This window comes from Saccharopolyspora sp. NFXS83 (assembly GCF_026241095.1).
GTDB lineage: Bacteria > Actinomycetota > Actinomycetes > Mycobacteriales > Pseudonocardiaceae > Saccharopolyspora_C.
In genome coordinates this window covers 186,893-239,492 of the sequence record NZ_JAPFGB010000010.1, presented here as the reverse complement: position 1 = coordinate 239,492, position 52,600 = coordinate 186,893, and the positions used below count along the sequence as shown (strand labels likewise).

At 70.9% G+C, this 52,600-nt stretch carries 46 protein-coding genes and 1 pseudogene; 22 read left to right on the top strand and 25 right to left on the bottom strand.

Annotated features, from left to right (window positions below; translation table 11 throughout):
- Positions 1–458: 458 nt before the first annotated feature.
- The 5 genes and pseudogenes from OOZ19_RS14200 to OOZ19_RS14180 all read right to left on the bottom strand — a co-directional run bounded on the left by OOZ19_RS14200 (position 459) and on the right by OOZ19_RS14180 (position 3,658).
- Positions 459–1,184 carry a hypothetical protein gene (locus OOZ19_RS14200; RefSeq protein ID WP_266090555.1) on the bottom strand — a complete coding sequence of 242 codons (726 nt, stop codon included), beginning with the start codon at positions 1,182–1,184 and terminating at the stop codon, positions 459–461.
- Positions 1,181–2,131: an ABC transporter ATP-binding protein gene (locus OOZ19_RS14195; RefSeq protein WP_266090554.1), complete on the bottom strand. Its 951-nt coding sequence runs from the start codon at positions 2,129–2,131 to the stop codon at positions 1,181–1,183. The genes OOZ19_RS14200 and OOZ19_RS14195 overlap by 4 nt, the downstream gene beginning before the upstream one ends.
- Before the next feature lie 177 nt (positions 2,132–2,308).
- A complete protein-coding gene (locus OOZ19_RS14190; RefSeq protein ID WP_266090553.1) occupies positions 2,309–3,109 on the bottom strand; it encodes an HAD family hydrolase in 801 nt (266 codons plus the stop codon).
- Positions 3,110–3,158: 49 nt separating this feature from the next.
- Positions 3,159–3,251: pseudogene (locus tag OOZ19_RS14185) on the bottom strand (DNA-binding response regulator); the annotation flags it as partial.
- Positions 3,252–3,256: 5 nt separating this feature from the next.
- A complete protein-coding gene (locus OOZ19_RS14180; protein WP_266090552.1) occupies positions 3,257–3,658 on the bottom strand; it encodes a hypothetical protein in 402 nt (133 codons plus the stop codon).
- Positions 3,659–3,861: 203 nt separating this feature from the next.
- Between OOZ19_RS14180 and OOZ19_RS14175 the strand changes: the two genes are divergently transcribed.
- A complete protein-coding gene (locus OOZ19_RS14175) occupies positions 3,862–5,415 on the top strand; it encodes a dynamin family protein (RefSeq protein ID WP_266090551.1) in 1,554 nt (517 codons plus the stop codon).
- Between the two features lie 139 nt (positions 5,416–5,554).
- Positions 5,555–5,908 carry a nucleotide exchange factor GrpE gene (locus OOZ19_RS14170; protein WP_507028809.1) on the top strand — a complete coding sequence of 118 codons (354 nt, stop codon included), beginning with the start codon at positions 5,555–5,557 and terminating at the stop codon, positions 5,906–5,908.
- Here OOZ19_RS14170 and OOZ19_RS14165 read toward each other — a convergent pair.
- On the bottom strand, positions 5,865–6,059 hold the full coding sequence (locus OOZ19_RS14165; protein WP_266090549.1) for a hypothetical protein: 195 nt from the start codon (positions 6,057–6,059) through the stop codon (positions 5,865–5,867). The genes OOZ19_RS14170 and OOZ19_RS14165 overlap by 44 nt on opposite strands.
- Positions 6,060–6,474: 415 nt before the next feature.
- On the opposite strand from OOZ19_RS14165, the gene OOZ19_RS14160 reads away from it, so the two are divergent.
- A complete protein-coding gene (locus OOZ19_RS14160; protein WP_266090548.1) occupies positions 6,475–8,343 on the top strand; it encodes a dynamin family protein in 1,869 nt (622 codons plus the stop codon).
- Between the two features lie 237 nt (positions 8,344–8,580).
- On the opposite strand, the gene OOZ19_RS14155 is transcribed toward OOZ19_RS14160, so the two are convergent.
- Positions 8,581–9,522 (bottom strand): quinone oxidoreductase family protein, encoded by a 942-nt coding sequence (locus OOZ19_RS14155; RefSeq protein ID WP_266090547.1) that lies wholly within the window; start codon positions 9,520–9,522, stop codon positions 8,581–8,583.
- Positions 9,523–9,653: 131 nt separating this feature from the next.
- Here OOZ19_RS14155 and OOZ19_RS14150 point away from each other — a divergent pair, with 131 nt between their 5' ends.
- The 6 genes from OOZ19_RS14150 (at position 9,654) to trhA (ending at position 14,917) form a co-directional block, all read left to right on the top strand.
- The gene (locus OOZ19_RS14150; protein WP_266090546.1) at positions 9,654–10,370 is read left to right on the top strand and encodes a DUF6802 family protein; all 717 of its coding nucleotides are present in this window, start codon (positions 9,654–9,656) and stop codon (positions 10,368–10,370) included.
- Between the two features lie 417 nt (positions 10,371–10,787).
- Positions 10,788–12,608 carry a phosphoenolpyruvate carboxykinase (GTP) gene (locus tag OOZ19_RS14145; RefSeq protein ID WP_266090545.1) on the top strand — a complete coding sequence of 607 codons (1,821 nt, stop codon included), beginning with the start codon at positions 10,788–10,790 and terminating at the stop codon, positions 12,606–12,608.
- 61 nt (positions 12,609–12,669) lie between these two features.
- Positions 12,670–12,867, top strand: coding sequence for a site-specific integrase (locus OOZ19_RS14140; RefSeq protein WP_266090544.1), 198 nt, complete (start codon positions 12,670–12,672; stop codon positions 12,865–12,867).
- Between the two features lie 360 nt (positions 12,868–13,227).
- Positions 13,228–13,431 carry a cold-shock protein gene (locus tag OOZ19_RS14135; protein ID WP_266090543.1) on the top strand — a complete coding sequence of 68 codons (204 nt, stop codon included), beginning with the start codon at positions 13,228–13,230 and terminating at the stop codon, positions 13,429–13,431.
- A 348-nt stretch (positions 13,432–13,779) separates the two neighbouring features.
- On the top strand, positions 13,780–14,148 hold the full coding sequence (locus OOZ19_RS14130) for an STAS domain-containing protein (RefSeq protein ID WP_266090542.1): 369 nt from the start codon (positions 13,780–13,782) through the stop codon (positions 14,146–14,148).
- A 76-nt stretch (positions 14,149–14,224) separates the two neighbouring features.
- A complete protein-coding gene (trhA, locus tag OOZ19_RS14125) occupies positions 14,225–14,917 on the top strand; it encodes a PAQR family membrane homeostasis protein TrhA (RefSeq protein WP_266090541.1) in 693 nt (230 codons plus the stop codon).
- Between the two features lie 62 nt (positions 14,918–14,979).
- Here the strand turns inward: trhA and OOZ19_RS14120 are convergent, their stop codons facing one another.
- Positions 14,980–15,333 carry a helix-turn-helix domain-containing protein gene (locus tag OOZ19_RS14120; protein WP_266090540.1) on the bottom strand — a complete coding sequence of 118 codons (354 nt, stop codon included), beginning with the start codon at positions 15,331–15,333 and terminating at the stop codon, positions 14,980–14,982.
- Between the two features lie 673 nt (positions 15,334–16,006).
- Between OOZ19_RS14120 and OOZ19_RS14115 the strand changes: the two genes are divergently transcribed.
- A complete protein-coding gene (locus OOZ19_RS14115) occupies positions 16,007–16,180 on the top strand; it encodes a hypothetical protein (RefSeq protein WP_266090539.1) in 174 nt (57 codons plus the stop codon).
- A gap of 114 nt (positions 16,181–16,294) precedes the next feature.
- Here the strand turns inward: OOZ19_RS14115 and OOZ19_RS14110 are convergent, their stop codons facing one another.
- The 3 genes from OOZ19_RS14110 to OOZ19_RS14100 are packed head-to-tail and all read right to left on the bottom strand — an operon-like array spanning position 16,295 to position 19,334.
- Positions 16,295–17,113 carry a carbohydrate ABC transporter permease gene (locus tag OOZ19_RS14110; protein ID WP_266090538.1) on the bottom strand — a complete coding sequence of 273 codons (819 nt, stop codon included), beginning with the start codon at positions 17,111–17,113 and terminating at the stop codon, positions 16,295–16,297.
- Positions 17,110–18,015, bottom strand: a complete 906-nt coding sequence (locus tag OOZ19_RS14105; protein ID WP_266090537.1) for a carbohydrate ABC transporter permease — start codon at positions 18,013–18,015, stop codon at positions 17,110–17,112. The genes OOZ19_RS14110 and OOZ19_RS14105 overlap by 4 nt, the downstream gene beginning before the upstream one ends.
- Positions 18,015–19,334, bottom strand: a complete 1,320-nt coding sequence (locus OOZ19_RS14100) for an extracellular solute-binding protein (protein ID WP_266090536.1) — start codon at positions 19,332–19,334, stop codon at positions 18,015–18,017. Before OOZ19_RS14100 ends, OOZ19_RS14105 begins: the two co-directional genes overlap by 1 nt.
- Before the next feature lie 190 nt (positions 19,335–19,524).
- On the opposite strand from OOZ19_RS14100, the gene OOZ19_RS14095 reads away from it, so the two are divergent.
- The gene (locus tag OOZ19_RS14095; protein WP_266090535.1) at positions 19,525–20,739 is read left to right on the top strand and encodes an ROK family transcriptional regulator; all 1,215 of its coding nucleotides are present in this window, start codon (positions 19,525–19,527) and stop codon (positions 20,737–20,739) included.
- 157 nt (positions 20,740–20,896) lie between these two features.
- On the opposite strand, the gene OOZ19_RS14090 is transcribed toward OOZ19_RS14095, so the two are convergent.
- From OOZ19_RS14090 to OOZ19_RS14070, 5 genes are all read right to left on the bottom strand, one after another.
- A complete protein-coding gene (locus tag OOZ19_RS14090; RefSeq protein WP_266090534.1) occupies positions 20,897–21,784 on the bottom strand; it encodes an SGNH/GDSL hydrolase family protein in 888 nt (295 codons plus the stop codon).
- Positions 21,785–22,243: 459 nt separating this feature from the next.
- A complete protein-coding gene (locus OOZ19_RS14085) occupies positions 22,244–24,520 on the bottom strand; it encodes a bactofilin family protein (protein ID WP_266090533.1) in 2,277 nt (758 codons plus the stop codon).
- A 274-nt stretch (positions 24,521–24,794) separates the two neighbouring features.
- Positions 24,795–25,553 carry an amino acid ABC transporter ATP-binding protein gene (locus OOZ19_RS14080; RefSeq protein WP_323055137.1) on the bottom strand — a complete coding sequence of 253 codons (759 nt, stop codon included), beginning with the start codon at positions 25,551–25,553 and terminating at the stop codon, positions 24,795–24,797.
- Between the two features lie 52 nt (positions 25,554–25,605).
- Positions 25,606–26,394, bottom strand: a complete 789-nt coding sequence (locus OOZ19_RS14075; RefSeq protein WP_266090570.1) for an amino acid ABC transporter permease — start codon at positions 26,392–26,394, stop codon at positions 25,606–25,608.
- Between the two features lie 203 nt (positions 26,395–26,597).
- Complete coding sequence (locus tag OOZ19_RS14070) at positions 26,598–27,398, bottom strand: basic amino acid ABC transporter substrate-binding protein (RefSeq protein WP_266090532.1); 801 nt, start codon at positions 27,396–27,398, stop codon at positions 26,598–26,600.
- A gap of 478 nt (positions 27,399–27,876) precedes the next feature.
- Here OOZ19_RS14070 and OOZ19_RS14065 point away from each other — a divergent pair, with 478 nt between their 5' ends.
- Complete coding sequence (locus tag OOZ19_RS14065; RefSeq protein ID WP_266090531.1) at positions 27,877–28,674, top strand: endonuclease/exonuclease/phosphatase family protein; 798 nt, start codon at positions 27,877–27,879, stop codon at positions 28,672–28,674.
- Between the two features lie 239 nt (positions 28,675–28,913).
- Positions 28,914–29,090 carry a PspC domain-containing protein gene (locus OOZ19_RS14060; RefSeq protein WP_266090530.1) on the top strand — a complete coding sequence of 59 codons (177 nt, stop codon included), beginning with the start codon at positions 28,914–28,916 and terminating at the stop codon, positions 29,088–29,090.
- Between the two features lie 48 nt (positions 29,091–29,138).
- Here OOZ19_RS14060 and OOZ19_RS14055 read toward each other — a convergent pair whose 3' ends face one another.
- Together OOZ19_RS14055 and OOZ19_RS14050 are read right to left on the bottom strand one after the other, a co-directional pair.
- The gene (locus OOZ19_RS14055; RefSeq protein WP_266090529.1) at positions 29,139–30,560 is read right to left on the bottom strand and encodes a M20/M25/M40 family metallo-hydrolase; all 1,422 of its coding nucleotides are present in this window, start codon (positions 30,558–30,560) and stop codon (positions 29,139–29,141) included.
- 59 nt (positions 30,561–30,619) lie between these two features.
- Positions 30,620–31,294 carry a GOLPH3/VPS74 family protein gene (locus OOZ19_RS14050; protein ID WP_266090528.1) on the bottom strand — a complete coding sequence of 225 codons (675 nt, stop codon included), beginning with the start codon at positions 31,292–31,294 and terminating at the stop codon, positions 30,620–30,622.
- Positions 31,295–31,674: 380 nt separating this feature from the next.
- On the opposite strand from OOZ19_RS14050, the gene pdhA reads away from it, so the two are divergent.
- The 3 genes from pdhA to OOZ19_RS14035 are packed head-to-tail and all read left to right on the top strand — an operon-like array spanning position 31,675 to position 35,344.
- Positions 31,675–32,919 (top strand): pyruvate dehydrogenase (acetyl-transferring) E1 component subunit alpha, encoded by a 1,245-nt coding sequence (gene pdhA, locus OOZ19_RS14045; RefSeq protein ID WP_416309431.1) that lies wholly within the window; start codon positions 31,675–31,677, stop codon positions 32,917–32,919.
- On the top strand, positions 32,919–33,953 hold the full coding sequence (locus OOZ19_RS14040) for an alpha-ketoacid dehydrogenase subunit beta (protein ID WP_266090526.1): 1,035 nt from the start codon (positions 32,919–32,921) through the stop codon (positions 33,951–33,953). Before pdhA ends, OOZ19_RS14040 begins: the two co-directional genes overlap by 1 nt.
- A gap of 11 nt (positions 33,954–33,964) precedes the next feature.
- On the top strand, positions 33,965–35,344 hold the full coding sequence (locus OOZ19_RS14035) for a dihydrolipoamide acetyltransferase family protein (protein WP_266090525.1): 1,380 nt from the start codon (positions 33,965–33,967) through the stop codon (positions 35,342–35,344).
- A 135-nt stretch (positions 35,345–35,479) separates the two neighbouring features.
- Here OOZ19_RS14035 and OOZ19_RS14030 read toward each other — a convergent pair whose 3' ends face one another.
- Positions 35,480–35,716 (bottom strand): hypothetical protein, encoded by a 237-nt coding sequence (locus OOZ19_RS14030; protein ID WP_266090524.1) that lies wholly within the window; start codon positions 35,714–35,716, stop codon positions 35,480–35,482.
- A gap of 490 nt (positions 35,717–36,206) precedes the next feature.
- On the opposite strand from OOZ19_RS14030, the gene OOZ19_RS14025 reads away from it, so the two are divergent.
- Positions 36,207–36,746: a DUF4232 domain-containing protein gene (locus tag OOZ19_RS14025; RefSeq protein ID WP_266090523.1), complete on the top strand. Its 540-nt coding sequence runs from the start codon at positions 36,207–36,209 to the stop codon at positions 36,744–36,746.
- A 111-nt stretch (positions 36,747–36,857) separates the two neighbouring features.
- On the opposite strand, the gene OOZ19_RS14020 is transcribed toward OOZ19_RS14025, so the two are convergent.
- Together OOZ19_RS14020 and OOZ19_RS14015 are read right to left on the bottom strand one after the other, a co-directional pair.
- Positions 36,858–38,069: an acyl-CoA dehydrogenase family protein gene (locus OOZ19_RS14020; RefSeq protein WP_266090522.1), complete on the bottom strand. Its 1,212-nt coding sequence runs from the start codon at positions 38,067–38,069 to the stop codon at positions 36,858–36,860.
- Positions 38,070–38,252: 183 nt separating this feature from the next.
- The gene (locus OOZ19_RS14015; protein WP_266090521.1) at positions 38,253–38,804 is read right to left on the bottom strand and encodes an SCP2 sterol-binding domain-containing protein; all 552 of its coding nucleotides are present in this window, start codon (positions 38,802–38,804) and stop codon (positions 38,253–38,255) included.
- 179 nt (positions 38,805–38,983) lie between these two features.
- Between OOZ19_RS14015 and OOZ19_RS14010 the strand changes: the two genes are divergently transcribed.
- Positions 38,984–39,673: a TetR/AcrR family transcriptional regulator gene (locus OOZ19_RS14010; RefSeq protein WP_266090520.1), complete on the top strand. Its 690-nt coding sequence runs from the start codon at positions 38,984–38,986 to the stop codon at positions 39,671–39,673.
- Positions 39,674–39,790: 117 nt separating this feature from the next.
- Here OOZ19_RS14010 and OOZ19_RS14005 read toward each other — a convergent pair whose 3' ends face one another.
- Complete coding sequence (locus OOZ19_RS14005; protein WP_266090519.1) at positions 39,791–40,636, bottom strand: MaoC family dehydratase; 846 nt, start codon at positions 40,634–40,636, stop codon at positions 39,791–39,793.
- The gene (locus OOZ19_RS14000; protein ID WP_266090518.1) at positions 40,633–41,970 is read right to left on the bottom strand and encodes a 3-oxoacyl-ACP reductase; all 1,338 of its coding nucleotides are present in this window, start codon (positions 41,968–41,970) and stop codon (positions 40,633–40,635) included. The genes OOZ19_RS14005 and OOZ19_RS14000 overlap by 4 nt, the downstream gene beginning before the upstream one ends.
- Positions 41,971–42,254: 284 nt before the next feature.
- Here OOZ19_RS14000 and OOZ19_RS13995 point away from each other — a divergent pair, with 284 nt between their 5' ends.
- Positions 42,255–43,532, top strand: a complete 1,278-nt coding sequence (locus OOZ19_RS13995) for an acetyl-CoA C-acetyltransferase (protein WP_266090517.1) — start codon at positions 42,255–42,257, stop codon at positions 43,530–43,532.
- Between the two features lie 168 nt (positions 43,533–43,700).
- On the opposite strand, the gene OOZ19_RS13990 is transcribed toward OOZ19_RS13995, so the two are convergent.
- Positions 43,701–44,807, bottom strand: a complete 1,107-nt coding sequence (locus OOZ19_RS13990) for a sulfite oxidase (RefSeq protein WP_266090516.1) — start codon at positions 44,805–44,807, stop codon at positions 43,701–43,703.
- Between the two features lie 480 nt (positions 44,808–45,287).
- Between OOZ19_RS13990 and OOZ19_RS13985 the strand changes: the two genes are divergently transcribed.
- From OOZ19_RS13985 to OOZ19_RS13975, 3 genes are all read left to right on the top strand, one after another.
- Positions 45,288–47,183, top strand: coding sequence for an NHL domain-containing thioredoxin family protein (locus OOZ19_RS13985; RefSeq protein ID WP_266090515.1), 1,896 nt, complete (start codon positions 45,288–45,290; stop codon positions 47,181–47,183).
- 50 nt (positions 47,184–47,233) lie between these two features.
- The gene (locus OOZ19_RS13980) at positions 47,234–47,554 is read left to right on the top strand and encodes a GroES family chaperonin (protein WP_184484130.1); all 321 of its coding nucleotides are present in this window, start codon (positions 47,234–47,236) and stop codon (positions 47,552–47,554) included.
- A 145-nt stretch (positions 47,555–47,699) separates the two neighbouring features.
- Positions 47,700–50,060, top strand: a complete 2,361-nt coding sequence (locus tag OOZ19_RS13975; protein ID WP_266090514.1) for a VanW family protein — start codon at positions 47,700–47,702, stop codon at positions 50,058–50,060.
- A 233-nt stretch (positions 50,061–50,293) separates the two neighbouring features.
- Here OOZ19_RS13975 and OOZ19_RS13970 read toward each other — a convergent pair whose 3' ends face one another.
- Positions 50,294–52,138, bottom strand: coding sequence for an acyl-CoA dehydrogenase (locus OOZ19_RS13970; protein WP_266090513.1), 1,845 nt, complete (start codon positions 52,136–52,138; stop codon positions 50,294–50,296).
- Between the last annotated feature and the right edge of the window lie 462 nt (positions 52,139–52,600).

Genomic DNA, 52,600 nt, shown 5'->3' with positions numbered 1-52,600 from the left:
TCGTGGCGGAGCCACTCGGGAAAAAGATCCCGCAGCGAGGAAGCCGCTGAGGTTCCGCCACCCGACCACCAAAGCAAAAAGAGCCGTAAAAACCATCAAGAAAGCACAGGGCCCGGGCCATCCCCCGAATGACAGCCCGGGCCCTCCCCCGTCCCGACCGCCGGCGCCCCCGAGCGCTAATGCAGTCGGTCGATTCTGTTGTGCCGTCCGGTCGCCGCGCTCACTGGCGCGGTGACCGTGCCGGAGGTGTCGAGCCAGGCTCGGCACCTTGGTCTCGGATCCGCCGCGACCTGTCCACTGTGTCCGGCGGGTGGCCGATAGGTTCGGCCTGCGCGGAATCCGGGTGGAACTGTGATCACGGCTCGATCTTGCCGAGATCCTATCTGTCGGCGTGATCAGCCTCTCCAGCGGGATGGGTAACGGCGCGACGGTTCACGGCCGTCACCCTCCGTGCAAGATCAGGCGTCTCGGCGGTGCACCACGACGGCCGCGACGGCGAGCACCGCGAACGCGACGGCGGCGAAGTAGGCCAGCGATCCCCACGGCCCCAGCGGCGGGCTGCCGCCAATGAGGTCGGATTGCAGGAAGCGGGATCCGACCGCGAACGGCATCCACTGCTGCAGGTCCGGGCCGATGTTCGGCACCAGCGCGATGAGCTGCTCCACCAGCAGCGACCAGATGATCAGCAGGGTCACCGCGCCCGCGGTCTGGCGTAGCAGCGCGCCGACGCCGACGGCGAGCACGGCGGCCAGCGCGAACAGCGGTCCGATGCCGACGAGCTGCCGCCACTCGCCCGCGGTGTCGATGGCGAGTTCCGGTCCGGGCGCGAGGAGCTGGGCCACGCCCCAGGATCCGAACGCGGCGATCTCGCCGAGGACCAGCGCGAGTGCGGCGACGACGCCGGCTTTCGCCAGCAGCACCGCCGTCCGGTTGGGCGCCGCCTGGAAGGTGGCTCGGATGGTGCCGAAGCGGTATTCGGTGGTGACGGCCAGCGCAGCGAGCACCAGCACGACCATCAGCCCGAACTGGTAGCCGGACAGCGCCTGGTCCAGCGACATGCCGCCGTCGACGGCCCAGCCCATCATCGCGGCGAAGCCGATGGTGAGCGCGAGCGCGGTGGCCGAGCACCACCAGGGTGAGCGGGTGGAGAACAGCTTGATGCGTTCCACGGCGAGCAGCGTCATCGGGCGTCCTCCCCGGCGGTGGCGAGCACGCCGCCGAAATCGGTCTGGTACTCCACGGCTTGGCTGGTGAGCTGCATGAACGCTTCTTCCAGCGAACCCTGCTGCGGGGCGAGTTCGTGCAGCACGAGCTGGTGCGCGGCGGCGAGCTCACCGACCTGGTCGGTGTCGGCGCCGGTGACGACGATGGTGTCCGGCTTGGCCGCGTCGGGTGGGAGGACGGTGCGCCCGTCGGCGACGAGCAGTTCGCGCAGCCGGGTGGCGTGCGGGGAGCGGACCTTCAGCGATCCGGTGCCCGCGCCCGCCACGAACTCCTCGGTGCTGCACTGGGCGATCAGTTCGCCCTTGCCGACGACGACGAGGTGTTCGGCGGTCAACGCCATTTCGGACAGCAGGTGGCTGGAGACGAACACGGTGCGGCCTTCGTCGGCGAGCTGCCGCATGAACCGGCGGATCCAGTGGATGCCTTCCGGGTCGAGGCCGTTGACGGGTTCGTCGAACAGCAGGATCTTCGGATCGCCGAGCAGCGCGGCGGCGATGCCGAGGCGCTGCGACATGCCCAGCGAGAAGCCGCCCGCGCGGCGCTTGGCGACGGCGGTGAGACCGACCATCTCGAGCACTTCGTCGACGCGGCTCACCGGGATGCGGTTGGACCGCGCGAGCCAGCGCAGGTGCGCGTGCGCGGAGCGGTTCGGGTGCACCCACTTGGCGTCGATCAACGCTCCGACGGTGCGCAGCGGTTCGGTGAGCTCGCCGTAGTCCTCGCCGTCGACGCGAACGGTTCCGGCGGTGGGCCGGTCCAAGCCGAGGATCATGCGCATCGTGGTGGACTTGCCCGCCCCGTTGGGCCCGAGGAAGCCGGTCACGGTGCCGGGCTGGACGGTGAACGACAGGTCGTTGACCGCGACCGTCGATCCGTAACGTTTGGTGAGGCCGACAGCCTCGATCATGGTGTCTCCCGTGTGCGGCGGGCCCTCGGCGTGGTCCGAGCGACGAGGTGAACTCTGCCGCACTGATCAGGCCGAACACCTCAGCCTTCCGGCCATCCCGCATCGCCGATCGGCCAAGTTCGCGCGGGCTCGGCTCGTTCCCGCGACCGAGGCGCCGCACGCTCGGTGATCACCGCATCACGGGAACCAGCGGGCGAGGGCGGGAACCACGCCGTCCTCGGCGACCGGCCCCGTCACCTCGGCGGCGGCCGTGCGCACTTCGGCCGGGGCCTGGCCCATGGCGACGCCGTGCGCCGCCCAGCGCAGCATCTGCACGTCGTTGGTGCCGTCGCCCGCGGCGAAGGTGTCCTCGGCGGCCACGCCGAGTTCGGTGCGCAGCTTCTCCAGCGCGGAGCCCTTGGTCACCCCGGCGGGCACCAGAGTCACCCACGGTTCGTAGTGGTCGATGGTCACGGTGCAGCCGGGCAGGTCCACCCCCGCGAGGGCGGCGGTGACTTCCTGGGGTTCGTGGCCTTCCCAGTTCGCGATGAGCCGCGGCACCGGCGCCGCGAACAGCTCGTCCAGGTCGGCGAGCCGCTGCGGCCCGTGCAGCTGGTATTCGCGGAACGGGCTGGTGACGAGGCTGCCGGTGCCGATCTGCTCGGCGGCGTAGCTCGCTCCGGGAAGCAGCGCGGTGAGCCGCGCGTGCACCGGCGCGGGGTCGAAGGTCTCGACGGCGAGGGCGTCCCCGGTGGCGGCGTCGAGGGTGACCGCGCCGTTCGAGCACAGCGCGACACCGCTGGTCAGCCCGAGCTCGTCGAGCACCGGCAGCGTGCCGAGCATGCTGCGCCCGGTGGCGATCACCACGTGCGCGCCGGCCGCCGCGACCCGGCGAACCGCCGCGCGCACCGGCGCCGAGATGGTCTGCGGGTCGGGGTCGAGCAGCGTTCCGTCCACGTCGAGCGCGACGAGCCTGGGTTTCCATCCGGGAGCTGGCACGCCGCCCAGGCTAACCGCCCACCAGCACGAACGTCCCGCCCCGACACCCTCACCGGACACCGGGGCGGACCAGCCCGGTCTCGTAGGCGACGATCACGGCCTGCGCCCGGTCCCGGACGCCCAGCTTGGCCAGCACCCGGCCGGAGATCAGCCGGTGCGGGGGCGGGGTTCGGCGTCGAAGTGGTCGCTGGTCCGGGCGGCGATCTCCTCTTGCAGGGCCTTTTCGCGCTGCTTGGAGCGCAGCCGGGCGAGGATCCAGATCGTGGTGCCGTGCGCCGCGGCCAGCACCAGCAGCAGCACGCCGGTCCGGGTGAGCACGGCGTAGAACGGGTCGTCACCGCCGAGCCGGACCGTCGACAGCAAGGTGACCACGCCGAGCGTCGTCAGGTGGAACAGCACGGTGACCAGTTGGTTCACCGAGTCCGCGACCTTCCCGTCCGGGTAGGCGGCCTCCAGGTAGGTCGTGCCGCTGCGGCGCAGCAGCCAACCGTCGACGAAGACGAGCACGATGCCGATGACCAGGAATGCGAGGGTGTGTCCGGTTCCCACGGGAATCACCAATTCCGTCGTCGAGTGCGCTGTGCGCGAGTCCGTGCACTCACCGAATTCCCGCTCTGATCGTCCGCCAAACGATGTTGCCCGGCTGATCCGCGGCGAAGCGTCCGGGGAACGACCGCCCACGCAGATCATCGGAAGACCCGCCGCGCATGGCACGATGGCCGCGATCACAGCACCGGGTTGAGGAGGCAGGGGTGACGTCGCCGGTCGAGCAGCACTGGGCGGGTCCGCTGTCGTCGTCGGTCGCCCGGCTGTGCACCGGGTTGCGCGCCCAGGTCTCCGAGCCGACGGCGGCCGGTTTCGACGAGGTGCTGCGCCGGCTGTCGGCACCGCTGCAGGTGGCGGTGGCGGGCCGCATCAAATCCGGCAAGTCCACCCTGGTGAACGCGCTGATCGGCAGGCGGGTCGCGCCGACCGACGTCGGCGAGTGCACCCGGCTGGTGACCCGGTTCCAGTACGGCACGGTCGATCGCGTCGAAGTGGTCTTCCACGACGGGACCAAGCAGGCCGTTCCGTTCGACGCCGACGGCGGCATACCCGGTGAGCTGGGCGTGGAGCTGGAACGGGTGTCGCACCTGGAGGCGTACCTGACCAACGCCGTGCTCCGGGACCTCACGGTGATCGACACCCCCGGACTCGGATCGCTCGACGCAGCTTCGGTGGCGCGGACCGAGCAGCTGCTCGGCGCCCGCGAGGCGACCGGCGACGACCTCGACCCGGTGTCGCACGGCGCGGTCGCCGGGGCGGAGGCGGTGGTCTACGTGGTGACGCAGGCGGTGCGGGCCGACGACCAGCACGCCTTGGACGCGTTCACCGCGGCCACCGCGAGCCGCGAGGCGGGGCCGGTGAACGCGATCGCGGTGCTGAACAAGGCCGACACCGTCGAACCGGATTCGGTCCCGGGTTCCGACGGCGACGTGTGGCGGGCCGCCGCCGCGCTGGCCGGGGAGCAGGCAGCGCTGCTCGGGCCGCGGGTGGCGGAGGTGCTCCCGGTGATCGGGCTGCTGGCGGAGACCGCGGAGACCGGTGGTTTCACGTCCGCGGACGCCGACGTGCTGCGGGCGTTGACGGAGCTCGACGAGCCGACGCGCCAGACGATGCTGATGTCGGCGGACCTGTTCACGAGCTGGGACTGCGAGATCCCCGAGCGGGACCGGTCGCGGTTGCTGGAGCGGCTGGACCTGTACGGGGTGCGGCGGGCGCTGGCGGAGCTCGACGCCGATCCGGCGATCACGGCGGGCGCGTTGCGGCGGGCGCTGCTGGACTGCTCCGGGTTGGCCGGAGTGCTGAGCAGGCTGGACGAGGTGTTCCGGGCTCGCGCCGACGGGATCAAGGCCGCCGCCGCGCTGGCCTCGGTGACGGCTCTGGCGCACGCGTCCGGTGATGCGGGCGAGCGGCAGCGGGTGCACGACGCGATCGAAGTGCTGCTGACCCGGCCGGAGGCGCACCAGCTGCGGTTGCTGGAGGCGTTGACGCTGGTCGCCTCGGGTTCGGTGGTGCTGCCGGACGATCTCGTGGAGGAGGTGCTGCGGATCGGGGGCAGCACCGACCCGGGTGCGCGGCTGGGGCTGCCCGGGCGACCGCAGCACGAACTCGTCGAGTACGCGATGGAGCGGGCCGGGTGGTGGCGCTCGTACGCCTCGTTCGGTGCGACCCCGGCGCAGAGCCGCATCGCGTTCGTGGTGCACCGGGCGTACTTCTTGATCTGGCAGCAACTTCAGCCCGGACAGGTCCGGGTACCCGGCTGAGCTTCAGCCACCGGCGAGCGGAGGGGACGCGGCGGTGCGGGACTGGCTTCGACGACGATCTTCACCCGATCGTGGAACCGAGCGGGAGTCCCCGCCGTCGGATCCGAGCGCGGACGAACCCGCGGAGCCGGACGCCGAGTTGGGGGCTGACATGACCGCCGTGCACATCGACCCGCTCGACCAGGCACGTTCCGAACGCGCCACGCTGATCAAGTTGTGCCTGTACGCGCTGGACCGGGCCCGCAGCAACGGCGTCGTCGAGCGGCTCGCCGAAGGGCTCGGCGGCATCGGCGTGGCGCTGCTGCGCCCGGACGGGCAGCCGTTCGACCCGGCGCGGCACGAAGCCGGCGGCACGGTGCCCACCGATGATCCCGCCATGGACGGGATCATCGCCGAGACCGAGGTGCTCGGGTTCGCCGACCGCGACCAGGTGCTGCGGGCGCCGATCGTCACCGTGTACCAGCTGCGCTCGGGAACATCCGGAACGAGCTGAACGACTGCCGCAGCGACGCCCGGTTCCGCTCGGGACGCGGGGCGGGTTCGCGCGGTTCGGCGAAGTCGGGCAGGACCGAGCTGAGCGACATCAGGAGCAGAACGGTGAACGCGAGGATCAGGCCGAGTGCCGTGCCGATGGTGGTGAGCATGGTGTGCCTCCTTGCCGGTGACTTCGCCGCTGTTCCACGGCTGACATCAGAATCGCCGGTCAGCGGGGCTTCGCGGATCAGCCGACAGGCTCGATGGTCCTACTACCTCCGGTCAGTGCCCTGCGACGTCGCACCTGGCCGATCGGCCGAGGAGCACGACCGGCGGGGTGAGCTGCTCCGCGCGGCTGCGGCGAACGGGACGACCGCGCCGCACGATCAGGTGTCCGTCGACCGGCTCCGCGCCACCGCGGGTGCGGCAACCGGGGCATGAGCTCGTCGGGTCGGGTGGACCGGGCGCGGAACGGGCCGCAGGCGGGGAAGGGGCGGGTACATTCACGCCCGCGCCGGATCCCATCGGTTCCAGCGGTGAGACCCGCGCCCGTGCGGCATCCGACCCAGTGACAGGAGCGTGCGCATGACTTCGGCCGGCCCGGCGACCGGGGTGCCCGTGGCGGCCACCGCCTTGCCCCAGCAGGTCAAGCAGACCAGGGACAGGCTGTTTGCGCTGTTGCGGGAGGCCGCACCTTCCTCGGCGGACTGGGTGGACGAGGTGCGGCTCTCCCGGCCGCGGGTGCCGAGCGTGGTGGTGGTCGGCGAGACGAACCGGGGCAAGAGCTCGCTGGTGAACGCCCTGATCGACAGCCCCGGACTGTCCCCTGTGGACGCTTCGGTGGCGACGTCGACGTACCTGGAGTTCCGCCACGGCGGGCAGTGGCGCGGACTCGCCTGCTACCCGGCCGACGCGGAACCGGTCGAGTTCGCCGTCGACGCGCTGCCGTCCTGGGCCTCCGCGCGCGGAGTGCTGCCCGCGGACGCCTTACCTCCCCGGCACCTGCGCATCGAGGCGCCGCTGGACGCGCTCGCCGAACTGACCATCGTGGACACTCCCGGCGTGGGCGGGCTGGACTCCATCCACGGCGAACTCGCCGCCGAAGCCGCCTCCGCCGCCACCGCGCTGCTGTTCGTCGCCGACGCCTCCGCCCCCTTCACCCGCGGCGAGCTGGACTTCCTGCACGGCGCGGCGGACCGGGTCGAGACCGTGGTGTTCGCCCTCGCCAAGACCGACCAGCACCGGGGCTGGCGGCAGGTGCTGGAGGAGAACCGCAGGCTGCTGGCCGAACACGCGCCGCGGTTCGCGGACGTGCCGATCCACCCGGTCTCGGCGCGGATGCTGGAACTCGCGGCGCAGGCGCCGAACGAGCAGGCCGCCACGATGCTGCGGGAGCGCTCCGGGATGACCGAGCTGCGCTCCGCGCTGGAACAGCTCGTCGGCGGCCGGGCCGCGATGCTCGGCGAGGCCAACACGATGCGCGCCCTGTCCACCGTGCTCGGTGAGCTCGCGGTGCGGCTCGCCGCGGAGCAGCGGGCGCTGACCGTGGGCGAGGCCGAAGCCGAATCGCTGCGCGCCCGCCGCGACGAGCTCGCCGCCTCCCGGCGCTCCTCCACCCGCGGCTGGCAGCTCAAGCTGCGCGGCGAGATCCAGCGCACCCGCGTCGAGGTCAGCCACGAGGTGACCCGGCAGATGCGGGAGGTGCAGAGCTGGTTCCGCCGCGCCATCGACACCGCCGAGCACGGCGCGCTCACCGCCCTGCCGCACCAGGTCGACACCGCGTTGCAGATGGTGTCCTCGCGGGTGTCGTCACTGCTGTCGGCCCGGCTGGCGAAGGTGGCGGAGGTGTCGCTGGCGGAGCTGTTCTCCGCCGAGGAGCTCGACGTGATCCGCTCCCAGTTCGCCCGCGGCGCCCAGTCGCCCATCGCGCTGCGGCCACCGGACAAGCGCGCGCCGACGGCCGAGGACAAGCTGCTGGTGTTCATGGGCATCTCCGGCGGCCTCGGGGTGGGCCGGGCGGCGGCGATGCCGCTGGCCGGGATCGGCGTGGGCGTGCTGAACCCGGTGGTGCTGCCGGTGACGATCGTGCTCGGTCTCGGCGCGGGCTGGTGGATGGCGCGCACCCGCAAGCACGCCGCCGACAAGCAGCACCTCAAGCAGTGGCTCACCGAGGCCATCGCCGACGCGCGATCCGCGCTGGACCAGCTGGTGTCCGAGCAGCTCATCGAGGCCGAGCAGCAGCTGTCGCTGGCGCTGGACGACGCGCTCGGCAGGCGCATCGAGTCGATCGAGGCGGAACTGCGGGAGGTCGACAAGGCGCTGAAGATGGACGCCGCCGAGCGCAGCCGCCGGTTGCACACCGCGGAGCAGCGCTTGGCGGAAGCCACCTCCGGCCGAGACCGCGCCGAGCACCTCCTCGGCGCCATCCGCGGCCTCCGCGACCGAGCCGAGTAGGCCCGTTCGGAGTTCTTCGCGCAGTGGGTCAGGTAGCGGGAACCTGAGCGGTTCCCCCGCTGCGGGATCGATGTCGGCCGGTGGCTCCGCCACGGGCGAGATCGCCGTCCTCGCGAGGGAACCCCTGAGCACCCGCCGGTGGTCGCCCCGCTCCCGTGGTCATCGCTCAACGGCTTCGCCGCTGGCAGGACGAGGAGCACGAGGAGCTTCCGGCGGGCCTCCTCAGCAGGGCTCGGATCAGGGCAGCAGGATCAGCTTCCCGCCGGGGTGGCCGTCGATGGAGAGCCGGTGGGCTTCGGCGGCTTCGGCCAGCGGGAAGGTGCGGGCGAGGGGGACTTCGAGCTTCCCCTCGGCCGCGAGCGGCAACAGCCGCTCCCACGCCGCGCTCCGGATCTCCGCACCCGGATCGGCACCCGGCCCGCCGCCGACCAGCTTGATCCCGTCGGCCGCGCGCTGGAACGCGGCGGCGCTGACCACCCGGTCCGGCGGCACGAACGCCAGCGACACGTCGATCGCCTCGTCGGTGCCCGAGGTGTCGATCACCCCGGAGATCCCCTCGGGCGCCGCCTCCCGCACCCGGTCGACCAGCCCGTCGCCGTAGCGCACCGGCGTGATCCCGTAACCGCGCAGCGCTTCGGCGCGCGCCTGGCCCGCGGTGCCGACGACCCGCGCGCCGGAGGCCACCGCCAGCTGGGCGGCGAGGACGCCGACCGAACCGGACGCCCCGTGGATCAGCAGCGTGGTGCCCTCGACGTCGCCGAGCAGCGTCAGCAGGTGCACGGCGGTCTCACCGGCGAGCAGCAGGCCGGCCGCGGTCTCCCAGGACAGCCCGGCCGGTTTCGGCACCGCGTGGGCCGCGCGCACCGTCACCGAGCTCGCGTACGCGCCGGGAGCCGGTTGCACCACCACCTCGTCACCCACCGAGATCGGGCCCGCCTTGCCGGTGGCGCCCTCGCCGACGGCGGTGACCACCCCGGCGAGTTCGTTGCCCACCGGCAGCGGCAGCTTGTCCGGGTCCGAGCCGAACGCACCGCTGTAGAGCTTGTGGTCGATCGGGTTCACCCCGATCGCGCGAACGTCGACGGTGATCCGGCCCGCGGCGGGCTCGGGCACCTCGGTGTCGACGACGGACAGCACTTCCGGGCCACCGAACGCGGTGGCGACGACCTGTTCAGCCATGTCCGTGCGAACGCCCGGAGGCACCGGGCTGATTCCCGGATTCACCCGAGTCGGTACCGGGGGGAACCGGGCGGCTCTACGCTGCGTCGTAACGCTGAGCCGCTGGCAAGGGCCGGAAGTGGGGTCGACACATGTACATCGAGGAGACCGGCGCGGGCGACGGCGACATCAAGGTCACCGTCGAAGGCGCGGAGTACACCGCCGAGGCGAACTACGACCTCGACGGCGACGGCGTGGACGACACGGTCACGATCATGACCGACGACGGCTTCGTCGCGTACGTCGACGAGGACGCCGACGGCCGCGCCGACATCATGCAGACGGTCGACGCCGAAGGCGCCGTCGTCGGCCAGGCCCGCTACGACGCGGCCAGCGGCGACTGGATCGCCGAGCAGCCGCAGCAGCACCCCGGCGACGACGACCCGCACGGGCACGGCGGCGCGTCGATGGTGATCGACGCCCCCGGCGGCGAGCAGCAGGTCGGCCCCGCCACCGAGGACACCGACAACGACGGCCGCGCGGACACCGCCGTGGTCACCACCGAGACGGGAACGATGCTGGTCACCGACGTGGACGGCGACGGCTCGGCGGACCAGCTGGTGGAGATCGGCAACACCGGCGAGGTCACCATCACCCACCACACCGGCGCCGGTCAGTGGACGGTCGTCGAGCAGGGGCGCCTCGACCAGCAGGGGCAGTACACCCCGGCTCCGCACCCGGTCGCGGGCGCGACCGACGACGCGACCTGGACGTTCGACGCCCCGGAGCCGCCGCAGCAGGAGCCGCGTCCGCTAGGCGCTCAGGCCCCGCAGGACGTGTGCTCCGATTCGGACGCCGCCTGGAGCTGATCTCCCGCCCGAATTCGCCCGTTCCGGTGCGTTTCGGGCGCCTCCGCGTGCTCCGCGAACCCCTTCCGGTGACCCTCATCGGAAGGGGAGTGGCCATTCGATGGACGCCGACGCGTCACCTCTCGTTCGCGGCACTGTCCGCTTCGCCGGAAATCCTTGGTCATCCAGGCTCAAGAGCGGCCGAATTTTCGTCTAGACCTCTGCACCGGCTCGGCACTGAATCGATCCCCTTATCGTTCCTGTGAGAGAACCGACACAGCTGATCTCCATGGCGAGCGCCCGGCACCGTTAGCCTCGGTGCATCCCTTTCCATTCCGCCCGTTCTGCGGGTGGGGCGGAGCATTCTCTGAACACGCCGACGGCACCGCCGTCGGACAGGATTCCGGGCTGTGGCGCCCAGTCAGGAGACGCGAAGCGATGACCGCCTTGACCATCCCCGGTCTCGACCAGGCACCGACCCGGCACGCACGCCTGCTGTCGTGGGTGCGCGAGGTCGCCGAGCTGACCACCCCCGACCGGGTCGTGTGGTGTGACGGCTCCCAGCAGGAATGGACACGGCTGACCGACGAACTGGTCGAAGCGGGCACCTTCACCCGGCTGGAGAAGAAGCCGAACTCGTTCTGGGCGGCTTCCGACCCGACCGACGTCGCGCGCGTCGAGGAGCGGACCTTCATCTGCTCCCAGGAGCGCAAGGACGCGGGCGTGACGAACAACTGGAAACAGCCCGACGAGATGAAAGCGATCATGACCGAGCTCTACCGGGGCTCGATGCGCGGTCGCACCATGTACGTCATCCCGTTCTGCATGGGCCCGCTGGAGGCCGAGCAGCCGAAGCTGGGCGTCGAGATCACCGACAGCGCCTACGTGGTCACCTCGATGCACATCATGACCCGGATGGGGTCCAAGGTCCTGGACAAGCTCGGCGAGGACGGCGAGTTCGTACCGGCGCTGCACTCCGTGGGCGCCCCGCTGGAGCCGGGTCAGCAGGACGTCCCGTGGCCCTGCAACGACACGAAGTACATCACCCACTTCCCCGAGGAGCGGATGATCTGGAGCTTCGGCTCCGGCTACGGCGGCAACGCGCTGCTGGGCAAGAAGTGCTACTCGCTGCGCATCGCCTCCGCCATGGGCCGCGACGAGGGCTGGCTCGCCGAGCACATGCTGATCCTGAAGCTCACCTCGCCGGAGAACAAGGTCCACTACGTGGCCGCCGCGTTCCCGTCGTCGTGCGGCAAGACGAACCTGGCGATGCTGCAGCCGACCATCCCGGGCTGGAAGGCCGAGACCCTCGGCGACGACATCGCCTGGATGCGCTTCGGCGAGGACGGCCGGCTGTACGCGGTGAACCCGGAGGCCGGTTTCTTCGGCGTCGCCCCCGGCACCGACGAGAACACCAACCCGAACGCGATGCGCACCATCGAGCAGGGCAACACGCTGTTCACCAACGTGGCCCTCACCGATGACAAGGACATCTGGTGGGAGGGCATGGGCGACGCGCCCGCGCACCTGACCGACTGGAAGCAGCGGGACTGGACGCCGGACTCCGACGAGAAGGCCGCGCACCCGAACTCGCGCTACTGCACGCCGATGTCGCAGTGCCCGATCCTGGCCGACGAGTGGGACGACCCGCAGGGCGTGCCGATCTCGGCGATCCTGTTCGGCGGGCGCCGCAAGACGACGGTTCCGCTGGTCAACGAGTCGTTCGACTGGCAGCACGGCGTCTTCATGGGCACCACGATGTCCTCGGAGACCACCGCCGCCGCCACCGGCCAGGTCGGCGTGGTGCGCCGCGACCCGATGGCGATGCTGCCGTTCATCGGCTACAACGTCGGCGACTACTTCCAGCACTGGGTGAACATGGGCAAGTCGGCGGACGCGTCGAAGCTGCCCCGGATCTTCTACGTGAACTGGTTCCGCCGCGACGAGTCCGGCAAGAAGATCGTGTGGCCGGGCTTCGGGGAGAACTCCCGCGTGCTCAAGTGGGTCGTCGAGCGGATCGAGGGCACCGCCGCCGCCGAGGACACCCCCATCGGCCGGGTTCCCTCCGCCGACCAGATCGACCTGTCCGGGCTGGACACCTCCCGCGAGGACGTCGACATCGCGCTGAACGTGGACGTCGACGAGTGGAAGGCCGAGATCCCGCTGATCGAGGAGTGGTTCGCCACCATCGGTGACGACCTGCCCAGCTCCATCCGGGACGAGTTCGACGCGCTCAAGCAGCGCCTCGGCGCCGCCTGACGCGCCACCGCGCTTGAGAAGGGCCGCCCGCGGAACTCCCGCGGGCGGCCCTTCTGCTCGCGTGACGACCGAGTGGGATCTGCACGAGTTCCGCCACTCGGCGTTGACCCACCTCGGCGAGCAGGGCGCGTCGTCGCTGTTGTTGATGGCGAAGTCGAGGCATGAGAAGCCGGAGAACGTCCGCCGCTACTGCAAGCCCTCCGACCAGGCGATCGCCGAGGTCGCCAGCCTGCTCACGCCTGGCGATGCGGGCCGGTGAGGTCGTGGAGTGATCGGACATCTCGACACGGCGCGTGGTGCGCGGTCCAAGCCACGATGCGCCTGCCCGCGGCAGAGTCGTGCGCTGGCGCTTCGCGGCCCTCGGCGCCACCTGCTCTCGTCGCAGAGCCGGGCGCCAAGTGAGCGCACAGGTGCGCCCCGGGTGTTGACGGCACGCGGGGTGTGTAGAGTGATTGGTGGTCGTTGTATTTCTGGATTCGTGTTTTCGCATGCTCGCAGGATGTTGATGCGGGCGAGCTTCTTTGGTTGCAGCTGGAGTTAGCCGCCGTCTGAGATCCCCGGCCCGGGCCTCCGCACGGTGTGGTGGCCCGTCATACACCAGCTCCCGAAGGAGACTGACATGCCCAACGGAACCGTGAAGTGGTTCAACTCGGAAAAGGGCTTCGGCTTCATCGCCCCCAACGAGGGCGGCCCGGACGTGTTCGTCCACTACTCGGCCATCGACGCCGGCGGCTTCCGCAGCCTGGACGAGAACCAGCAGGTCACCTACGACGTCAGCCAGGGCCCCAAGGGCCCGCAGGCCGACTCCGTGCGCTTGGTCTGAGACTCCACTGAGTTTTCTTCCCGGCCCGCACCTCGTGTGCGGGCCGGGGACTCGGTTTCACCCGGCACAGCTCCCGCACCCACTACTCGCGGTGCGGTTGAGACGGGCCGAACCGATCTAGTCCCGCAGCACGCTCGCCGCCGTGACGGCGCTGCCCACTACTGGGCGCGCAAAGACGCGGCCGGCCGCAGCCTGCTGCAGCACCAGTCTTCTTACTTCTGGTTGAGCCGAGCGCGTTCGCGCGGGCCGGTTCCCGGACCCGAGTCTTGTTTCTGCCTGCGGGCCTGCAGCGGCGACTTCTCTGTGTTGCGCCAGGCGGCAGGATCCTTCGACGTGTATTGGAGCCCGATGCGGGCCAACTACAGCCTGATCACGACCCTGACCACCGTGTTCACAGTGGAGGGTGACCTCGCCGGCGACGGTGTCGCCCTGCTGGCCGAGCGGCTCTGGCCGCATGTGCTGACCGGACCACCGGAAACACTCGTGGACCTGGCCCAGGCCAGCACCATCGATGCCGCCGGGCTCGATCTCCTGGTCGCCGCACACGCCTACGCGGCGCATCGCCGCATCCCGCTGCGCATCGTCAACGCGGCACCTCGCGTGCTTCGCGTACTGCAAACTGCCGGAGTGCGCCCGCTCCCGACCCGCGTCGAGTTCGCCATCACCACGGCCACGACACCTGCGTCTCGGCAGCACGCCGCGGTGGGGATGGCGTGATGCGGCACTCCCGTCACGTCGCGCGGACGTGAACAGCACCGACCGTGCACAGCAGGAACATTCGTATCCTGGTGGCATGAGCGAAGTTCTGACGACGCGTCGCGCCCATGCTTCGGTCAAACCGCGGATGCGGGGGTGGATTCACCTGGCCAGCGTGATCGGGTTCGCCGCCTCCGGCACGGTGCTGATCACTCTGGCCGCCGCGACCGGCCCGCCGACCACCGCCTTGGCTGTGGCGCTCTACATGGCCGGGGTGCTCGGCCTGTTCGGTGTCAGCGCCGTCTATCACCTCATCACGTGGCGCTCCGAGCGCGCCCGCACGTGGATGCGGCGGTTGGATCACTCGATGATCTTCCTGCTGATCGCGGGCACCTACACCCCGATCAGCCTGCTGGCCTTGCCCGCTGGCATCGCGCGCATCGTGCTGGGCGTGGTCTGGGCCGGAGCGCTGGGCGGCATGCTGCTCAAACTCGCCTGGCCCCACGCACCCCGCTGGGTCGGTGTCCCGCTCTACATCGCCCTCGGCTGGGTCGCGGTGTTCGTCCTCGGCGACCTGCTGCGGACCGCCGGCGTCGCCGGGTTGGTGCTGCTGCTTGCCGGTGGCGTCCTCTACACCCTCGGCGCCCTCAGCTACGCCACCCGGTGGCCCGACCCGTGGCCGAGCACGTTCGGCTACCACGAGGTCTTCCACACCGCCGTCACCGCAGCGGCGATCTGCCACCACATCACCGTCTGGCTCCTCCTGCCCCTCACGCCCGCCACCTCGTGACGCGGCGAGCAGACCACCGGCGCTCCCACCTGGCAGCGCGCGTGTAAATCGGCGGGCGGAGTTCAGCCCGTCGCGAGCTCCGAACCGTCCTGGGCGCCGCGACCACGGTCGCCACTGTGTTGGCGGGCTTCCTGGAGTTGGTCTTCGAGGGTGACGATGCGGCAGGCGGCCTCAAGGCCGGTGCCCTGGTCGACGAGTTCCCGGACGCGGGCGGCCAGGCGCAGCTGAAAGCGGGAGTAGCGGCGGTGCCCGCCGGAGGAGCGCTGCGGCTCGATCAGGTGCGCTTCGTCGAGGCTGCGTAGGAACGCCGGGGTGGTGTCGAGCATCTCGGCGGCGCGGCCCATGGTGTAGGCGGGGTAGTGCTCGTCATCGAACTTCTCATCCGCGGTCTGCGGGTCGTGGGTTTCTGGGGTCATCGGCGCCTCCGCATCAAGAGGGGCCCCGGTGCGTGTGGCACCGGGGCCCCAGGGTTGTGGGTTTCACTTCCATCAGCCGATCGTGAGATCAGCTCTTGTGTGTCCGCATGCTCCGCACTGGAGGCGAAGTTCGCGGGGATCGCGTTCGCGTAACCGAAGACCACCTTCCAATCCGATGGGACTGCGGTACCCGCCCGGCGACAACTCAGCCGGAGGCAGGCGATCCGATGGTGTGCAACCCTTCCCTTCTCCTCTGTTTTCTGCCTTGCTTGTCCTCACGCGACAGTCGGCACCGGGCCTTCGTGCCTGCTCCCGGTCGTGGCTTACCGACTGTCCTTGGTCACCTGCCGGGGCCCGTCTCTTGCTCGGCCCCCGCAGCCCTGACCGTCCTGCTCCTGCTCACGGGCAGTTCGTCATCTCCCGTGCCACTTGACGTTCTCTCTCTTGCGACGAGCAGAAGACTACACACACTCACCGGGGAATGTCTACACCGACGATCATAGATTTCATCGTTCAGGTGACGAAGGTTCGCTCACCTGCGGGTTTTCGACGGGAGGCGGGCACTCGTGCGCGTTCCGGCGATTCCCGGCGAGAAATTCGGCGACGGAACGGAACCGACCGGGCACGCTGGGCGTCTTACGGAAGAACGGATCACAAGGAGAGGAGGTGTGCCATGGCAGGTGCGGCGCTGCTTGTGCTGGCGGTGTTCGCGATCGTGGCGGTTCTGCTCGCACCGGACCGGCCCGACGACGACGAACCGAGCGTGCAGATCCCCGCCCCTCGCGCGGAAGATCAGACCAACCCGGTCGATCTCCCGAACGCGGCGAACGAAAAGGAAAACGCCTGATGAACGACGCTCCGGGAAGCCTGGGGGCAGCGGGAGGACGAGCGGCGAGCGGAAGTCATTCCCTCGCCGCTCGTTCCATTCCGCACCCGCACTCCGCCATGTGATCGACCCGGATCATTTGATCGCACCGGTGAGCGTGAAAGCGCCGCCGAGCGACCGCGACACCATCAGGTACAGCGCGATCACCGGTGCCGTGTAGAGGATCGAATAGGCCGCCAGCTGCCCGTAGGCGATCAGGCCGCCCTGGCCGAAGAACGCGAACACCCCCACCGAGGCCGGTTGTTTCGCCGGATCCAGCAGCAGCACGAACGGCACGAAGAAGTTGCCCCAGGCGTTGATGAACGTGAAGATCCCGACCACGCTCACCCCGGGCACGATCAGCGGCAGCACCACCGAGCGCAGCGCTTGCAGCGCCGAGGCGCCGTCCACCCAGGCCGCCTCCTCCAGGCTGATCGGCACGCCGTCCATGAAGTTCTTCGTCATCCAGATCGCCACCGGCAGCGAGGTCGCGGCCAGGAACAACATCGTGCCGAGCATCGAATCGACCAGGTCGAGCCGCACGAACATGCTGTAGACCGGCACCATCACGGCCGTGATGGGCAGGCCGGTCGCGAACAGCACGGTGTAGAGGAACGGCCGCCGGAACCGGAGCCGGTAGCGCGACAGCGGGTAGGCGCACAGCACCGCGGCCACCACCGACACCACCGCCGCACCGCCGGAGAGCAGCAGTCCGTTCCACAGTGGACGGAGGCTGGTCTCCCAGCTGAGCACCTGCTCGAAGTTGTTTAGCGTGAACCGGCTCGGCACCGCCGCGGCCAGCGGCGCCTCCGCGTCGAACGCCGCCGTCAGCAACCACAGCAGCGGCGCCGCGAACAGCAGCGCGATCACGCCCAGCAGCGCGCCGACCAGGCGCGACGACGCCCGGCGGCTCATACCTCCTCCCGCAGGGTCCGGGCGTAGACCACGGCGAACAACGCGCCGACCGCCAGCAGCACCAGCGAGATCGTGGCGCCGTAACCGATCTCGTCCAGCTCGAACGCCTCGTCGTACATCAGCAGCGGCAGGGTCTGCGTCGCATCGCCCGGCCCGCCCGCGGTGAGCACGTAGATCAAGGTGAACACCCCCAGCGTCTGCAAGGTCACCAGCATCAGGTTCGTGAGCACCGAACGCCGGATGATCGGCAGCGTGACGTGCCAGAAACGGCGCAGCGCGCCCGCGCCGTCGACCTCGGCCGCCTCCGCCAGCTCCGTGGGCACTTCGGACAGCGCCGCCTGGTACACCAGCATCGAGAAGGCGGTGCCGCGCCACACGTTCCCCAAGATCACCGCCAGCAGCGGGGCGCTGTAGAGCCAGTCCTGCTCGTTCAGGCCCACCGCGCCGAGCAGCGCGTTCAGCGTGCCCTCCGGGTTGAGGAACGCGTAGAGCGCGAACGCCGCCACCAGCTCCGGCAGCACCCACGCGGACACCACCGCGATGCCGACGGTGTTGCGCAGCAGGCGGTTGCGGTGCCGGGTGAGCACCGCGATCAGCAGCCCGAGCCCGTTCTGCCCGATCACCGCCGAACCGACCGTGAACACCACCGTGACCCACGCCGAACGCCACAGCGCCGGGTCGGCGAACAGGCGGCGGAAGTTCTCCAGCCCCACGAACTCCGGGTCCGTCGCCGCCGAGCCGGTCAGCGCCGCGTTGGTGAACGAGACGTAGCCGCTCCACAGGATCGGGCCCGCCACGAACAGACCGAGCAGCAGCACCGCGGGCGCCATCGGCAGCAACCATCGCGACACCGCCGCGCCGCGCCTGCGCGCCTCCGGCCGGAGCGCGGCGGCGGTCGTCATCAGCCGCCCCGGGTGTTGGCCGGTTCGACGATGCGCCGCACCTGCTCCGCCCACCGCTCGGACACCTCCGCCGGGTCGGCGCCGCCGACCACGTCCAGCACGGACTGCTGGATCTCCTCGGAGACCTTCGGGTACTCCGGCAACGTGGGCCGGTAGTGCGTGTTCTCCAGCAGTCCCAACCAGAACCCGGCCAGCGGGTTCGCGGCGGCGATCCGCGGATCGGCCGCCGAGTCCTCCCGCGAAGGCAGATTCCCCGAGGACAGCGCGTATTCGGTGATGTTGTCCCGGTTCAGCGCCATCTTGACGAACTCGAACGCGTCGTCCTGCTTCGTGCCCGACGCGCTCATCGCCAGCGTCCACCCGCCGGACATCGACACGGTGCCCGCGCCGTCCCGCGACGGCATCGGGGCCGCCGACATCGTCGAGGACCAGTCCTGCCAGCCCGACGCCTCCCACTGCCCCGCGGCGAAACTGCCGTCGAGCCGCATCGCGACCTTGCCCTGCCTGGTGAGGTCGTCGCGCAGCTTCTTGTCGTACTGGGCGTCGGCGATCTGCGCCTTGCTCTGCGTGAGTCCTTCTTCGACCGCGGTGGACACGAATTCCAGCGCCTCGGTGAAGCCGCGGTTCGGCGCGATCCACTTGCCGTCGTGCAGGGTTCCCGTTTCGGTGCCGTAGAGCAGCATCTCGACGGTCTGCATGCTCACCGCCTCGCCCTCCGCCTTGCCCAGCGGCAGGTCCAGGCCGATCACGTCCGGGAACCGCTGCTCGACCTGGCGCGCGGCGTCGAGCACCGCGTCCCAGTCGCGCGGCTTCCAATCGGCGGGCAGCCCGGCGCGGGTGAACAGGTCGCGGTTGAACCAGATCCCGCGGGTGTCGGTGTCCAGCGGCACCCCGTAGGTGCGGCCGTCGGTGGCGAGCCCGGCCTGCTTCGTGGTGTCGATGAACCGGTCCCAGTCCGGCCAGTCCGCCAGCCGCTCGTCCAGCGGCGCGAGGTAACCGGCCGCCACGTCGGAGTTGATGGTGAAGCTGTCCTCGTAGAGCACGTCCGGCGCGGTCGACGGGGATCGCATCCGCAGCTGCAGCTTCGACAGGTACTCGCCTTCGGGCGCCACCACCGGGTCGAGCGCGACCCGCTTGCCCGGGTGGGCCTGCTCGTACTGCTGCTTCACCCGCTGCATCAAGATGTCGACGTAGGTCGAATTGCCGTAGCGGTGATAAGTCACGTTGATCGTGTTCGGATCATCGGCCACCCCGCCGCCGCAGCCCGTCACGGCCAGCAGCGCGGCGGTCAGGACCACGGGTAATCGCCAGCGACGCATCGATCCTCCCGGTGAGGAACTCGTCTCGGAACCCTCGCGGCCGACCCGGCGAGGCCGGCCGATCTTCGATGAGCTGCGCGATCCCCTGACCCACTCGGCGCTTGCGCCCGCTGTGAGATCAGGATCACACTGCACCGTAATTCCATTCGATGAAGCAAGTCAACGACACGAGCGCCTCGGGAGCCCCCGCATGAAGCAGGAGTTCTGGCAGGGCACCAACCTCCCCAGGGTGGGTGGGTTCAACCGCGCCGTCGTGCTCGACGCGATCCGCGCGAACGGCGGCGTCAGCCGCGTCGAACTGGCCCGCAGGACCGGGCTCACCGCGCAGACCATGTCGAACATCGTGCGGGCGCTGATGGCCGACGGCCTCGTCACCGAGGACGGGCACGCGCCCTCCACCGGCGGGAAGCGCCGGGTGATGCTGCGCGTCGTCCCGGACGCCTACCAGTCGGTGGGGCTGCACCTGGACCCGGAGCGCATCACCGGCGTGCTGCTGGACCTCGACGGGCGAGTGCGGTTGCGCAGCACCCGGCGGGTCGCCGAGGGCGCCTCGCCGGAAGCCGTCGTCGGCGCGCTCACCCGCACCGTCCACCACCTGGTGCGGCGCTCCGAAGCGGGCGACGGGCGGGTGCTCGGCGTCGGCCTGGCCGTGCCGGGTCCGCTGGACGACACCCACCGCCGGGTGTTCAGCCCGCCGAACCTGCCCGGCTGGGCGGAGGTTCCGCTCGCCGACATGGTGCAGGAGCGGGCCGGACTGCCAGTGGTGATGGACAACGACGCGACGGCCGCCGCCATCGGGGAGCGCTGGGCGGGCGGGGTGGAGCGCACGGGCTCGTTCGTCTACGTCTACCTCGGATCCGGGGTGGGCGTCGGCGTGGTGCTCGGCGATCAGGTGTACCGGGGGATCAGCAACAACGCGGGCGAGATCGGGCACCTGCCCACCGGCACCGGCAAGGAGTGCGCCTGCGGCAAGCGGGGCTGCCTGGAGGCGTACTGCTCGATGCGGGCCGTCGTCGGAGACTGGGCCGCCGCGGGCGGGGACGGCGCGGGCGCGGCGGTGTCCGACGTGTACCAGCGGATCTGCCGGGACGCCGCCCAAGGCGACACCGGTGCGGCGCGGCTGCTGCGGCAGGCGGCGAGCAGGCTCGGGCAGACGCTGGCGACGGTCGTCAGCGTGCTCGACGTGGACCGCGTGGTGCTCGGCGGTCCGGCGCTGCGGCACGCGGGCGAGATCATCCGGGAGCGGGTGCGCAAGGTGCTGCACGCCCAGGTGTGGGCGGCGGGGGTGCGTCCCGTCGAGGTGCACTCGGCGTTGATCGGCGAGGACGCCGGGGCGGTGGGGGCGGCTTCGCTGGTGCTGGACCACGCCTACTCGCCGCGGCTGGCGAACCTGCTCGGCGGCTGAGCGGAGTCGGGCGGAACTCCCGAAATATCCCCGCGCCGGGCCGTCGGTGCGACGCGAGCGGGTCCGTTCGCCACCACGGGGGCGAACGGACCGCTCACTCCTGACACCGCCCTGGGCACCGGGGCGGGTCAGGTGCCCTCGACGCCGCGGCGCGGGATCAGGCCGCGTCGTCGGCGGGTGTCCGCGCCGCCTGCTCGCGCACGGATTCGGCGACGGCCCGGCCGAAGGCCGCCATGCCGCGAGCGTTGGGGTGCAGCGGCGCGGCCACCGAGGTCGGCAGCACGCCTTCGAGGTACTTGTCCTGCGGTGCGGCGCACACGTCGTGGCCCTCGCTGATCGCGCCGATGTCGACGAACTCGGCGCCGTGCGCGGTCGCGCGGTCCCGCAGCAGGTCGCTGAGCTCGTCCACGCTGGACTGGATGTAGTCCGCGTCGCGCGCCCAGATCGGTTCCTTCGGGTAGCAGCCACCGGGGCGGATGTAGGTTCCGTAGCCCGCCACCACGACCTCCGCGTTCGGTGCCCGGTCGGCGATGCCGGCGAGCGCCGCGTCGAGATCGCCCTCGATGGCGGCGATCCTGCTCGACAACTCGTCGCGGCCGTCCCCGGTGAACTCGTCGGCGCAGGACTTGCCGAACGGTTCGGGGAAGGCGTTCAGGCAGCTCACCGCCGCGCCCACCAGGTCGACGTCGTTGCCGCCGATGGTGACGGTGACCAGGTCGGTGGCGGCGCTGAGCGCGTCGAACTGCGGTGGCAGGAAACCGTGCTGGCGACCGGTGAAGTCCGTGATCTCCGCGCCGGAGCAGGTCGCGTCGGTGAGCCGGGCGCCGAGCGCTTCGGCTGCGACGCGCGGGTAGTTCCGCGTCGAGCGCAGGCAGGCGAGGTTCGGGTCCGGCCCGGGGATCAGCGGCCCGGCCGCGGCGGAGTCGCCGAGCGCGACGTAGTCCAGCGGCTCCGCGGCGTCCGCGACCACCGGCGACAAGCCGCACGCGGCGGCCACCGCGCACGCCACGCCCCACCGCAGCACCGGCCGCCGACGATCGTCCACAAAGGATTCACCGGGAGCCGGGGGCCGGCGGCGACCAGGACGAGCAGAGCGGATCTCCACGGTGACCTCCGAAAATCGCGATCAGGCCACCTTGATTTAGCACACCCGGCGGAATTCTCCCTCCGCCAACCGCGCACCATTCCCCACGATCAACACTTCGAGTGACGACCGTTCAGAGCAATCACTCCCCACCCACCAACAGCCGAGCGAAGCGAAGTCGCCCTCACGCCCGAAGGCCGTGCCTTGGGCGGCGAAGCCGTGCCTGCTTTGCGGCCGAAGGCCGTGCCTGGATGCGCGCCAGCGCATAGCCCACGTCGAAAAGCCGCTCACCCGCAGGTTCTCAGCGTCCTTCTCGCGAGGACAGCTTTTCCCTCGTGGCGGAGCCACCAGGGAAAAAGATCCCGCAGCGAGAAGGACGCTGAGGTTCCGCCACCCGGACACCAAAGCCAAACGACCGGCTCACCGCTCCTCACGACGAAGAGCACGAGTGATGCCTGCCGCGACCGTGGTGGCCAAGACCCAGCCCACCGCGATGAGCACCACGGTGATCCACTGGGAATGCCCGTCGGCCCGCCACATCACGTCGTGGCCGAGGTTGATGATCGGCACCAGCTGGTCCACCGTGTACAGGAACGGGTTCCAGACCGGGTGGTCCTCCTCGTTGATGGGCTGCAGCTCGTGCGAGGCGAACCACGCGGAGCCGCCCGCGGCGAACGCCAGCAACCACAGCAACGCCCGCAGCGGCCGGTACCCGTAGGCCACGGTGCTGCGCTGCAGCAGGCTCCACAGCCGCACCGGCGGGCGCAGCAGCAGCGGTGACGCCCCGGCCAACGCCTGGTACCGGCGGCGCTGCTTCTCGATCAGCACCGTCACGGCGTGCTCTTCGTTGCCGCTGTTGCGGAACACGGTCGCGAGCTGGTCGTACGGGCCCGGCTGGTAGCGCCCGGAGGTGGTGCGCAGCCACGCGAGCCGTTCCCGCACCCGAGCCGCGTCGGTGGGCTCGATGGGGCGGCTGAGGTTGTAGTAGGTGAAGTCCTCCACGTCGACGCCGCCCGCGGCGTCCCAGGTCTTCGCGTTGTCCGCCAGCAGTTCGCACTGCGCCTGCCGCAGCACGACCCGCCCCAGCGGCGGTTCCGCGGGCAGCAGCGTCAATTCCTGGGCCACCAGCCCGAACGCGTTGAACGCGTTCGCGGAGCTGCCGTCGCCGAGCAGGCATCCCCAGAAGTTGGCCGCCCGGCCGATGACCGCGCGCCGCAGCTGCACTTCGCCCTCCGCGCGGAACGGACGGATCCCCTCGGCGCACACCAGGTCCCGCCCGATGCTCGCCGCCCGCAGGTCCAGGGAGGACTTGTAGGCGCTGCGGTGCCGGTGCCACGCGGGCTTGAGCAGCTGCGCGGAGCGCAGGTCCACGTTGGCGCCGATGTCCGCGCCCTGCAGCTGCAACGTGCCGGAGATGTCGGCCTCGCGGCAGTCGAAGTTGCTGCCGACCTGGATCCGGTTGGCCTGCAACGTGTCCGTGCGCGGCCCGATCAGGCGCGCCTTGGTGAGCTGGAAGCTGCCGTGCACGTTCACGTCGACCATGCGCATCTGCCCGTGCAGCACCGTGTTCGCGGCTTCGAGGTTGCCGAGGATCTCGGTGCCGTCGAGGTGCACGGCGCGCATCGGCTTCTCCACGGAGGCCGACGGCGAGCGCGACCAGCTCAGGTCGATCTGCGCGCCCGCCATCCGCAGGTCGCCGCCGATCTTGCTGCTGACCAGGCGGATCGTGCCGCCGCTGCGGAAACCCTGGTCGAGCTGCACGTCGCCGCGCACTTCACCGCGGTCGAGCAGCAGCGTGCTGATCGGGTCGTCGTGCTGGGACTCACCGCGCTTCGGCGGGCTCACGCCCGGTTCCAGCACCGCGTCGCGCAACCGCAGGTCGCCTTCGATGTGCGCGCTCGGCAGGTACAGCAGCCCGGCGACGGTGAACGGGCTGCCGCTGATCGGGTCGACGTCGCCGCGGAGGCTGCCGCCGATCTGGATCCCGTTGGCGTTGAGCGCCGTTCGGCCCCGGTTGCGCAGCGCGCCACCGGAGAAGTTGAGGTTGCCGCCGATCTTCACGCCCGGGATCCGCACCTCGCCGGAGACCTTCAGCCGCAGGCCCAGCATCGCCCCGGCGATCTCCAGGCGGTCCGCGTAGATCGCGCGCCCACCGGGGTTGCGCAGCTCGGAATCGTTGAGCAGCAGCGAACCGCCCAGCTGGGCGTCGGCGAGGTCCACGATGCCGCCGACGCTCGTGCAGTTGCGCAGCACGGTGTCGTGGCTGGTGCGCAGGTTCCGCCCGTTGAGGCCAGGGAAGCGGCAGTTCCACAGCACCAGCCCGGCGAGCGTGGCCTGGCGCAGGTCGGGCCGCATGTCGAAGCGGCAGCGCACGAATTCGAGCAGGTACGGCAGTTCCGCGGCCCGCAGGTCCAGCCTGCCGGTGATCACCGCGTCCTCGATGCGCACCACGGGCTGCTGCCCGCCGCGGCGCCAGAACGCGCGCCAGCCCTGCTCGTCGGGTGATTCGACGAGCTTCCGCGTCAGGTACTCGCCGCGGATCTCGCGGTCCGGGTCGAACATGTCGGCATGCACGTCGAGCGGGACGACCGGCCCTTCCGGGCGGCGTCCCCACGCTCTGCCCTGGCCGAGCAGATCGTCGAGTCGCTGCTCGGCGGCGGTCGGCGCCCCGATGTTGTCCCACGGCCTGTTCGGCACGATCCTGCCCCCGACATCGATCCGGCGAACTCCACGCAGCGTAGTAGATCAACTACCACCGACAGCTCAGACGCGTGAACTCAGCTTGGGGTTGCGACAGGCTCACGTGACACCGCCGGGGGAGCGCACTCGAATGCGCGCGGCGCGGCGCGGAACCACCGAACGTCCGAACTGGACTACTCCAGCGGAGTCCCCGCCGAGCGATTCGCGGGACGCGACCGGACTCCCGGCTACGCACCGCATCCGGCGCGCGGGGAGCCCCGATGCGCGCGGATCAGTCCTTCGGGGCGGCGTGCGTGGGATCCAGGACCCGGGACAGGAAGGTCCGGGTGCGCTCCTCCGCGGGATTCCCGATCACCTCGGCGGGCGGGCCCTGCTCGACGACGACGCCGCCGTCCATGAACAGCACGCGGTCGGCGACCTCCCGCGCGAACTGCATCTCGTGCGTGACCACGAGCATCGTCATGCCTTCGTCGGCCAGCCCGCGCATCACGCCGAGCACGTCGCCGACCAGCTCCGGGTCCAATGCGGACGTCGGCTCGTCGAACAGCATCACGTTCGGGTTCATCGACAGCGCCCGCGCGATCGCGACCCGCTGCTGCTGGCCGCCGGAGAGCTGCGCGGGCATCGAACCCGCCTTCTCCGCGAGGCCCACCCGGTCCAGGTTCTCCTGCGCGACGCGGTCGGCTTCGGCGCGGTCGCGGCGCAGCACCTTGCGCTGCGCCACGGTCAGGTTCTCCAGCACCGTCAGGTGCGAGAACAGGTTGAACCCCTGGAACACCATGCCGATGTGCCTGCGCGCGGCGTCCAGATCGGTGTCCGGGTCGGTCACCTCGACGCCGTCCACCGCGATGCGGCCCTTCGTGGGCTGCTCCAGCAGGTTCACGCAGCGCAGCAAAGTGGACTTGCCGGAACCTGACGGGCCGATCACGCACACCACTTCGCCGCGCTGCACGGTCAGGCCGATGCCGCGCAGCACCTCCAGCGAGCCGAACGACTTGTCCAGCCCGGAAATCTCGATCATCGCGCTCATCCGGCGTTCCTCACTGCGTCCGTCGTGGGTTTCGAGTGCTTCGCGCGCCTGCTCACTGGCCGCGGCGGCCTCCGCCATAGCGGCGCTCCAGCCGGCTCGACAACCTCGACAACGGGATCGTGATGATCAGGTAGCAGAGCCCGGCGAGCAGGATCGGCGTCAGCGACTGGTACTGGATCAGCGCGCCGCGACCGAACTTCGACAACTCGTACTGCTGGGCCGACAGACCCAGCAGGTAGATCAGCGAGGAGTCCTTGGTGAGCAGGATCAGCTCGTTCGTCAGCGGCGGCAGGATGATCCGGAACGCCTGCGGCATCACGACCGTGACCATGGTGCGCGTCGAGGACATGCCCAGCGACCGGGCCGCTTCCACCTGCCCCTTCGGCACGGCCTGCACGCCGGCGCGGATCGTCTCGGCCATGTAGGCCGCGCCGACCAGGCCCAGGCTCAGCATCACCGTGGAGTAGATGTCGAAGACCAGCTGGAACGCGATCGGCACGCCATAACCGAGCGCGATGAACACCAGCAGCGCGGGCACGCCGCGGAAGAACTCGATGTAGATCGTGGCGATCCACCGGTACGGCGCCACCGAGGACAGCCGCATCAGTGCGAGCACCACGCCCAGCACCAAGCCGAAGGCGAACCCGAGTGCGGTGTAGACGATGGTGTTGAGCAGCGCCGAGGTGATGATGCCGGGGAACTGCGCGACGGCGACGTCGACGTTGAAGAACGCTTTCGCGATCTTGGGCCAGTCCGCGAACAGCGCCGCGCACAAGACCACCGCCACGAGGACCGCGTACTGCACGCCGCGGATCACGCGGGTGCGCTGCCGCTTGCTCATCCGCGGCTTCGCGGGCGTTGCGGTGTCCGTTGTCGCCATTCCTCAACTCTCCCCGGCCAGGTGCTGCCGATGTCCTCAGAGCTTCGCAGTTGGTCACGCCACGGCGCAGGAATTCCACCGTGATCGATGCCGGTGGGCGGTGTCGCGCCCAGCGCAGCAGCCGGGGCCGGGGCCTGCTCGGCACCCGGCCCCGGCTCGGGCCGTCACTTCGGGGCCTGGCCGAACCACTTCTCGTAGATCCGGTCGTACTCGCCCGACTCCTGCGCCTTGCGCAGCGACTCGTTGACCTTCGCGGCGAGCTGGGCGTTGCCCTTCTGGACGCCGATGCCGTACGCCTCACCGGTGCTGTACTCGCCGGTGACCTCGGTGTCCGGGTTCTTCTTCGCGAAGTCGAGCACCACGCCGTTGTCGTTGATGGCGGCGTCGACCTTGCCGGACTGCACGGCGTTCTCCATCAGCGCGACGTCCTCGAACTGGACGATCTCGTAGCCGTGCGCGGCCTTGTGCTCGGTCGCGTACTCCTCGCCGGTGGTGCCCAGCTGCACGCCGAGCTTCTTGCCGCGCAGCTCGGGCAGGTCCTGGTACGGGGCCTTCTTGCTGACCAGCAGCGCCTGCTTCGCGTCGAAGTACGGGTCGGAGAAGTCCATGTTCTGCTTGCGCGTGTCGGTGATCGTCATCGCCGCGGCGGCGACGTCGCACTTGCGCGTGTTGAGCGCCTCGCCGGACTGGATGCCCTCGAACGGCGTGTCGAAGAGCTCCTGCTGCAGGCCGAGGTCGCGGGCCACCAGGTCGACGAGCTCCACGTCGAAGCCGACGGTCTTGCCGTTCTCGTCGAACTGGAACGGCGGGTACGGCAGGTGCGTGCAGGTGGTGAGCTTGCCGGGCTCCTTGAACTGCAGCTCGCCGTCGGCGCCGACCGGCGCGATGGACTGCGCGCAGCCCGCCGCGGTCAGCGCCAACGCGGGCAGCAGGGCGAGAGCTCTCCAGGTGGTCCGACGCGCCACGATGTCACTCCTAGTAGGTGAGAACGCGAGTGCTGAGATAGTGCCACCCGAATGGGCTCAAATCCCCGCTCGCGATGTTGCGAAGCTGTCAAATTTGCTGAGGTCCCCAGCGGAACCCCCCGTTGAGCCCCGCACCCCGCCCGGCGAGATCATGCGCGAATCGCGTCGTCGACGATCGATTCCCGCACGCCCAGGCCGCGCAGAGGCTCAGTTTCATGTGCTGGACGCCCCTGGTCAACAGCGAGTTCACCGCCGCCGCGCCGCTCGGGGTGTGGGAGATGTCATGCGCCGGAGCCGGTTCTGCGCTGTTCGGCCCCGGCCGGTTGCGCCGCACGGAGTCGCGACAGCGTGATCACTTTCCGTGCACCCCTGCTGCTATCCGGGGGACATCGATGGTCGGCCAGGCAGAACCGCACCTTCGGCTGCTGCCCTCCGCGGGCGACGTTCGGCAGACTGCGCCGCCGAGGAGGAGATGCCGATGACCCACATCCGCTTACCCCGCCCGAAGAACCCCCGCACGACCACCGGAGCGCTCGCCGCCGCCGGAGCGCTGCTCGCCTGCGCCGGTTTCGCCGCGCCCGCGGTCGCCGACACGACGGCACGCTCGTTCGACGTGCTGCAGCTGAACCTCTGCCACAGCGGTGCCGCCGACTGCTACACCGGCGACGACACCGCGGTGCGCTCCGGGATCAGCACCGTCCAGCAGCGCAGGCCGGACGTGGTCACGCTCAACGAGGTCTGCGCGCACGACATCACCACGATGACCCGGCAGACCGGCTACCACGCGGAGTTCGCCCCGGCCGGTCGCCGGGACGGCGGGCCGTACCAGTGCACCGACGGCCGCGGCGACTACGGCGTCGCGATCCTGACCCACCCCGACCTGGGCGCCCCCAGCGGCGCCGTCACCGAACGGACCTACACGGCCCAGGACGGCGGTACCGAGCAGCGGGTCATGCTCTGCGCGCCGTTCTCCGCGATCTCCGCGTGCACCACGCACCTGTCGGCCGACGCCCCGGAAGTCGCCGGTGAGCAGTGCCGGGAGCTCATGGGCGCCGCGGGCGCAGCCGGCCGCCCGGCGGTGGTCGGCGGCGACTTCAACCTCAGCCACGGCGGCACGCCGGATGTGCAGGACTGCGTGCCGGACGGCTGGTTCCGCAAGGGCGACGGCAGCGTGCAGCACGTGTTCGCCGCCGCCGACTTCCGGTTCGAACGCACCGAGAACCTGCCGATCGACGGCACCGACCACCCCGGGCTGCTCGTCGAACTGGCGCGCTGACCGGTCTCGGCCCGACCTGCGCCGGGCCGAGTACGACTTTCCGCTTACCCGGTCGTGGCCGGAAGGGTGCCGTCGCGGGCCTCCACCGCGTGGTGAAGTGGCGGAGTCGTCGGGAGCACTGCTCGAACCCCGAGCCCGGTGCCCCGGAGCAAGGAGAGATCAGGGGTCCCCCCTGATCCGTGGCGGTAGTCGATCACCCACGATGGGGACGAACACCGCGATACAGGAGGAATCAGAAGATGAGCTTGTCCCGCCCGCAGCACGGCAAGCGGATCGCCGGGGTCTGCGCCGGCCTCGCCGACCGGTTCGGCATCGGCAGGGGGCTGATGCGGTTCCTGTTCATCCTGTCGTGCCTGCTCCCCGGCCCGCAGTTCGTGGCCTACATCGTCCTGTGGATCGTGATCCCGAAGTCCTGACTTCGGTGGGCCGCCTCGTGACCGGCACGAGGCGGTCCTCCCGCTTCCTCAGCGCCGGGCGTGCGCGTCCAGCGCGTAGGCGATCGCCGTGGTGATCTTCGCGGCGAACGCCAGGTGCAGCGACTCGTCCGGGACGTGCGCGTTGCTGCCCGGCCCCAGGGCACCGGTCACCACGAACTGCGCGTCCGGGTAGGCACCCTGCAGCAGGCCCATCAGGGGGATCGACCCGCCCAGGCCCATCGTCGCCCACCGCTGGCCGAACACGTCCTCGCTCACCGCGTCCAGCGCCGACGCCAGCCACGGCTCGGTGTCCGGCGCGTTCCAGCCCGCCGCGCCGTCCGACAGCGGGAACGTCACCTCCGCGCCGTAGGGCACGTCCGCCGACAGCGCCTCGCGCAGCGCGGCCAGCGCCACCTCGGGGTCGGTCGTCGGCGGGGTGCGCACGCTCAGCGCGAGCGTGGTGGAGGGGCGCAGCACGTTGCCCGCGTCCGGGAGCGGCGGCAGGCCCTCCGCGCCGATCACCGACACCGTCGGGCGCCACGTGTTGTTCAGCGCCAGCTCGACCTCGTCCTCGGAGACCCAGCGCATGCCCTCCCGCGCGGGGATCGAGTCGCGGATCAGGCCGGGCACCGCCGCCACCGCGGCCCGCGCCTGCTCCACCCGGTTCGCCGGGATCTCCGCGTTGAGCTCCGGCAGCAGCACCTCGCCGGTCGCCGAGTCCTCGATCCGGTCCAGCAGGCTGCGCACGATGCGGAACGAGCTGGGCACGATGCCGCTGGCGGTGCCGGAGTGCTGCCCGCCGTCGAGCACCCGCACCTGCACGCCCACCCGCACGTCACCGCGCAGCGAGGTCGTCAGCCACAGCCGCTCGTAGTCGGCGGCCCCCGAGTCCAGGCACACCACCAGCGACACGGCGCCCAGCCGGTCCGCCAGGTGGTCGAGGTAGGCGGACATGTCGGGGCTGCCCGACTCCTCGCCCGTCTCCAGCAGCAGCACGCAGCGCGCGTGCGCGCCGCCGTGCGCGCGGATCGACTCGATCGCTGTGATCGCCGCGTAGGGCGCGTAGCCGTCGTCGACGCTGCCGCGGCCGTAGAGCCTGCCGTCGCGAACCACCGGCGTCCACGGGTCCAGGCCTTCCGACCAGCCACCGACCGGCGGCTGCTTGTCGAGGTGGCCGTAGAGCAGCACGGTGTCCTGCTCGTCCGCGTCCGCCCCGGTCGCGGGGACGTCCACCAGCAGCACCGGCGTGCGCTCCGGCAACCGCACCACGTCGAGCTTCGCGCCGGGGATGCCCCGCGCGGTGATCCAGTCCCGCACGTGCTCGATGGCGGCGTCGAGCTGCCCCGCCTCCACCCATCCCGCGTCGTAGGCCGGCGAGACCGCCGGGATCCGGACGAGTTCGGAGAGGCTGGGCAGGACGGAGTCCTGCCACGCCTGTTCAACGGCGGTGCGCACGGCGGAACGATCCATGCCGCGATCGTATGCCCGCCGGGGGACCGCACTCCCGGCCGCTCAGCCGCCCGGCCCGGTCAGTACCCGGCGGCGCCCGCCGCCGCGGCGCTGACCGCCACCGCGGTCACCGCGGACACCGCGGCCAGCGGGCGCAGCTCCGCCTCCCCGAGCCCGTCGCCACGCCACACCGATTCGAGCACCGCCCGCTCGTCCGCGTCGCAGCCCAGCGACGGGCCGATCCCGGCGGAGTGCACCAGCGCGCACAGCACGGCCAGCCTCCCGTCGACGGGCCGCCGCAGCCGCGCCGCGTCCCGCACCTCCGCGACCAGCGACTCCCGCACCTGCTCGACGGGGACGTACAGGTCGTCGGGGATGAATCCGAGCAGCTTGCGACGCCGGTGCCGCAGCGCGCCGTGCGCTGTCAGCAGGCCGCGGTGCTCGCGGAACCGGCCGAGGCGACCCGGCAGCACCCCGGTCAGCTCCACCGGCTTCCCCTTCGGACCGGCTTTGCGCGCCAGCCGCCCCAGCAGCTCGTCGGCCCACCCGATGCCGGTGGAGCGCGGGTCGAGCACCGTCAGCTTCGCGCTCGCCGCCACCTCCACCCGGCCGCGCAACGCCAGCTCGCCCAGCTCGGCCACCGAGGTGAGCAGGTCCACCTGGGCGCAGCGGTGCCCGCCGCCGGGCCGGTGCAGCAGCAGGACGAACTCGTCGGGCAACGTGACCGGGGGCGGGCGGTCCTCGAGGTCGCTCATGCAGGCCAGTGTGCCGCCCGCTCCATCGCGGAATGGCGTGTTCTCGCAACGACCGATCATCGGATGCCCGCAGTATCGGTACCGCGATCTTCCCAAGAGCGTTAGTCGGAACCCCATTGCTTGGATGACCTGCAATTTTTCGTCGAAATTCCGAAGGTTACGGTGCAGTAGGGAAGGAGATCCGCGGCGTTGCACGCGGGTTTCGTCCCTGTGGCAGGGCTCACTGAATCGGCGGTACGCGTGCCAGGATGGCGGGGAGCGATCCGAACCACTCCGGTCGAGCACTCGCATGGCCCCAACCCCGGCCAGCGCGGCCCCGGCCGGAGCTGCCGGACCCAGTCGTCACAAGCGGCGGTCCGGCGCGACACGAGGAGATCCGCATGTCCCCGGAACATTGGACGCGACCGGCCCATCCAGCAGACGAGCCAGACAACGGCGTCACCTCCGGCCCCCCTGCCGCTACTGCAGCGAAACCCACACGGGAGCAGGTGATCGCCGGTTTGCGCGCGACAAGTGAAGGCGGAGCTGACCTCGTTCAGCTCCTCACCCCGGAAGGCGAACGGGTCACGCACCCGGACTTCGACATCGACCTCACCGCCGCGCAGCTGCGCGACCTGTACCGGGACATGGTGCTGGTCCGCCGCTTCGACCGGGAGGGCAACGCCCTGCAGCGGCAGGGCCAGCTCGGCATCTGGGTACCGCTGCTGGGCCAGGAGGCCGCGCAGATCGGCGCCGGTCGTGCCCTGCGCGCCGGGGACATGGCGTTCCCCAGCTACCGCGAGCACGGCGTCGCCTGGTGCCGCGGGCTGGACCCCACCGAGCTGCTCGGCATCTTCCGCGGCACCGACCACGGCAGCTGGGACCCGCTGAGCACCGGTTTCCACCTGTACACGATCGTCATCGGCAACCAGGCGCTCAACGCCGCCGGGTACGCGATGGGCCAGAAGTTCGACGGCAAGGTCGGCGACGACGACGGCGAAGCGACCATGGTGTTCTTCGGCGACGGCGCCACCAGTCAGGGCGACGTGCACGAGGCGATGGTGTGGGGCTCCGTCTACGACGCGCCGCTCGTGCTGTTCTGCCAGAACAACCAGTGGGCCATCTCCGAGCCGCTGGAGCGCCAGACCAGGGTGCCGCTGTACCAGCGCGCCGCGGGTTACGGCTTCCCCGGCATCCGCGTCGACGGCAACGACGTGCTCGCCAGCCTCGCCGTGTCGAAGTGGGCGCTCGAGGAGTGCAGGCACGGCAACGGGCCGGTGCTGATCGAGGCGTTCACCTACCGGATGGACGCGCACACCACCACCGACGACCCCACCCGCTACCGGCTCTCCGACGAGCTGGAGGCGTGGAAGCTCAAGGACCCCATCGAACGGCTCCGGGTCCACCTGGTGCGCGAGCACGACGCCGACCAGGCGTTCTTCGACGAGGTGCAGGCCGAGTCCGACGAGCTCGCCGCCCGGTTCCGCGAGTTCTGCTTCGCCATGCCCGAACCCGATCCGTCCCGGATCTTCTCCGAGGTCTACGCCGAACCCAGCCCCGCCGTCACGGCGCAGCGCGACGAACTGCTCGGCTACCTCGACGGCTTCGCCGAACAGCCCGCCGCCGCGCAGGGAGGTGTGCACTGATGGCCGCACCAGCGATGGAACGGACCGACGTCACCAACGGCAGCGCCCGCCCGGCCGCGACGCAGACCGTGACGATGGCCAAGAGCCTCAACATGGGTCTGCGCTCCGCGCTCGAGGAGGACCCGAAGGTCCTCGTGATGGGCGAGGACGTGGGCAAGCTCGGCGGCGTCTTCCGCGTCACCGACGGCCTGCAGAAGGACTTCGGCGAGCACCGCGTGCTGGACACGCCGCTGGCCGAGTCCGGCATCATCGGCACCGCCGTGGGCCTCGCGATCCGCGGCTACCGGCCGGTGTGCGAGATCCAGTTCGACGGGTTCATCTTCCCCGGCTACGACCAGATCGTCTCGCAGCTGGCGAAGCTGCACTTCCGCAGCCAGGGCAAGGTCAAGATGCCGGTGGTGGTGCGGGTGCCGTTCGGCGGCGGCATCGGCGCCGTCGAGCACCACTCGGAATCCCCGGAGTCGCTGTTCGCGCACATCGGCGGCCTGAAGGTGGTGTCCTGCTCGAACCCGGTGGACGCCTACTGGATGCTGCGCCAGGCCATCGAGTGCGACGACCCGGTGCTGTTCTTCGAACCGAAGCGGCGCTACTACGAGAAGGCGGAGCTGGACACCGAGGCGCAGCCGCCACCGCTGTTCGGCTCGCGCGTGGTGCGCCGGGGCACGGCGGCGACGATCGCGACCTACGGGCCGACGGTGCCCACCTGCCTGGCCGCGGCGAACGCCGCCGCCGAGGAGGGCACCGAGCTGGAGGTCATCGACCTGCGCAGCCTGTCCCCGCTGGACCTGGGCCCGGTGTTCGAGTCGGTGCGCCGCACCGGCCGACTCGTGCTGGCCAGCGAGGCGCCGCCGGAGTCGTCGATCACCTCGGAGATCACCGCGCGGGTGCAGCAGGAGTGCTTCTACTCGCTGGAGGCACCGGTGCTGCGGGTGACGGGCTTCGACGTGCCGTACCCGCCGACGAAGCTGGAGAAGCACTTCCTGCCCGACCTGGATCGAGTGCTCGACGCCGTCGACCGCTCGCTGGCCTTCTGAGGGAGTCTCCGATGCCGCAACTCAAGCACTTCCCGTTGCCCGACGTCGGGGAAGGTCTCACCGAAGCCGAGATCCTCGGCTGGAAGGTGAGCCCCGGCGACACGGTGGCGGTCAACCAGGTCTTCGTCGAGATCGAAACGGCGAAGGCGGCGGTGGAACTGCCGTGCGCCTACGCGGGCAAGGTCGTCGAGCTGCTCGCCGAAGCGGGGCAGACCGTGGAGGTCGGCACGCCGATCATCTCCATCGACCTGGACCCGGAGGGCACCGCGCCGGGCGAGCCCGTCCCGGACCCGGCGCCCGCCGAAGCCGCTACCAACGGGCAGACCGCGACGCTGGTGGGCTACGGCCCGCAGGCGACGAGTTCGAAGCGCCGCCCGCGCAAGGCCCCCGCGCCGGCCGCGGGGGCGGCGCAGCAGGCGTTGCAGGGCGCGATGGCGGGTTCGGCCGCCGCACCCGCCGTACCGGCGCAGGCCGCTCCGACTCCCGCCCCGGTGGCACCGGCTCCGGCTCCGTCCGGGGGGTCGGCTCGCGGCTCCGTGCCGCTGGCCAAACCGCCGGTGCGCAAGCTCGCCAAGGACCTCGGCGTGGACCTGCGGGCCCTCGCCGGATCCGGGGCGGGCGGAGTGATCACCCGCCAGGACGTCGAGACCGCGTCGGCGCCGGCCACCACCGCCCCGGCGGCCCCGGCGGGAGCGCGGGAGCGCCGGGTGCCGATCAAGGGCGTCCGCAAGGCCACCGCGCAGGCGATGGTGCAGAGCGCGTTCACCGCACCGCACGTCACGGAGTTCCTCACCGTCGACGTCACGCCGATGATGGAACTGCGGCAGCGGCTCAAGTCGCACCCGGAGTTCCAGGGCGTGAAGGTCACGCCGCTGGCGTTCGCCGCGAAGGCGCTGTGCCTGGCGGCGCGCCGCACTCCGGACGTGAACGCCACCTGGGACGAGCAGGCCGGCGAGATCGTCTACAAGGACTACGTGCACCTGGGCATCGCGGCGGCGACGCCGCGCGGCCTGGTGGTGCCCAAGGTCCGGGACGCCGACGGCATGTCGCTGCGGGAGCTGGCCGCGGCGCTGGAGGCGCTGACCACCACAGCGCGGGAGGGCAAGACGACGCCCGCCGACATGGCGGGCGGCACGATCACGATCACCAACGTGGGCGTGTTCGGCGTCGACACCGGCACCCCGATCCTCAACCCCGGCGAGTCCGCGATCCTCGCGTTCGGCGCGATCCGCGACATGCCGTGGGTGGTGGACGGGCAGGTCGTCCCGCGCAAGGTGTGCCAGCTGGCGCTGAGCTTCGACCACCGCGTCGTCGACGGCCAGCAGGGTTCGCAGTTCCTGGCCGACGTCGGCGCGCTGCTGGCCGACCCGAGCCTGGCCATCACGTACTGATCCGCTGACGACGACGGCCGGGGTGAGCGCTCAACGCGTTCACCCCGGCCGTCGTGCGCGGTACCGCTGTCGTGCGCAGCCCCCAGCTCCGCACGCGCCTACCGGTCCCCGTTCCCGCAGGTCGGGGACGATCGATCAGTCCTCCTTGCGGCGGCGACCGCCTCCGCGACCGCCCTTGCTCGCCTTGGCGGCCGTGTTCGCGTTCTGCCGGGCGGCGGGCGCAGCGGCGGCGCCGCTGCCGTCGGACTCGGCCGAACCGCCACCGAAGTCGAAGCTGTGCGAGTCGAACTCGTGCACGTCGATGTCCGGCAGACCGCCGAGCTCGTTGTTCAGCTCGCCGAAGATCGGCGTACCTGGATCGGGCTTGTTCACCGCTTCGCCCTCCCGTTTCGTTCTCGAAGCCGTGTTGCTGAGATTGAGCCGGCACCCGTGCGGCGCCGAGCTGTGGCGCGATTCGGCTCTGACAGCCGACGGCCCGGTGGAGCCCACGCGCTCACCGTGCCGATCAAACGCGAACTAGACCGTTCGCCTCGCGCCGACCACCGATATTCATTCCTTCGGGTGAGTCCATGATGCCTCGCTCCACTTGCGAGGGTGCACACCCCTGGAGGTTTTCATCCCACGTTCCAACATCGAGGCCGGTCCGGTCATTCCCCGAGTGGCGATCGCCACGCCCCGGCAACCCCGCGCGCCCGCTCCCGCGAACCCCTCGTCGGCCGGGATTCCGAGCCACCGCAAGAACGCGTTGGCGTGTTCCGCGTCACATCCAGTCAACGTGGAGGGGCTCCCGAACATCACTCGAATGTGTGGCCGTGACGGTCAACGGTCCCCGTCGGGGGGATCGCACGGCGGCACCGGGGAGATGAGTTCCATGTTCGACACCCAGCGCACCAAGGTCGCGGCCATCGCCGGATCCGCCCTGCTCGCCGCGATCTCGTTCGCGGGCACCGCCCAGGCCATGCCGAGCGACCACCCGAACTACGACGAGTACTGCACGCCGGACCAGGTCGACGTCACCATCGGCCCGCTCGACCACGCGATGATGCACGAGGGCGGCGACGTCCGGTTCACCGCGAAGCCCGGCGCGAGCTGCCTGCTCGGCGGCGCCCCCGGCCTCGAATTCCTGGACGTGCAGGGCAACTCGGCGCACATCCCCACCACGCGCCCGAGCAGCGGCGCCGAGGACTTCCGCGTCGACGAGGACCACCCCGTCACCGCCGCGTTCAGCTACCTCGTGACCGACCCGAACACCGGCAACAGCATCCCCGGCGCGACCCCCGGCGCCGTCGAGATCTCGTTCCCCGGCCCGGTCGCCCCCTACACCGTGACCCTCCCGTGGAACGGCGCGACGGTCCCCGGCCCGGTCAACATCACCAACATCACCCAAGCCCCGCAGGCCTGACCTGCACCGCCGCCCGGCTCGCCCGGTGGATCGACTGGCCTGCCAGGACGGCGGAAAGCCCCTGACACCAACGACGTCAGGGGCTTTCGCACCGAGTACCGGCCTACCGGTTCACCGGATGTGGCGGCCGGAGATGTTGCGGGCGACGACGAGCTGCTGGATCTGCTCGGTGCCCTCGAAGATGTCGTAGATCTTCGCGTCGCGGTGCAGGCGCTCGACGGGGAACTCCCGCGTGTAGCCGTTGCCGCCGAGGATCTGGATGGCGCGCTCGGTCGCCCAGGTCGCGACCCGGCCCGCCTTGAGCTTCGACATCGAGCCCTCGCCCGCGGTGAACGGCACGTCGTTGCGGCCCATCCACGCCGCGCGCCACACCAGCAGCCGCGCCGCGTCGATCTCCATGCGCATGTCGGCGAGGGTGAAGGCGATCGACTGGTTGTCGATGATCGGCCTGCCGAAGGTCTCGCGCTCCTTGGCGTATTCCAGCGCGTGCTCGTAGGAGGCGCGGGCGATGCCGAGGGCCTGGGCGCCGACGGTGGGGCGGGACAGCTCGAAGGTCTTCATCGCCGCCTGGCCGCTGGCCTTGCCGCCTTCGCGGGCGCGGGCGAGCTTCTCGTCCAGCTTGTCCTTGCCGCCGAGCAGGCAGCTGCCGGGCACCCGCACGTCGTCGAGGAACACGTCGGCGGTGTGCGAGGCGCGCAGCCCGTGCTTCTTGATCTTGCCGGGAGCTTCCAGGCCCTTGGTGCCGGGCGGGATGATGAACGCGGCCTGCCCGCGCGAGCCGAGCGAGGAGTCGACGACGGCCTGCACGACGTGCACGTTGGCGATGCCGCCGTTGGTGGCCCAGGCCTTCTGGCCGTTGAGCACCCACTCGTCCTTGGCCTCGTCGTAGACGGCGCGGGTGCGCATCGCCGAGACGTCCGAGCCCGCGGCCGGCTCCGAGGAGCAGAACGCGCCGACCTTCGGGTCGTCCTCGTCGCCGTAGCACTGCGGCACCCACTCGGCCATCTGGTCCGGGGTGCCCGCGGCGAAGATGCCCGCGACGGCCAGCGTCGTGCCGAAGATCGCCATGCCGATGCCGCCGTCGCCCCAGAACAGCTCTTCGTTGGCGATGGGCAGCGACAGGCCCGTGTCGTCGGCCCAGAAGGTCGCGACGGTCTCGAAGCCGTAGAGCCCGACCTTGGCGGCTTCCTGGATGATCGGCCAGGGAGTCTCCTCCCGCTCGTCCCACTCCGCCGCGGCCGGGCGGATGACCTTCTCAGCGAATCCGTGCACCCAATCGCGCAGGTCGCGGTGTTCTTCGCTCAGTTCCAGGGAGAAGCTCATCAAAATCCTTCAGTTCGTGGCGGAGTGGGTGACGCGGTGATGGGGGGTGCGCAACGGTGAACCCGGCGGTGCGGCGGCGGTTCCGGTTTTCCCCTCCGGACGGAGCAACGATCGCGGGCCGCCGCGGGTTCTCAGCCGTGGCGCGCGGACCGCTGAGGTCCGCCGCCTCGCCGGGGGGGCGGGTCAGGCCTTGGGGATCTGGAAGAGCTTGGTGAGCCCCGCGGCGAATCCGACGTCGCCGGCGACCTTCAGCTTCCCGCTCATGAACTGCACCGGGGCCGAGGCGTTGCCGGAGACCAGCTTGAGGAATTCCACCGGAGTGATCATGATGGTGACGCGGGGGTCGTCGTGCTGCGGCACCTTGTTCACCGTGCAGGTACCGCCGGAGAGCACGGACTCGTAGCGCACGGTGTCCTGCTCGTCGGTGCCGATGCGCCAACGCACGACGGCTTCGGTGGAGCGGGCCTTGTCCGACTTGAAGTGCTCGCTCATCCGGCGGAAGACCTCGTCGAGCACCTGCACGCGCAGTTCGGGGCGGGCCATGACCGCTTCGACCTGCTTCGCGGACGCGCGGGAGATCAGCTTCGCGAACTGCTCGGGGCGCAGGGCGCTGAGGTCGGCGGTGCCGCTGGAGGCCTGGGTCGATGCCGCTTCGAGCAGCGCGACGAACTCCTCCTCGCCGATCTTCTTGGGGTCTGCTTCGGCGAGCGCGCTGATCGGATCCGTCTGGGACATGTGACCTCCATTTACCTACTCGTGGGTAAGACTACGCGTCAGTAGGTTAGGCGGGCAAGGCATGCCGCTGATCGTTCTGCTCTAGCCTTTCCCGCAGATCCGAACCAGCCGTGCGACGCCGCGACACCCGATCGGCAGACCGGCCGATGAGCGCCCCGGCCAGGGAAACAGGAGGTGGGATGCAGTCCGACCCGGACGATCACGAGGCGAACCCGCGACCGCGCAGCAGGCGGCTGCCGCGCTCGGTGCGGGAACGCCAGATCCTCGACGCCGCCGTCGAGGTCTACGCCGCACGCGGCTTCCACCTCGCGTCGATGGACGAGATCTCCGAAGTCGCCGGCATCTCGAAGCCCATGATCTACGCCTACCTCGGCTCGAAGGAAGAGCTGTTCGTGGCGTGCATCCAACGCGAGGCCAACCGGCTCATCGAAGCCATCGGGACCGCCGTCGACCCCGAGGTGACGCCCGACGAGCAGCTCTGGCGCGGGCTGCGGGTGTTCTTCGACTACGTGCAGCGCAACCGCGCCAGCTGGACGCTGGTGCACCGGCAGGCCGCCGCCGGTGGCGAACCGTTCGCCACCGAGTTCGGGCAGTGGCGGGAACGGGCGGTGCTCCTCATCGCGACGTTGCTGGCCCGCGCCACCGAGAACGCGGTGCGGCCGATGCAGGTCCAGCAGATGGAGCCGTTCGCCGCGGCGCTCGTCGGCGCGAGCGAATCCTTGCTGGACTGGTGGACCGAGCATCCCGAGCAGACCGCGGACGGGCTGGCGATGCGCTTGATGAACCTCGCCTGGATGGGCTTCGGCGACCTCGTCGAAGGCCGCTCCTGGGCCCCGACGAGCGGCGAAGGCACCGCCGACGGCGACTGAGCAGAGCGGGAGGGCGGGAGCGGCCGGGTCGTCTTCCTGACCCCCACGACGCGACCGCTCCCGCCCTCCCTCATCCAGGTCCGCCGAACAGCGGACCTTTCCCCGCCTTCCCGCAGGTCAGTGCACCCGTCCCAACAGGTGCGGCTTGCCGGACCGGGAGTGCACGGCGAACGTGGCGCCGTTGCCCGGGACGCCGAGCTCGGTGAACTCCACCTTCGAGGGCAGCAGCAGCGGCTTCACGAAGTCGACGTCCACGGTGCACGACTCCGGCAGCCTGCCTTCCAGCGCGGCCAGCGCCCGCGCCTTCGTCCACATGCCGTGCGCGATGGCGCGCGGGAAGCCGAACGCCTTCGCCGTCAGCGCGCGCAGGTGGATCGGGTTGCGGTCCCCGGACACCGCCGCGTAGCGGCGCCCCTGGTCGGCGGGCACCTGCCAGAACGCGGTGGGGGAGCCGGGCTCGATCTCGGCGACCCGGTCGGCCCGCGGCGCGGAGTCGTCGGACTTGCCGCGGCGCAGGTAGGTGCTCGTCTCGCGCCACACCACCTCGCCCCCGACGCTGGTCTCGGTGATCACGTCGAGCTGCCTGCCCTTGGGGTGCGGGCGCAGGTTCGCCACCCGGACCCGCTGGGTGAGCACGTCGGTCACCAGCACCGGCCGGTGCACGGTGATGCTGTTGGCCACGTGCACCAGACCGACCAGCGGGAACGGGAATCCGGGATCCGTCATCAGCCGCACGGACAGCCCGAACGAGAGCACGTGCGGGTAGGTCGCGGGCAGCACGTCGCGCAGCCCGAAGCCGCAGACCCGGTCGTACTCGGCGAGGTGCGCGTGGTCGATCGTGATGTCGCGCCGGACGTACTCGGTGGCGGGCAGTTCGCCGCCGCGCCGGATCGGGCCGGTGAGGGCGGCCTTGGCGTAGAGCGCGGAGAGGTTCGGTGCCGCGTCGACTTCGGTGCTCATCACGCCCCCAGCAGGCTCTGGCCGCAGACCCGCACGACGTTGCCGTTGACCCCGGACGAGGCCGGGTTGGCGTACCAGGCGATGGTCTCGGCGACGTCGACCGGCTGCCCGCCCTGCGAGAGGCTGCTCATCCGGCGGCCCGCCTCGCGGATGAACAGCGGCACGGCCGCGGTCATCTTCGTCTCGATGAAGCCGGGCGCGACGGCGTTGATGGTGGCGCCGCGCCGGGCCGCGACCGGTGCCAGAGCCTGCACCAGGCCGATCACGCCCGCCTTGGAGGCCGCGTAGTTGGCCTGCCCGACGTTGCCCGCGATGCCGCTGATCGAGGCGACGCCGATCAGCCTGCCGCCGTCGCGCAGCGGCGATCCGTCCGCGAGCAGCGCTTCGTTGATGCGCTCCTGCGCGGTGAGGTTCACCGCCAGCACCGAGTCCCAGCGCCCGTCGTCCATCCGGCCGAGCGTCTTGTCCCTGGTGATGCCCGCGTTGTGCACGACGACGTCGAGCCCGTCGTGGCGCTCGGCGAAGTGCTCGACGATGCGCTGCGGCGCGTCCTGGGCGGTGATGTCGAGCTGGAGCGCGGAGCCGCCGATGCGGTTGGCGACCTTCGTGAGGTCGTCGCCCTGCGCCGGGATGTCCAGGCAGACGACGTGCGCGCCGTCGCGGGCGAGGGTCTCGGCGATCGACTCGCCGATGCCGCGGGAGGCACCGGTGACCAGGGCGACCTTGTCCTTGAGCGGCTTCTCCCGGTCGACCTGCGGTGCCTCGGCGCGGCCGACCCGCACGACCTGGGCGGAGACGAACGCGGACTTCGCCGAGAGCAGGAAGCTCAGCGTGGAGTCCAGGGACTGCTCGGCGCCTTCGGAGGCGTACACCAGCTGAGCGGTGGCGCCGCGCTTGAGCTCCTTGCCGACGGTGCGCACGAAGCCTTCCAGCGCCCGCTGCGCGACGCGCTCCCCGGCGTCGGTGGTCTCCTCCGGCGGGGTGCCCAGCACGATCACCCGGCCGCAGGTGCCGATCTGGCGGATCACCGGCCCGAAGAAGGCGCGCAGCTGTTTGAGCTGGTCGCTGGAGGTGATGCCGGTGGCGTCGAAGACCAGCGCGGCGTAGCGGGCGTCCTCGGCGGGTTCGGTGCGGACCTCGGCGTCGACGGCGCGCAGCGTCGCGGCGATCGCGTCACCGAGCCGCGAGCTGTCGGCGGCACCGGTGAGCACCGGGCCGTTCACCACCGGGTCACCGGGCTGGTAGCGGCGCAGCGGCGTGGGGGTAGGCAGGCCGAGGCGCTGGGCGAGCGATCGACCGAATCCGGTCGAGGTGAACTGCTGGTACCGGTCGGACATGCGTGCTCCCGTGGAGGCGGGTGGTCGGGTGAACTTGGCAGGGCCCGCTCGCCGAAGCACGGCGGACGCGCGGGCAGCGGACTCGACGTCTAACCTACCCACGGGTAGGTTAGAGGGTCCGAGGGGTCGGCACCAGAGCCCCGGCACGATCGGCCCGCCCCGGCCGATCCGGCGACCGGCCCGCCCCCGGCAGAACCCGACCGCGGTCAGCACCCGGCAGCAGTCACGACCTGCCCGCAGTCACAACCACACGGACCACCGGTCCCGTCTCGAAGGAGTCCCGCATGCCCACCACTCGACGCGTCGCGATCGTCGGCGGCAACCGGATCCCCTTCACCCGATCCGGCGGCCCCTACACGCAGGCGTCCAACCAGGACATGCTCACCGCCGCGCTGGACGGGCTGGTCGCCCGCTTCGGCCTGCAGGGCGAACTCGTCGGCGAGTTCGTCGCGGGCGCGGTCCTCAAGCACAGCCGCGACTTCAACCTGGCGCGGGAGACCGTGCTCGGTTCCGGCCTGGACCCGCGCACCCCCGCCCACGACGTGCAGATGGCCTGCGCGACCGGTCTCGAAGCGGTGACCTCGGTCGCGAACAAGATCGCGCTCGGGCAGCTCGACTCGGGCATCGCCGGCGGCGTGGACAGCGCCAGCGACGCGCCGATCGCCGTCAACGACGACCTGCGCCGGGTGCTGCTCGCCGCCAACCACGCCAAGACCACCGGTGGCAAGGTCAAGGCGCTCACCGGCGTCCGGCCGCAGCACGTGGTGCCGGACATCCCGGAGAACTCCGAGCCGCGCACCGGCCTGTCGATGGGCGAGCACGCCGCCCGCACCGCGCTGGACTGGCAAGTCGCCCGCGAGGACCAGGACGAGCTCGCCGCCCGCAGCCACCAGCGCCTCGCCGCCGCCTACGACCGCGGCTTCTTCGACGACCTGATCACCCCGTTCCAGGGCCAGACGCGGGACCAGAACCTGCGCGCCGACAGCACCGCCGAGAAGCTCGCCAAGCTCAAGCCCGTGTTCGGCAAGGGCGAGGGCGCGACGATGACGGCGGGCAACTCGACGCCGCTCAGCGACGGCGCCTCCACGGTGCTGCTGGCCAGCGAGGAGTGGGCGAAGGAGCACAAGCTGCCGGTGCTCGCGTACCTGAGCGACATCGTGCCCGCCGCCGTCGACCACGTCAGCGGCGACGAAGGCCTGCTGATGGCTCCGGCGTACGCGGTGCCGAAGCTGCTGGAGCGGGCCGGGATCGGCCTCGGCGACTTCGACTTCTACGAGATCCACGAGGCGTTCGCCTCGCAGGTGCTGGCGACGCTGAAGTCGTGGCAGGACCCGGACTTCTGCAAGAACCGGCTCGGTCTCGACGCGCCGCTGGGCGAGATCGACCCGGCGAAGCTGAACGTGAACGGCTCCTCGCTGGCCGCCGGGCACCCGTTCGCCGCCACCGGCGGCCGGATCGTGGCGACCCTGTCGAAGCTGCTGTCCGAGCGCGGCTCCGGCCGCGGCCTGATCTCCGTCTGCGCGGCAGGCGGCCAGGGCGTCACGGCGATCTTGGAGCGGTGAGGAGCCGGTCGTTCTGCTCGGGTGATCGGGTAGCGGAACCTCAGCGGCTTCGCCGTGAGGATTCGGCTTTCGTCGCGGGCGCGGCACCTGGTCGCGCACTGAACTGAGCGCGTTGGCCGAGGAACGGACCGGGGGCTTCGGGCCTCCGGTCCGTTCGGCTTCGCGGGGTCAATCGTCGACGCAGGTGACCGGGACGCGGTGGACGAGGTTGTTGGCGAAGCCGCCCCGGTTCCAAGGTTCGGCCACGGGCTGCACGTGGCCTTCGGCGTCGGTGGCTCGGGCGGTGAGCAGGTGCTCGCCGCGCTCCGCCCGCCACATCGCGCGCCAGCCGCGCCACGCCCAGCGCGGCCCTGCCTCATCCAGTTCGGCGTCCGCCCAGGTGGCGCCGCCGTCGGTGCTGAACTCGACGCGCGTGATCGGCGCGTGCCCGGACCAGGCGCGGCCGGTGACCGTCAGCGGACCGGGGCGGACCACCCGGTGGCGGGACATGAAGTCGGGGAAGCCCGGCGGCACGATCAACGAGCGCGGCTCGATGCGGGTGGCGGGCACGCCGGGATCGTCCGCCGACTGCTTGAGGCGGTACGCCACGGCGTTCTGGAACCCGGTGAACGGCTCGTCGACCAGCGAGATCTCCCGCAGCCACTTCACGTGCGCCATGCCGTACCAGCCGGGCACCACCAGCCGCACCGGATGCCCGTGCTGCGGCGGCAGCGGTTGACCGTTCATCTCGTAGGCGAGCAGCACGTCGTCGCGCAACGCCTCCGCCAGCGGCAGGCCGCGCCGGTAGTCCTGCTCCACACCGCGTTCCACGCCGTGATCGGCTCCGGTGAACACGACCTCGACCGCCGAGGAGCCCACGCCCACCGCGTCGAGCACGTGGCGCAGCGGCACTCCCGTCCAGTCGGCGGTGCCGACCGCCTCCACCAGCCACGGCTGGCTCACCGGGCGGGGGTGCATCCTGGCCCGGCCGTTGCCCGCGCACTCCATGGTCACCCGCACCGTGCGGGACGGCAGCGACCGGAGCTCGTCGAGCGCGAACTCCCGCGCGCCCGCCACTTCGCCCGTCAGCGACAACCGCCAGCTCGCCGCGTCCAGCGCGGGCATGTCGTAGTGCGTGAGCAGGTAGTGCAGCCCGATCGGGGTGACGTCGTAGCGCAGCGCCTCCAGCGGGATCCCGTGGTTGCGCGCGGCCAGCGCCAACTCCGCCGCGCTGATGCCCTCGCCCGGCTCGGCGATCCGGGACGGCAGGCTCACGTCGCTCAGCTGTGCATCCATGTCCGCCAGCATGCTGGCGAGCGGGCCCGCCGGAAACTCCCGTCCACATCGCAGGCGCCCGCTCGGGCGCTCGGCCGAACGAGTGGAGTCCCGCGCTCTCCCCAGAACCCCGGAAACCCATCGACATGACCGTATGCGCTGGTCAACAAGCCGAAACCGCCCGAGCGAACGGCTTCACCCCACTCACAGAGCTGTGACGCGGGACACCATGAGGCCGGTGTGTAACAACGCCGGGGGTCCCGTCGATATGCATGGTGACCCCGCGGTGCTGTCGGACCCCCGACCTGGCAGCACTGCGGGGCCTTCCAATTTCCGGGGTCGATCACCGCCCGCGCACCGAGATCAAGCGCCGCGCGCCCCGATTTGTTCCCGCTTTCCCGCTCCGGTTCCGGACGCCCGCTTGATGCGGCAGCCTGTTCCGTTCGGAGCTCGACTCGGCCTCGCTCACGAGGGCCGGGCTGCGGCGTCCGCCGTTCCAGGATGTGGACGTGGGAACAGCGGCTCGGGCCCGTGTTGTTGACTCCGCACGTGAGTACCGCGTCCCGCACCCGTGTCCGCGCACCCGAGTTCACCGGTCGCCAGTGGCTGAACACCGGCGGCAGGGAGCTCCAGCTCGCCGACCTGCGCGGCAAGATCGTGCTGCTGGACTTCTGGACGTTCTGCTGCATCAACTGCCTGCACGTGATCGACGAGCTGCGCCCGCTGGAGGAGGAGTTCGCCGCGGAGCTGGTCACCATCGGCGTGCACTCCCCGAAGTTCGAGCACGAGGCGGACCCGGACGCGCTGATCGCCGCCGTCGAGCGCTACTCCGTGCACCACCCGGTGCTCGACGACCCGGAGCTGTCCACCTGGCAGAACTACGCCGTGAAGGCGTGGCCGACGCTGGCAGTGGTGGACCCCGAGGGCTACCTGGTGCACGTCGCCGCAGGTGAAGGCCACGTCGAGGCGTTGCGCGGCGTCCTGAGCGAACTCGTCGCCGAGCACGGCGCGAAGGGCACCCTGCATCGCGGCAGCGGACCGTACGTGCCGCCGGAGCCCGAGGCCACGACGCTGCGCTTCCCCGCGAAGGTGGCCGCCGGGCCGGGCACGATCCTGGTGTCGGACTCCGCGAACCACTCGCTGGTCGAGTTCGCCCAGGACGGCGAGACGGTGCTGCGGCGCATCGGCAGCGGCGCGCGCGGCAGCTCCGACGGCGGCCCCGACGAAGCCTCGTTCGCCGAGCCCGCCGGGATCGCCGTGCTGCCCGAAGGGGTCGCCGCGGACGTCGGCTACGACCTCGTCGTGGCCGACACGGTGAACCACCTGCTGCGCGGCGTGCGGCTCGCCGACGGCGAGGTGACGACCGTCGCGGGCACCGGCGCGCAGTGGCGCGACGGCACCGACGAGGGGCCCGCGCTGGACACCCCGCTCACCAGCCCGTGGGACGTTGCCTGGTGGGAACCGGCGGGCGGCGTGGTCGTCGCCATGGCCGGGAACCACACGCTCGGCCTGTTCGACCCGCGCGGCGGGCGGGTGCGGCGGTTCGCGGGCACCACCGTCGAAGGCCTGCGCGACGGGGATGCCGCCGAGGCGTTCTTCGCCCAGCCATCCGGTCTCGCCGACGGCGGCGACCGGCTGTGGCTCGCGGACTCGGAGACCTCCGCGCTGCGCTGGGTCGAGCCCGCTGAGGACGGGTTCGCGGTCCGCACGGCCGTCGGCGCCGGACTGTTCGACTTCGGCCACGCCGACGGGCCCGCCGAGCGGGCGCTGCTGCAGCACCCGCTCGGAGTAGCGGTGCTGCCGGATGGCTCCATCGCCGTCTGCGACACCTACAACGGCGCCCTCCGACGTTACGATCCGGCATCGAACGAGCTGGCCACGTTGGCCACGCGGCTGGCCGAGCCGTCCGGCGCGGCGGTGATCGACGGCGAGCTCGTCGTGGTGTCCTCCGCCGCGCACCGGCTGGAGCGGCCGGTGCCGCCCGGCGTCTCCGCGAAGCTCATCGAAGGCGCGTCGCAGCAGGTCACGCGCCCGGCGACGGAGATCGGCGGTGGCGAGCTGGAGCTCGCGGTCGTGTTCACGCCCCCGCCCGGCGGCAAGCTCGACGACCGCTACGGACCGTCCACCCGGCTGGAGATCACCGCCTCACCGGCGGAACTGCTGGTCGAGGGCGCGGGAACCGGCACGGACCTGAGCAGGCGCCTCGTGCTCGCCGACGGCATTGAGCACGGCGTGCTGCACGTCGTCGCGCAGGCCGCCAGCTGCACCGACGATCCCGCCGTCGAACACCCCACGTGCAACCTGACCAGGCAGGACTGGGGAGTGCCGGTGCGGATCGCGCCGGGCGGCGCGCACCGGCTGCCGCTCGTGATGGGCGGCATGGACACCGGCGCGTGAGCCGCCCCCTGCGCGGTGGGCCCGTCGAGGCGGGCACGTAAACTTTTCGGGTGACCGATGCCAAGCTCGAGATCCAGATGCTGCATGACCGGGTCATGGTGCGGGTCTCTGCGGAATCCGGAGAACGTCGCAGCAGCGGCGGCATCGTGATTCCGGCGACCGCCCAGATGGCCAAGCGGCTGCTCTGGGGCGAGGTCTTCGGGGTGGGCAGCCACGTGCGGGCCGTCAAGGTCGGCGACCAGGTGCTGTTCAACCCCGAGGAGCAGTTCGAGGTCGAAGTGCAGGGCCAGCCCTACCTGGTGATGCGCGAGCGGGATCTGCACGCCGTGGCCAGCGAACAGATCGAACAGGGCACCGGCCTCTACCTGTGACCCACCGCGAGGTGCGGTCGGCGCGGCCACCCGGGCGCTCCGAACCGTTGTCGGGGTGATGCGGGCACGGCGTCCTTGACGGACCGTCCCGGCGCCTGTTCGCTGATGTACCCCACCGCACGACCAGACCGATGAAGGGGAAGCGGTGCCGGAAAACTACGACGCCTCATCCGGGGACGATCCGAACCGGAAGCCGGCGGGCGACGACCCGACCGGTGCAGCGGACCGTTCCACCCCGTCCGGGGAGTCCGGCGCGGACGCGACGCGCTCGATCACCCCGGCTTCCGCGCCCCAGGATTCCCAGGCGGAGCGGACCATGCGGATCTCGCCGGAGCAGCTCGCCGCGGGGGCGGAGACCGCGCCGGAGGACCTGTCGGAGCGGCAGACCCGTCCGACCCTGACGCAGCAGTCGCCCGCCGCGGACGAGACGCAGCGCCTCGGGCAGGAGCCCCCGGAGGCCGACCCCGAGCGCACCCAGGCGATCCCGAAGGTGACCGAGCCGGAGGGCGGCTACGCCTCGCCCACGGACTTCCTCGGCGCCCCCGGCTTCCCCGGTTCGGCCGCCACCACCCGGGTCGAGCAGCCGCCCGCGGACCAGGCGCCGACGACGCAGGCCGTCGCCGGCTCGTTCGCGCAGCTGCCGACCGAGCAGACCGGGTTCCCCGAGGGCGACGCCGAACGCACCCAGAACATCCCGAAGGTGCCCGCCGAGCCGTCGCCGTGGGCGACCGGGTTCGGCGGTGGCATCGGCGGTGGCTTCGCCGAGGACCCGCCGGAGCAGGCGGGCTCCCCGCGCGACCGGCGCGGACTGATCCGCGGCGGTATCGCGGCCGGGGTCGCGGTCGGCTTATTGACGCTGCTCTACGTGGGCGACCTGATGTTCAGCAGCGGCACCGTGCCGCGCGGCACCACCGTCGCCGACGTGCAGGTCGGCGGGCTCACCGAGGCCGCCGCGCAGCGCAAGCTGCGCGAGGAGCTCGGCCCGAACCTGCAGGAACCGGTGCAGCTGAAGGCGGGCGACGCGACGGCCACCATCTCGCCGGAGCAGTCCGGGCTGACGATGGACTGGCCGGCCACCATCGAGCAGGCCGGTGAGCAGCCGCTGAACCCGTTCACCCGGATCGCCTCGCTGTTCACCGACCGCGAGATCTACCCCGTCAGCCACGGCGACGAGCAGCAGGTCATGGCCGCGGTGGAGCAGGTCAAGCCGAAGCTGGAGCGGGCCGCCTCGGAAGGCACCATCAAGTTCGAGGGCACCACGCCGGTCGCGGTGGAACCGGTCACCGGCCGCTCCGTGGACGTGAGCGTGGCCGCAGACCAGGTGATGGCGGACTGGGCGAAGGGCGGGCCGGTCCAGGTCCCGTTCACCGAGCAGGCCGTGAACACCACCTCCGACGGCGTGCACCAGGCCTTGCGCAACGTGGCCCAGCCCGCGGTGTCCAGCCCGGTGAACGTCAAGGGCGAGGGCCACGACGCGGCGCTCGCGCCCGAGACCATCGCCGCCGCGCTGCGGTTCGAACCGGACGGCAAGGGCGGGCTGCGCTCCCACCTCGACGTGCCGGTCCTCATCGGCGGCCTCGAACCGCAGCTCAAGGACACCATGAAGCCCGCGAAGGACGCCGAGATCGTCCTCGAAGGGGGCGGGCCCGTGGTGCGCCCGTCGCTGGACGGCCGCGGCGTGAACTGGGAGAAGAGCTTCGAGAAGCTCGACGACGTCGTCAAGCAGAAGCAGGACCGCACGCTGCAGGCGATCTACGAGCAGCAGCCGCCCGCGTTCAACACCGACCACGCCAACGGGCTCGGCATCAAGGAAGTCATCAGCGAGTTCAAGACCGAAGGCTTCGAAACGGCCTCCGGCGTGAACATCAAGCGGACCGCCGAGCAGGTCAACGGCGCGGTCGTCAAGCCCGGCGAGACGTTCAGCCTCAACGGCCACACCGGGCCGCGCGGCACCGCCCAGGGGTACGTCGAGTCCGGGATCATCGAGGACGGGCGCCCCGCGAAGGCCGTCGGCGGCGGCATCTCGCAGTTCGCGACCACGCTGTACAACGCCTCGTACTTCGCCGGCGTCAAGGACGTGGAGCACAAGGAGCACAGCTACTACATCAGCCGCTACCCGGCGGGCCGGGAAGCGACGGTGTTCCAGAACCCCGACGGCAGCAGCGTCATCGACGTGAAGTTCAAGAACACGCTCGCCAGCGGTGTCATGATCACCACGGAGTGGACGCCGTCGTCGATCACGGTGAAGTTCTGGGGCACCAAGCAGTACGACGTGAGCTCGAAGACGGGTGAGCGCACCGCCCCGAAGCCGCCGCACGAGAAGGTCGTCCCGCCGGGCGAGCCGTGCAGCCCGAGCAAGGGCGCCGGTGGTTTCACGGTCACCGACACCCGGACCTTGAAGGACGTCAAGTCCGGCAAGGTCACCACGGAGAGCCCGAGCAAGACGGTCTACAACCCGCAGCCGATCATCCACTGCGGCCCACCGCCCGGCCCCGCGCCGCGCTGACCGAGCACCGAGAAGGCCCCTCCCGGAACCGGGAGGGGCCTTTTCACGTCCGCGGCACCGACCCCGCCGCGGTCGTTCCCTCGAACGGTGCGGTCCGCGCGACCCGGTTCGCCCCGCCGGTGGCGGAGCAGCCTGGGCGGCGACCACCCGAACACGAACGTGGGCGCTCACTCCGTCGGAGTGAGCGCCCACGTCGAGTCAGGCCGTGGTGCCCGGGGCACCACCGGTCCGGATCAGAACACCGACTCGTCCAGGTCCATGATCGCGTTGTCCGCGTTCTCCACGACCTTGCGGCGGGAGGACAGCTCCGGCAGCACGTTCTTCGCGAAGAAGCGCGCCACCGCGACCTTGCCCTGGTAGTAGGACTGGTCCTTGGCCGAGGCGCCCGCGTCCAGCGCGGCCAGCGCCACCTCGGCCTGGCGCAGCAGCAGCCAGCCGATGAGCAGGTCGCCCATGCTCATCAGGACCGTGACGGCGTGCTGGCCGACCTTGTAGATGTTGTTCACGTCCTCCTGCGCGGAGGTCAGGAAGCCGAACACGGCGCCGAGGGTGCCCTGCGCGTCCTCCAGCGCCTGCGCGACCAGCGCCCGCTCCTCCTTGAGCCGCTCGTCGGCGCCTTCGGCGTCCAGCGACTTCTGCACCTCGGCGGCGATGTGCCCGAGGGCCGCGCCGTTGTTGCGCACGATCTTGCGGAAGAAGAAGTCCTGCGCCTGGATCGCCGTGGTGCCCTCGTACAAGCTGTCGATCTTGGCGTCCCGGATGTACTGCTCGATCGGGTAGTCCTGCAGGTAGCCGGAGCCGCCGAGGGTCTGCAGCGACAGCGTCAGGTTCTCGTACGCCCGCTCCGAGCCCACGCCCTTGACGATCGGCAGCAGCAGGTCGTTGACCTGCTCGGCCAGCGCGACGTCCTCGCCGGTGGCCTTGCCCTGAGCGATCTGGTCCTGGTAGGTCGCGGTGTAGAGGTACACCGCGCGCAGGCCCTCCGCGTACGCCTTCTGCAGCAGCAGGATGCGGCGCACGTCGGGGTGGTTGGTGATCGTGACGCGCGGCGCGGTCTTGTCGGTGGCCCTGGTGAGGTCCGCGCCCTGCTGGCGCTCCTTGGCGTACTCCAGCGCGTTGAGGTAGCCGGTGGACAGCGTCGCGATGGCCTTGGTGCCGACCATCATCCGGGCGTACTCGATGACCTGGAACATCTGCGCGATGCCGTCGTGCACCTCGCCGAGCAGCCAGCCCTGCGCCGGGGTGCCGTGCTGGCCGAAGGTCAGCTCGCAGGTGGCGGAGGCGTTGAGGCCCATCTTGTGCTCGACGTTGGTGACGAAGGCGCCGTTGCGCTCGCCGGGCGCGCCGGTCTCCTCGTCGAAGTGGAACTTCGGCACCAGGAACAGGCTCAGGCCCTTGGTGCCGGGCTTGCTCTCCACGCCTTCGCCTTCGGGGCGGGCCAGCACCAGGTGCATGATGTTCTCGGTCATGTCCTGGTCGGCGGAGGTGATGAACCGCTTCACGCCGTCGATGTGCCAGCTGCCGTCGGCCTGCTTGATGGCCTTGGTGCGGCCGGAGCCGACGTCGGAGCCCGCGTCCGGCTCGGTCAGCACCATCGTGGCGCCCCAGAGCCGCTCGATCATCAGGTCGGCCCAGCGCTTCTGCTGCTCGGTGCCGTTCTTGTGCATGATCCCGGCGAACTGCGGTCCGGCCATGTACATGTAGACGGCCGGGTTGGCGCCGAGGATCAGCTCGGAGGTGGCCCACTGCACGGTCGGCGGGATGCCGTAGCCGCCGAGCTCGTCGGAGAGCCCGAGCCGCCACCACTCCCCGTCCATGACCTGCTGGTAGGACTTCTTGAACGACTCGGGCAGCGTGACCGAGTGGGTCTTCGGGTCGAACTTCGCCGGGGTGCGGTCACCTTCCGCGAAGGACTCCGCGAGGGGCCCGGTGGCGAGGCTGTTGAGCTCGCTGAGCACACCTCGCACGGTGTCCTCGTCGGACTGCTCGAACGCCCCGGTGCCCAGCCGCTCCTGCACCTTGAACAACTCGAACAAGTTGAATTCGAGGTCGCGGACGTTGCTCTTGTAGTGGCCCATTTCGCAGGCTCCCTCTCCGAACTGATGATCCCGAGCCGGCCCCGCTCTCCGGACATGGCCTTACTCGTCGGTAACTCCAGCGTATTACTTAGCAGTAACTTCTGTCGAGCGGGTGGGCCCAAAACCACCTGAAACGCCCTGTGACATGCGTCGGACCGCCACGCGCACCGGTCCCGCGAGGCATCTCGCAACCGCACCGGTTTCACACGATCGAGTTGCGCCACTGATCCCGACCTGCCCACCCGGCGTCCGCGGCATCCAATGGGACTCGCCCACGCGCCGGGCGCCGCACGTGCGCCGCGCCCGGCGAGCTCGACTGCGGAGGTCGGCATGGACCGAACGAAAGCCCACTACGGCGTGGCCGCGGCCACGCTCGCCGTCGCGCTGCTCAGCGGCTGCTCCAGCGGCGGGAACCAAGGACAAGGGGGCCAGGAAGGCCAGGTACCGGCCCCGGCCCCCTTG

Excerpts from the sequence above, each read along its gene's own strand:
- OOZ19_RS14060 (WP_266090530.1), top strand. The coding sequence starts at position 28,914 with ATGAGCTTGTCCCGCCCGCAGCACGGCAAGCGGATCGCCGGGGTCTGC.
- trhA (WP_266090541.1), top strand. The coding sequence starts at position 14,225 with ATGAGCGAAGTTCTGACGACGCGTCGCGCCCATGCTTCGGTCAAACCG.
- OOZ19_RS14025 (WP_266090523.1), top strand. The coding sequence starts at position 36,207 with ATGAGTTCCATGTTCGACACCCAGCGCACCAAGGTCGCGGCCATCGCC.
- OOZ19_RS14010 (WP_266090520.1), top strand. The coding sequence starts at position 38,984 with ATGCAGTCCGACCCGGACGATCACGAGGCGAACCCGCGACCGCGCAGC.
- OOZ19_RS14105 (WP_266090537.1), bottom strand. The coding sequence starts at position 18,015 with ATGACGACCGCCGCCGCGCTCCGGCCGGAGGCGCGCAGGCGCGGCGCG.
- OOZ19_RS14065 (WP_266090531.1), top strand. The coding sequence starts at position 27,877 with ATGACCCACATCCGCTTACCCCGCCCGAAGAACCCCCGCACGACCACC.
- OOZ19_RS14155 (WP_266090547.1), bottom strand. The coding sequence starts at position 9,522 with ATGGCTGAACAGGTCGTCGCCACCGCGTTCGGTGGCCCGGAAGTGCTG.
- OOZ19_RS14130 (WP_266090542.1), top strand. The coding sequence starts at position 13,780 with ATGCGGGCCAACTACAGCCTGATCACGACCCTGACCACCGTGTTCACA.
- OOZ19_RS14055 (WP_266090529.1), bottom strand. The coding sequence starts at position 30,560 with ATGGATCGTTCCGCCGTGCGCACCGCCGTTGAACAGGCGTGGCAGGAC.
- OOZ19_RS13985 (WP_266090515.1), top strand. The coding sequence starts at position 45,288 with ATGTGGACGTGGGAACAGCGGCTCGGGCCCGTGTTGTTGACTCCGCAC.
- OOZ19_RS14020 (WP_266090522.1), bottom strand. The coding sequence starts at position 38,069 with ATGAGCTTCTCCCTGGAACTGAGCGAAGAACACCGCGACCTGCGCGAT.
- OOZ19_RS14150 (WP_266090546.1), top strand. The coding sequence starts at position 9,654 with ATGTACATCGAGGAGACCGGCGCGGGCGACGGCGACATCAAGGTCACC.
- OOZ19_RS14145 (WP_266090545.1), top strand. The coding sequence starts at position 10,788 with ATGACCGCCTTGACCATCCCCGGTCTCGACCAGGCACCGACCCGGCAC.
- OOZ19_RS14080 (WP_323055137.1), bottom strand. The coding sequence starts at position 25,553 with ATGAGCGCGATGATCGAGATTTCCGGGCTGGACAAGTCGTTCGGCTCG.
- OOZ19_RS14050 (WP_266090528.1), bottom strand. The coding sequence starts at position 31,294 with ATGAGCGACCTCGAGGACCGCCCGCCCCCGGTCACGTTGCCCGACGAG.
- OOZ19_RS14015 (WP_266090521.1), bottom strand. The coding sequence starts at position 38,804 with ATGTCCCAGACGGATCCGATCAGCGCGCTCGCCGAAGCAGACCCCAAG.
- OOZ19_RS14195 (WP_266090554.1), bottom strand. The coding sequence starts at position 2,131 with ATGATCGAGGCTGTCGGCCTCACCAAACGTTACGGATCGACGGTCGCG.
- OOZ19_RS14115 (WP_266090539.1), top strand. The coding sequence starts at position 16,007 with ATGGCAGGTGCGGCGCTGCTTGTGCTGGCGGTGTTCGCGATCGTGGCG.
- OOZ19_RS14135 (WP_266090543.1), top strand. The coding sequence starts at position 13,228 with ATGCCCAACGGAACCGTGAAGTGGTTCAACTCGGAAAAGGGCTTCGGC.
- OOZ19_RS14200 (WP_266090555.1), bottom strand. The coding sequence starts at position 1,184 with ATGACGCTGCTCGCCGTGGAACGCATCAAGCTGTTCTCCACCCGCTCA.
- OOZ19_RS13970 (WP_266090513.1), bottom strand. The coding sequence starts at position 52,138 with ATGGGCCACTACAAGAGCAACGTCCGCGACCTCGAATTCAACTTGTTC.
- OOZ19_RS14165 (WP_266090549.1), bottom strand. The coding sequence starts at position 6,059 with ATGCTCACCACCATCGGCACGGCACTCGGCCTGATCCTCGCGTTCACC.
- OOZ19_RS14040 (WP_266090526.1), top strand. The coding sequence starts at position 32,919 with ATGGCCGCACCAGCGATGGAACGGACCGACGTCACCAACGGCAGCGCC.
- OOZ19_RS13995 (WP_266090517.1), top strand. The coding sequence starts at position 42,255 with ATGCCCACCACTCGACGCGTCGCGATCGTCGGCGGCAACCGGATCCCC.
- OOZ19_RS14095 (WP_266090535.1), top strand. The coding sequence starts at position 19,525 with ATGAAGCAGGAGTTCTGGCAGGGCACCAACCTCCCCAGGGTGGGTGGG.
- pdhA (WP_416309431.1), top strand. The coding sequence starts at position 31,675 with ATGTCCCCGGAACATTGGACGCGACCGGCCCATCCAGCAGACGAGCCA.
- OOZ19_RS14075 (WP_266090570.1), bottom strand. The coding sequence starts at position 26,394 with ATGAGCAAGCGGCAGCGCACCCGCGTGATCCGCGGCGTGCAGTACGCG.
- OOZ19_RS14100 (WP_266090536.1), bottom strand. The coding sequence starts at position 19,334 with ATGCGTCGCTGGCGATTACCCGTGGTCCTGACCGCCGCGCTGCTGGCC.
- OOZ19_RS13990 (WP_266090516.1), bottom strand. The coding sequence starts at position 44,807 with ATGGATGCACAGCTGAGCGACGTGAGCCTGCCGTCCCGGATCGCCGAG.
- OOZ19_RS14000 (WP_266090518.1), bottom strand. The coding sequence starts at position 41,970 with ATGTCCGACCGGTACCAGCAGTTCACCTCGACCGGATTCGGTCGATCG.
- OOZ19_RS14120 (WP_266090540.1), bottom strand. The coding sequence starts at position 15,333 with ATGACCCCAGAAACCCACGACCCGCAGACCGCGGATGAGAAGTTCGAT.
- OOZ19_RS14035 (WP_266090525.1), top strand. The coding sequence starts at position 33,965 with ATGCCGCAACTCAAGCACTTCCCGTTGCCCGACGTCGGGGAAGGTCTC.
- OOZ19_RS14110 (WP_266090538.1), bottom strand. The coding sequence starts at position 17,113 with ATGAGCCGCCGGGCGTCGTCGCGCCTGGTCGGCGCGCTGCTGGGCGTG.
- OOZ19_RS14160 (WP_266090548.1), top strand. The coding sequence starts at position 6,475 with ATGACTTCGGCCGGCCCGGCGACCGGGGTGCCCGTGGCGGCCACCGCC.